Annotated in this window: 50 protein-coding genes and 1 pseudogene (1 of these 51 only partly in view); 26 read left to right on the top strand and 25 right to left on the bottom strand. The window is 56.9% G+C overall.

The features are described from left to right. A protein-coding gene (locus ACO6TI_RS02270; protein ID WP_055115513.1) for a hypothetical protein crosses the window boundary here: on the top strand, positions 1-73 show its 3' portion. Its footprint begins 662 nt before the window's first position; only the last 73 of its 735 coding nucleotides appear in the window; its start codon lies beyond the left edge, outside the window; the stop codon is at positions 71-73. Here ACO6TI_RS02270 and ACO6TI_RS02265 read toward each other — a convergent pair whose 3' ends face one another. The 8 genes and pseudogenes from ACO6TI_RS02265 to ACO6TI_RS02230 form a co-directional block, all read right to left on the bottom strand. Further along, positions 74-862 (bottom strand): crotonase/enoyl-CoA hydratase family protein, encoded by a 789-nt coding sequence (locus ACO6TI_RS02265; RefSeq protein ID WP_055114450.1) that lies wholly within the window; start codon positions 860-862, stop codon positions 74-76. It lies immediately after the preceding gene. Next, positions 859-1,719, bottom strand: coding sequence for a hydroxymethylglutaryl-CoA lyase (locus ACO6TI_RS02260; protein ID WP_055114448.1), 861 nt, complete (start codon positions 1,717-1,719; stop codon positions 859-861). Before ACO6TI_RS02260 ends, ACO6TI_RS02265 begins: the two co-directional genes overlap by 4 nt. A gap of 190 nt (positions 1,720-1,909) precedes the next feature. Continuing rightward, on the bottom strand, positions 1,910-3,541 hold the full coding sequence (locus tag ACO6TI_RS02255) for an acyl-CoA synthetase (RefSeq protein WP_422384260.1): 1,632 nt from the start codon (positions 3,539-3,541) through the stop codon (positions 1,910-1,912). Then, positions 3,528-5,522, bottom strand: a complete 1,995-nt coding sequence (locus ACO6TI_RS02250; protein WP_422384259.1) for a biotin carboxylase N-terminal domain-containing protein — start codon at positions 5,520-5,522, stop codon at positions 3,528-3,530. The genes ACO6TI_RS02255 and ACO6TI_RS02250 overlap by 14 nt, the downstream gene beginning before the upstream one ends. After that, positions 5,522-6,037 carry an O-acetyl-ADP-ribose deacetylase gene (locus ACO6TI_RS02245; RefSeq protein ID WP_422385285.1) on the bottom strand — a complete coding sequence of 172 codons (516 nt, stop codon included), beginning with the start codon at positions 6,035-6,037 and terminating at the stop codon, positions 5,522-5,524. The genes ACO6TI_RS02250 and ACO6TI_RS02245 overlap by 1 nt, the downstream gene beginning before the upstream one ends. Positions 6,038-6,082: 45 nt before the next feature. After that, positions 6,083-6,469, bottom strand: a pseudogene (locus ACO6TI_RS02240) (ASCH domain-containing protein); the annotation flags it as partial. Between the two features lie 5 nt (positions 6,470-6,474). Beyond that, entirely contained in the window at positions 6,475-8,082 is a 1,608-nt protein-coding gene (locus tag ACO6TI_RS02235) for a carboxyl transferase domain-containing protein (protein ID WP_422384258.1), read from the bottom strand. Position 8,083: 1 nt separating this feature from the next. Then, complete coding sequence (locus tag ACO6TI_RS02230; protein ID WP_422384257.1) at positions 8,084-8,713, bottom strand: TetR/AcrR family transcriptional regulator; 630 nt, start codon at positions 8,711-8,713, stop codon at positions 8,084-8,086. Positions 8,714-8,904: 191 nt separating this feature from the next. Here ACO6TI_RS02230 and ppk2 point away from each other — a divergent pair, with 191 nt between their 5' ends. Both ppk2 and ACO6TI_RS02220 read left to right on the top strand, forming a co-directional pair. Further along, on the top strand, positions 8,905-9,813 hold the full coding sequence (gene ppk2, locus ACO6TI_RS02225) for a polyphosphate kinase 2 (RefSeq protein WP_422384256.1): 909 nt from the start codon (positions 8,905-8,907) through the stop codon (positions 9,811-9,813). Between the two features lie 105 nt (positions 9,814-9,918). Next, positions 9,919-10,926, top strand: coding sequence for a Gfo/Idh/MocA family protein (locus ACO6TI_RS02220; protein ID WP_196900341.1), 1,008 nt, complete (start codon positions 9,919-9,921; stop codon positions 10,924-10,926). 67 nt (positions 10,927-10,993) lie between these two features. On the opposite strand, the gene ACO6TI_RS02215 is transcribed toward ACO6TI_RS02220, so the two are convergent. Further along, entirely contained in the window at positions 10,994-11,797 is an 804-nt protein-coding gene (locus tag ACO6TI_RS02215) for a helix-turn-helix transcriptional regulator (RefSeq protein WP_055114436.1), read from the bottom strand. A gap of 147 nt (positions 11,798-11,944) precedes the next feature. On the opposite strand from ACO6TI_RS02215, the gene ACO6TI_RS02210 reads away from it, so the two are divergent. The 4 genes from ACO6TI_RS02210 to ACO6TI_RS02195 all read left to right on the top strand — a co-directional run bounded on the left by ACO6TI_RS02210 (position 11,945) and on the right by ACO6TI_RS02195 (position 16,926). Continuing rightward, complete coding sequence (locus ACO6TI_RS02210; RefSeq protein WP_173937300.1) at positions 11,945-13,537, top strand: ABC transporter substrate-binding protein; 1,593 nt, start codon at positions 11,945-11,947, stop codon at positions 13,535-13,537. A gap of 79 nt (positions 13,538-13,616) precedes the next feature. Beyond that, positions 13,617-15,248 (top strand): amidohydrolase, encoded by a 1,632-nt coding sequence (locus ACO6TI_RS02205; RefSeq protein WP_422384255.1) that lies wholly within the window; start codon positions 13,617-13,619, stop codon positions 15,246-15,248. A 113-nt stretch (positions 15,249-15,361) separates the two neighbouring features. Next, on the top strand, positions 15,362-16,513 hold the full coding sequence (locus ACO6TI_RS02200; protein ID WP_422384254.1) for a helix-turn-helix transcriptional regulator: 1,152 nt from the start codon (positions 15,362-15,364) through the stop codon (positions 16,511-16,513). 47 nt (positions 16,514-16,560) lie between these two features. Further along, entirely contained in the window at positions 16,561-16,926 is a 366-nt protein-coding gene (locus tag ACO6TI_RS02195) for a DUF1304 family protein (protein WP_104702443.1), read from the top strand. A gap of 65 nt (positions 16,927-16,991) precedes the next feature. On the opposite strand, the gene ACO6TI_RS02190 is transcribed toward ACO6TI_RS02195, so the two are convergent. Further along, positions 16,992-17,534, bottom strand: coding sequence for an AAA family ATPase (locus tag ACO6TI_RS02190; protein ID WP_422384253.1), 543 nt, complete (start codon positions 17,532-17,534; stop codon positions 16,992-16,994). Between the two features lie 426 nt (positions 17,535-17,960). On the opposite strand from ACO6TI_RS02190, the gene ACO6TI_RS02185 reads away from it, so the two are divergent. After that, on the top strand, positions 17,961-18,539 hold the full coding sequence (locus tag ACO6TI_RS02185; RefSeq protein WP_422384252.1) for a VPLPA-CTERM sorting domain-containing protein: 579 nt from the start codon (positions 17,961-17,963) through the stop codon (positions 18,537-18,539). A 121-nt stretch (positions 18,540-18,660) separates the two neighbouring features. On the opposite strand, the gene infC is transcribed toward ACO6TI_RS02185, so the two are convergent. After that, positions 18,661-19,200 carry a translation initiation factor IF-3 gene (infC, locus tag ACO6TI_RS02180; RefSeq protein ID WP_082442468.1) on the bottom strand — a complete coding sequence of 180 codons (540 nt, stop codon included), beginning with the start codon at positions 19,198-19,200 and terminating at the stop codon, positions 18,661-18,663. A 293-nt stretch (positions 19,201-19,493) separates the two neighbouring features. On the opposite strand from infC, the gene ACO6TI_RS02175 reads away from it, so the two are divergent. Continuing rightward, entirely contained in the window at positions 19,494-19,952 is a 459-nt protein-coding gene (locus ACO6TI_RS02175) for a translation initiation factor IF-3 (protein WP_235808766.1), read from the top strand. Between the two features lie 3 nt (positions 19,953-19,955). Here the strand turns inward: ACO6TI_RS02175 and ACO6TI_RS02170 are convergent, their stop codons facing one another. Both ACO6TI_RS02170 and ACO6TI_RS02165 read right to left on the bottom strand, forming a co-directional pair. Next, positions 19,956-20,336 (bottom strand): YkvA family protein, encoded by a 381-nt coding sequence (locus tag ACO6TI_RS02170; RefSeq protein WP_422384251.1) that lies wholly within the window; start codon positions 20,334-20,336, stop codon positions 19,956-19,958. Positions 20,337-20,494: 158 nt separating this feature from the next. Continuing rightward, on the bottom strand, positions 20,495-22,183 hold the full coding sequence (locus ACO6TI_RS02165; RefSeq protein ID WP_422384250.1) for an acyl-CoA dehydrogenase family protein: 1,689 nt from the start codon (positions 22,181-22,183) through the stop codon (positions 20,495-20,497). A 163-nt stretch (positions 22,184-22,346) separates the two neighbouring features. On the opposite strand from ACO6TI_RS02165, the gene ACO6TI_RS02160 reads away from it, so the two are divergent. Further along, positions 22,347-23,249 carry a YihY/virulence factor BrkB family protein gene (locus ACO6TI_RS02160; protein ID WP_196916111.1) on the top strand — a complete coding sequence of 301 codons (903 nt, stop codon included), beginning with the start codon at positions 22,347-22,349 and terminating at the stop codon, positions 23,247-23,249. Between the two features lie 16 nt (positions 23,250-23,265). Here the strand turns inward: ACO6TI_RS02160 and ACO6TI_RS02155 are convergent, their stop codons facing one another. Further along, positions 23,266-24,141 carry a DMT family transporter gene (locus ACO6TI_RS02155; protein WP_186009624.1) on the bottom strand — a complete coding sequence of 292 codons (876 nt, stop codon included), beginning with the start codon at positions 24,139-24,141 and terminating at the stop codon, positions 23,266-23,268. Between the two features lie 178 nt (positions 24,142-24,319). Between ACO6TI_RS02155 and ACO6TI_RS02150 the strand changes: the two genes are divergently transcribed. Then, positions 24,320-26,284, top strand: a complete 1,965-nt coding sequence (locus ACO6TI_RS02150) for a methyl-accepting chemotaxis protein (RefSeq protein WP_209013177.1) — start codon at positions 24,320-24,322, stop codon at positions 26,282-26,284. A 114-nt stretch (positions 26,285-26,398) separates the two neighbouring features. After that, complete coding sequence (locus tag ACO6TI_RS02145) at positions 26,399-27,583, top strand: NAD(P)/FAD-dependent oxidoreductase (RefSeq protein WP_055114419.1); 1,185 nt, start codon at positions 26,399-26,401, stop codon at positions 27,581-27,583. Positions 27,584-27,685: 102 nt separating this feature from the next. On the opposite strand, the gene ACO6TI_RS02140 is transcribed toward ACO6TI_RS02145, so the two are convergent. From ACO6TI_RS02140 to secA, 6 genes are all read right to left on the bottom strand, one after another. Beyond that, entirely contained in the window at positions 27,686-28,483 is a 798-nt protein-coding gene (locus ACO6TI_RS02140) for an alpha/beta fold hydrolase (protein ID WP_422384249.1), read from the bottom strand. 75 nt (positions 28,484-28,558) lie between these two features. Next, complete coding sequence (locus tag ACO6TI_RS02135; RefSeq protein WP_208992633.1) at positions 28,559-29,740, bottom strand: adenylate/guanylate cyclase domain-containing protein; 1,182 nt, start codon at positions 29,738-29,740, stop codon at positions 28,559-28,561. A 66-nt stretch (positions 29,741-29,806) separates the two neighbouring features. Continuing rightward, a complete protein-coding gene (locus tag ACO6TI_RS02130) occupies positions 29,807-31,312 on the bottom strand; it encodes a glycosyltransferase family 39 protein (protein ID WP_422384248.1) in 1,506 nt (501 codons plus the stop codon). 40 nt (positions 31,313-31,352) lie between these two features. Beyond that, positions 31,353-31,784, bottom strand: coding sequence for a GtrA family protein (locus ACO6TI_RS02125; RefSeq protein WP_196893922.1), 432 nt, complete (start codon positions 31,782-31,784; stop codon positions 31,353-31,355). Beyond that, positions 31,762-32,805 (bottom strand): glycosyltransferase family 2 protein, encoded by a 1,044-nt coding sequence (locus ACO6TI_RS02120; RefSeq protein ID WP_055114412.1) that lies wholly within the window; start codon positions 32,803-32,805, stop codon positions 31,762-31,764. Before ACO6TI_RS02120 ends, ACO6TI_RS02125 begins: the two co-directional genes overlap by 23 nt. A gap of 406 nt (positions 32,806-33,211) precedes the next feature. Beyond that, positions 33,212-35,986, bottom strand: a complete 2,775-nt coding sequence (gene secA / locus ACO6TI_RS02115; RefSeq protein ID WP_196879782.1) for a preprotein translocase subunit SecA — start codon at positions 35,984-35,986, stop codon at positions 33,212-33,214. Positions 35,987-36,253: 267 nt separating this feature from the next. On the opposite strand from secA, the gene ACO6TI_RS02110 reads away from it, so the two are divergent. The 4 genes from ACO6TI_RS02110 (at position 36,254) to ACO6TI_RS02095 (ending at position 39,253) form a co-directional block, all read left to right on the top strand. Continuing rightward, the gene (locus tag ACO6TI_RS02110) at positions 36,254-37,117 is read left to right on the top strand and encodes a peptidylprolyl isomerase (RefSeq protein ID WP_055114406.1); all 864 of its coding nucleotides are present in this window, start codon (positions 36,254-36,256) and stop codon (positions 37,115-37,117) included. 150 nt (positions 37,118-37,267) lie between these two features. Continuing rightward, the gene (argJ, locus tag ACO6TI_RS02105) at positions 37,268-38,509 is read left to right on the top strand and encodes a bifunctional glutamate N-acetyltransferase/amino-acid acetyltransferase ArgJ (protein WP_196893924.1); all 1,242 of its coding nucleotides are present in this window, start codon (positions 37,268-37,270) and stop codon (positions 38,507-38,509) included. Positions 38,510-38,592: 83 nt separating this feature from the next. Beyond that, positions 38,593-38,994, top strand: coding sequence for an 8-oxo-dGTP diphosphatase MutT (mutT, locus tag ACO6TI_RS02100; protein ID WP_029062454.1), 402 nt, complete (start codon positions 38,593-38,595; stop codon positions 38,992-38,994). 55 nt (positions 38,995-39,049) lie between these two features. Next, complete coding sequence (locus ACO6TI_RS02095) at positions 39,050-39,253, top strand: Flp family type IVb pilin (RefSeq protein WP_104702700.1); 204 nt, start codon at positions 39,050-39,052, stop codon at positions 39,251-39,253. A gap of 51 nt (positions 39,254-39,304) precedes the next feature. On the opposite strand, the gene ACO6TI_RS02090 is transcribed toward ACO6TI_RS02095, so the two are convergent. After that, the gene (locus ACO6TI_RS02090; RefSeq protein ID WP_104702429.1) at positions 39,305-40,192 is read right to left on the bottom strand and encodes a methyltransferase domain-containing protein; all 888 of its coding nucleotides are present in this window, start codon (positions 40,190-40,192) and stop codon (positions 39,305-39,307) included. 173 nt (positions 40,193-40,365) lie between these two features. Between ACO6TI_RS02090 and ACO6TI_RS02085 the strand changes: the two genes are divergently transcribed. The 4 genes from ACO6TI_RS02085 (at position 40,366) to ACO6TI_RS02070 (ending at position 42,928) form a co-directional block, all read left to right on the top strand. Further along, complete coding sequence (locus tag ACO6TI_RS02085; RefSeq protein WP_422384247.1) at positions 40,366-41,130, top strand: ComF family protein; 765 nt, start codon at positions 40,366-40,368, stop codon at positions 41,128-41,130. Between the two features lie 109 nt (positions 41,131-41,239). Further along, positions 41,240-41,497 carry a glutaredoxin 3 gene (gene grxC, locus ACO6TI_RS02080; protein ID WP_029062451.1) on the top strand — a complete coding sequence of 86 codons (258 nt, stop codon included), beginning with the start codon at positions 41,240-41,242 and terminating at the stop codon, positions 41,495-41,497. A gap of 49 nt (positions 41,498-41,546) precedes the next feature. Beyond that, a complete protein-coding gene (locus ACO6TI_RS02075; protein WP_422384246.1) occupies positions 41,547-42,401 on the top strand; it encodes a carbon-nitrogen hydrolase family protein in 855 nt (284 codons plus the stop codon). Then, the gene (locus ACO6TI_RS02070; RefSeq protein ID WP_055114392.1) at positions 42,398-42,928 is read left to right on the top strand and encodes a DUF1178 family protein; all 531 of its coding nucleotides are present in this window, start codon (positions 42,398-42,400) and stop codon (positions 42,926-42,928) included. The genes ACO6TI_RS02075 and ACO6TI_RS02070 overlap by 4 nt, the downstream gene beginning before the upstream one ends. A 72-nt stretch (positions 42,929-43,000) precedes the next feature. Here ACO6TI_RS02070 and ACO6TI_RS02065 read toward each other — a convergent pair whose 3' ends face one another. The 3 genes from ACO6TI_RS02065 to ubiG form a co-directional block, all read right to left on the bottom strand. Further along, a complete protein-coding gene (locus ACO6TI_RS02065; protein ID WP_209004565.1) occupies positions 43,001-43,510 on the bottom strand; it encodes a hypothetical protein in 510 nt (169 codons plus the stop codon). Positions 43,511-43,724: 214 nt separating this feature from the next. Further along, positions 43,725-44,420: an alpha/beta fold hydrolase gene (locus ACO6TI_RS02060; protein ID WP_422384245.1), complete on the bottom strand. Its 696-nt coding sequence runs from the start codon at positions 44,418-44,420 to the stop codon at positions 43,725-43,727. Then, complete coding sequence (ubiG, locus tag ACO6TI_RS02055; RefSeq protein ID WP_422384244.1) at positions 44,420-45,181, bottom strand: bifunctional 2-polyprenyl-6-hydroxyphenol methylase/3-demethylubiquinol 3-O-methyltransferase UbiG; 762 nt, start codon at positions 45,179-45,181, stop codon at positions 44,420-44,422. The genes ACO6TI_RS02060 and ubiG overlap by 1 nt, the downstream gene beginning before the upstream one ends. Before the next feature lie 202 nt (positions 45,182-45,383). On the opposite strand from ubiG, the gene ACO6TI_RS02050 reads away from it, so the two are divergent. The 6 genes from ACO6TI_RS02050 to clpB all read left to right on the top strand — a co-directional run bounded on the left by ACO6TI_RS02050 (position 45,384) and on the right by clpB (position 55,057). Further along, positions 45,384-46,634, top strand: coding sequence for an aspartate kinase (locus ACO6TI_RS02050; RefSeq protein ID WP_029062445.1), 1,251 nt, complete (start codon positions 45,384-45,386; stop codon positions 46,632-46,634). A gap of 70 nt (positions 46,635-46,704) precedes the next feature. Continuing rightward, the gene (ptsP, locus tag ACO6TI_RS02045; protein WP_055114384.1) at positions 46,705-48,972 is read left to right on the top strand and encodes a phosphoenolpyruvate--protein phosphotransferase; all 2,268 of its coding nucleotides are present in this window, start codon (positions 46,705-46,707) and stop codon (positions 48,970-48,972) included. Between the two features lie 253 nt (positions 48,973-49,225). Then, a complete protein-coding gene (prfA, locus tag ACO6TI_RS02040) occupies positions 49,226-50,299 on the top strand; it encodes a peptide chain release factor 1 (RefSeq protein WP_055114382.1) in 1,074 nt (357 codons plus the stop codon). 2 nt (positions 50,300-50,301) lie between these two features. After that, positions 50,302-51,156, top strand: a complete 855-nt coding sequence (gene prmC / locus ACO6TI_RS02035) for a peptide chain release factor N(5)-glutamine methyltransferase (RefSeq protein WP_422384243.1) — start codon at positions 50,302-50,304, stop codon at positions 51,154-51,156. Between the two features lie 312 nt (positions 51,157-51,468). Beyond that, positions 51,469-52,245: a DUF4167 domain-containing protein gene (locus ACO6TI_RS02030; RefSeq protein WP_422384242.1), complete on the top strand. Its 777-nt coding sequence runs from the start codon at positions 51,469-51,471 to the stop codon at positions 52,243-52,245. A 214-nt stretch (positions 52,246-52,459) separates the two neighbouring features. Continuing rightward, positions 52,460-55,057: an ATP-dependent chaperone ClpB gene (gene clpB, locus ACO6TI_RS02025; protein ID WP_422384241.1), complete on the top strand. Its 2,598-nt coding sequence runs from the start codon at positions 52,460-52,462 to the stop codon at positions 55,055-55,057. Positions 55,058-55,151: 94 nt separating this feature from the next. On the opposite strand, the gene ACO6TI_RS02020 is transcribed toward clpB, so the two are convergent. Further along, positions 55,152-57,038 (bottom strand): M23 family metallopeptidase, encoded by a 1,887-nt coding sequence (locus ACO6TI_RS02020; protein ID WP_208993658.1) that lies wholly within the window; start codon positions 57,036-57,038, stop codon positions 55,152-55,154. Positions 57,039-57,671 lie beyond the last annotated feature (633 nt).

Genomic DNA, 57,671 nt, shown 5'->3' with positions numbered 1-57,671 from the left:
GCCAAAGTCGGAACAGGTCGAAGTTGCGCGGATCGCCGCCCTGATCGAGCACGCAAGACGTCAGACGACCTGATCAGCCAGACACCCATGCCGGTTTTCTCTTGTCAAAGAATGCGTTTATCCCCTCACGCGCCTCCGGAGTTTCCCAGGTATCCGCGAGCCGGCCAATCGTGTCTTCGATAATCTCGTCAGTGATCGATGGACCGAGCGACCTTGCCAGTGCCTTTGAAGCTGCAACGGCAGCAGGTGCGGCTGCGAGATAGGGCCTGATTTCGCTTTCCACCGCGGTATCCAGTTCCTCGGCCGACACGACGTTGGCGGCAAGGTTCAGGTCCTTTGCCTCGTGCGCGCTGAAGATGCGGGCCGACATGAAAACACGCCTCGCCTTGCCTTCGCCCATGCGCGCGAGAACGTAGGGGCTGATGGTTGCCGGAATGAGCCCAAGTCGGACCTCCGTCAATCCGAATTTGGCGCCTTCAACGGCGATGACGGTGTCGCAGACACTCATCATGCCGATGCCCCCGCCAAAGGCCTGGCCCTGCACTCGTCCAATCAGCGGCTTTGGAAGTTCATTGAGAGCTTTCAGCATCATGGCGAGCCTGCGCGCTTCGGCAATCCTCTGCATCCGGTCGGCTTCAAACTGCTCGCGCATCCAGCCGAGATCGCCTCCGGCGCAAAAACTTGCCCCTGCACCGGTCAGGATCACGGCCCGCACATCGGGATCATTTCCGAGATTTTCTGCGGCCTCCGCCAGCTCGGTAATCATCCGGGCCGAGAGTGAATTGTGTTTTTCGGGCCGGTTCAACAACAGGGTGGCGACGCCGCGGTCGTCCGCAGAGATGGAAATTGTCTCGAAACTCATGCGTCGGTCCTCCTCAGGCCGCGGGCAAACTCCACAACTTCCGCCAGACGGTCGGACTTGATGCCGGTTTCAAATCCCATGCGTTCAACAAGTGCAACAACCGACTCGGTTGCCACGTTTCCCTTTGCTCCCGGTGCATACGGGCAACCGCCGAGGCCACCGACCGCCGCGTCGAAGATACGCAGTCCCTTTGCAAGACTAACCTCGATGTTTTCCAGCGCCCGCGCCTTGGTGTCATGGAAGTGTCCCGCAAGCCTGCTCGCCGGAACATGCTCCAGGACCGCATCCAGCATCTTGCCGATGGTTTCGGGCGTTCCTGCCCCGATCGTGTCGCCAAGCGAAATTTCATAACAGCCGAGTTCAAACAGCTGCCTTGCAACGTCGGCGACTTTCTCAGGAGGTGTCGGTCCGTCATAGGGACAGTCCGTTACGCAGGAGACATAACCACGTACCGGCATGTCATCGTGCTGCGCCTTTTCAAGAAGCGGCTTGAACCGTTCGATGCTTTCAGCGACAGAGCAGTTGATGTTTTTCCTGGAAAACCCCTCAGATGCCGACCCGAAAATCGCAACTTCGTCCGCGGACGCCTTGCGCGCCGCCGTGTAGCCCTTGACGTTCGGTGTCAGTACCGAATAGACGACGGCCGGATGGCGATAAATTCCATCCATGACGTCTTGTGCATCGGCCATCTGCGGCACCCATTTGGGGCTGACAAAACTCGTCACCTCGATTTTCCGGAAGCCGCAGTCTGAAAGCCTGTCAACAAGCTGGATTTTCAGTTCGGTCGGAACAAACTGCTTTTCGTTCTGCAGTCCATCGCGAGGCCCCATTTCGAAGATGGTTACGAATTCGGACATTTTTTGACTCATTTCGGAAAACCGGTTAGCGGCGAAAGATCTTGTACATTGTTGTCACGGACAGGCAGCGCGCATGCCTGATCCCAGTATGCCAATGCGTTTGAGAATGTTGCCGGGCATGGAGAGACCTGGTCCCAAGAAATTACAGCGATGACGCGCGGGGGCATCGGGTCCATTGCGAACAATGGTCTCACGCCTCCTGCTGGGCGCGGGAGCGCAGTTCCCGCCGGATGACCTTGCCCGTGGTCGTCATTGGCAGCGCTTCAACGAAGGAGACTTCCCGCGGGTATTCGTGGGCAGCCAGCCGGGTCTTGACGAAGTCGGCAATTTCCGCTGCGAGCCGGTCGGTTTGTTCGATGCCGGGTTTCAGAACGATGTAGGCCTTGACGATTTCCGTTCGTTGCGGGTCCGGTTTGCCGACGACGCCCGCCATGGCAACAGCCGGATGACGGATGAGGCAGTCCTCGATTTCACCCGGTCCGATGCGATAGCCAGATGACGTGATGACGTCATCATCGCGTCCGACAAAGCGCAGCCAGCCCCTTGCGTCGCGGACACCTGTATCGCCGGTGAGCAGCCAGTCGCCTGCGAATTTCCTTTTCGTTGCGTCGGGGTTGTTCCAGTATTCGAGAAACATTACGGGATCCGGCCGTTTGACGGCAATGTTGCCGAGCGTTTCCGGAGGCAGTTCCCGGCCATTGTCGTCGACGATCGCGACATGATGACCAGGGACGGCACGACCCATGATGCCAGGGCGGGTTTCCATGATCCGACTGCAACTGGAGACGATCATGTTGCACTCGGTCTGCCCGTAGAATTCGTTGATCGTCAGACCGAAAGTCTTGCGGCCCCAGTCGATCAGTTCCGTCCCGAGTGTTTCGCCCCCCGATGCGACGGAGCGAAGCTCGAAAGTCCACCTTTCCCGTGGTTGCGGTATCTGCCGCATCAGCTTGAGCGCTGTTGGGGGCAGAAAGGCGTTCCGGACTTTCTGATCCTCCAGAAGCTGGAAAGCTGCTTCTGCGGTGAATTTCCGGAAGCGGCAGGCAACGACTGGAACCCCGAGGTAGAGTGCAGGCATCAGCACGTCGAGCAGACCGCCGATCCAGGCCCAGTCAGCGGGCGTCCAGATGCGATCCCCCGGCTGCCCAAGAAAATCGTGGCTCAATTCAACGCCGGGCAGATGGCCGAGCAGGACCCTGTGTCCGTGCAGTGCGCCCTTGGGCTGACCGGTGGTGCCGGAAGTGTAGATGATGATTGCAGGATCGTCGGCGGCGGTATCGAAAGGCGTGAAAACATCCTCGTGTCCTGCCATGTGACTGGCAAGGTCATCCGCGCTGCCATCTTCGCCATCGACACAAAAGACAGTGGTCAATTCCGGTAGCCGGTCTCGAAGCCATGCCAGCTTCGCAGCCCCGCCGGCATCTGTGATTACCGCCTTCGTACCTGAATCGCGCAACCTGTATTCCAGGGCTTCCTCGCCAAACAGCGTGAAGAGAGGTATGGTCACGGCACCCAGTTTCAGCGCGGCGATATGCGCAAATGCGGTTTCCGGACGTTGTGGCAGCAGGACACCAATTCGGTCTCCGGGCGCAACGTTGCGGCTGACGAGCAGATTGGCAAGCTGGTTCGACAGGCGCTTCAGGTCGGCGTAGGTGTAACGGGCGGTGTCGCCGCCCTCGTCAACATAGATCAGCGCTTCGCGGGTTGGTTCCCTGTCCGCCCAGACGTCACAGACCGCGGCTCCGATGTTGAACCGCTCCGGAATGTTCCACGCAAATTTCGCCGTCAGCGCGTTGTAGCTATCAGCGTCAGGCAGCAGCATCGGTTTCCTCCACGAGTGCAAGAAGCGTCGTGCCGTCGGTTACCTGCTCGCCTTCCGTGGCGAATATTTCCGCGATCACGCCATCCCGCGGTGCCTTGAGCGTGTGTTCCATTTTCATGGCTTCAAGGATGACGAGCGGTTGGTCTTTGGTCACGGTATCGCCGGGTGCTGCCGACAAGACCTTAACCAGACCTGGCATCGGCGCAATCAGCTGATCACCGGCAACGGTTGCTTCTTCGTCAGCGCTCAGCGTATCGGGCAAACCGATGGCAAATGCGTGCCCGTTCAAGAAGACGGTAAGACCATCGGTACTTTCGACCACAACAGTACTGGCACGATGGCCTTCGCAGTCGTAGGTGAAGGTGCCGCCGTCGACATCAATGATCGTATAGGTGCGTACCCCACCATCAAGATGTACCGCGAACCGCCGATTACCGAGAGCGCGAACTTCGGTGTCGCGGCGTTCACCACCGACCTCAAGGAGTGCGAACTGGCGCGATGCGCTCCAGATGCGCCACCCTGCCAGAGTTTCGAACGGATCGTTTCCGCAAGCAGGTCTTGTCAGGCCGAGGGCCGTGAGCGCGGCGAGCGCCACAGCGTCTTCCGGGACTTCAGGTTCTTCAATGAGATCTTCAAGGTCCCGGTCGATCAGACCGGTATCGACATCACCAGCCGCAAAATCCTCGTGCCGGCAAAGGGCGGACAGGAAACCGGCATTGGTCACACAGCCGGCAACTTCCGTAGCTTCCAGAGCCGAAAGCAGTTTGCCGAGCGCTGCGTCCCGGGTCGGGCCGTTGACGATCAACTTGGCAATCATCGGGTCGTAGTAAGGTGTAATTTCGTCGCCGGGGCGAACACCACTGTCCACTCGTGCAATCCTTTCAGGCAGGGACAAGTGCTCCAGCGTGCCGATTGCCGGAAGAAATCCTTTCGGAGCGTCTTCAGCGTAGAGCCTTGCCTCGAAAGCCCAGCCAGAGAAGGAAAGTTCTTGCTGCAGTTTCGGCAGGGGCTCGCCGGATGCGACACGTAGTTGCCATTCAACGAGATCTTCTCCGGTGATCAATTCCGTGACCGGATGCTCGACCTGAAGGCGTGTGTTCATTTCCATGAAATAGAACCGGTCAGGATTGAGGCCTTCGGAAACGTCAGCAATGAACTCTATGGTTCCAGCCCCCGAATAGTTGATGGCTCTTGCGGCCTTGACCGCCGCGTTGCCCATCGCGGCCCGCATTTCATCCGTCATGCCGGGGGCAGGGGCTTCCTCGATCACCTTCTGATGACGTCTCTGCAGGGAACAGTCCCGCTCAAACAGATGAACCGCGTTGCCATGTGTGTCGCCAAATACCTGGATCTCGATATGACGCGGCCTGGTGAGATATTTTTCAATCAGCACCTGACCATCTCCGAAACTGGCCTCGCCTTCGCGTTGTGCTCCGGACAGAGCCTCCAGGAAATCTGCAGGATCGTCGACACGCCTCATGCCCTTGCCGCCACCGCCGGCACGCGCCTTGATGAGAACCGGATAACCGATTTCGCTTGCCCGCGCCTTCAGATAAGCCGGATCCTGGTTGTCGCCGTGGTAGCCGGGTACCACCGGAACGCCAGCCTGTTCCATCAGGACCTTGGCCGCGTCCTTCAGGCCCATGGCTCGAATGGAATCGGCGCTCGGGCCGATAAAGGTGATCCCGGCCTTGTCCAGCGCTTCGACGAAATACGGGTTTTCGGACAGAAAACCGTAACCTGGATGGACTGCTTCGGCGCCACTTGTCCGGCAGGCCTCAATGATCCTGTCTACCTGCAGATAACTTTCAGATACGGGTGCCGGCCCGATGTGGAACGCTTCATCCGCCATGGCGACATGCTTGGCGTTTGCATCGGCATCGGAATAAACGGCGACGGTCCTGATTCCCAGGCTTCTTGCGGTTGCCATTACCCTGCAGGCGATCTCCCCGCGGTTGGCTATGAGGATTTTCTTGAACATCAGTCTTCTTTCCTCTTCAGCGCCTTCACGAGATGTGCATGGGCCTGTTCATCAAACGCCACCAGCATGACGCTTTTGATTCCAGGCAGATCGCCCAAGGCACTTCGAATGGCTTTGATTGCGGTTCCCGCTGCCAGGTCGGCTGGATAACCGTAGATGCCGGTAGAGATCGCCGGGAAGGCAACGGTCTTGCAACTGTACTCCGCGGCAAGCCGAAGGCTGGTTTCATAGCAACTGGCAAGCAGGTCGGGTTCGCCTTCATCACCGCCGTGCCAGACCGGCCCGACAGTGTGAATGACATGTCTTGCCGGCAATCTGTATCCGGATGTGATTTTCGCCTGACCGGTCTTGCAACCATGCAGAAGACGGCATTCCTGGACGAGTTCCTGTCCTGCGGCACGGTGGATCGCACCGTCCACACCGCCGCCGCCCAGCAGAGAGGAGTTTGCGGCGTTGACGATGGCGTCCGCCTCAATTTTCGTTATGTCTCCTACAAGACTCGTGATCCGGCTCATGGCTTGCCTTTCGCACTGCGCATCCTGAAGGTCTTCAATCAATCTGAAGCGTTCGCAGACCAGCCACATTGTGGGTTCAAAGCCGCCGTTGCGTTCGAAAAACGCCTGATGATCTGCGCGCCAGCCTTTCAGGTCTTCATTTTCACCCTCGGCCAAGGCGAAATCTTCTGTAACGTCGCAAAACCGCGTGGTCGATACATCAAGGGTTTCCAGAACAAGAGCCGGTGTTCCGTTCCAGTTGAGAGCGATTTCCCTGCGGCCGGCCACGGGCATGGCCTCCTCGCCGGATTCAAAGTCGCGAAGTGCACCGCAGGTTGCCGTCTTCTTTCCGGCCCGCACGAGTCCGATCAGATCGCCGCTCAGCTCCTCGCCATCGCCAAAACTGAATGTTTTGGCGCCGGGGTATTTTGGCTTAAGGTGCTCCAGATCCATCGACATTACATCCTGAAGAGACCAAACCGGGTGTCCTCGATCGGAGCGTTCAGCGAAGCCGAAAGAGAAAGGCCGAGAATATCGCGGGTCTTGCGCGGATCGATGATGCCGTCGTCCCACAGGCGGGCCGTGGCGTAGAGGGGGTGTCCCTGCTCTTCGAATTGTTCGATGATCGGCTGCCTGAAGGCCTGTTCGTCTTCCGTCGACCAGTTGCCTCCCTTGCGCTCGATGCCATCCCGTCGGACGGTTGCCAGAACACCGGCGGCCTGTTCTCCGCCCATGACCGAGATCCGCGAATTGGGCCAGGTCCACAAGAAACGGGGAGAATAGGCCCGGCCACACATGCCGTAATTGCCAGCGCCGAACGAACCGCCGACGAGCATGGTGATTTTCGGAACGGAGGTGGTGGCGACCGCCGTGACAAGTTTTGCGCCGTCCTTGGCGATACCGCCGCTTTCATATTTCTGCCCGACCATGAAGCCGGTGATGTTCTGCAGGAACACAAGCGGGACTTTCCGCTGCGAGCACAGCTCGACAAAATGTGCTCCCTTGACCGCGCTTTCGGAAAACAGAACGCCGTTGTTGGCGATGATGCCCACCGGCATGCCATGAATATGGGCAAAGCCGCAAACGATCGTGGTGCCGTAGCGCGCCTTGAATTCGTCAAACCGCGACCCGTCGACCACCCGGGCAATCACTTCCCGAATGTCGTAGGGCGTTTTCAGGTCCGCCGGGACGACGCCGAATATCTCCTCCGGGTCGTATAGCGGATCTTCCGGCGTCTGCAGCGTCAACGGCGTCGGCTTTGTCCGATTCAGGCTGGCGATGGCGCGCCGGGCAAGCGCAAGTGCGTGCGCATCGTCGCGGGCCAGGTGGTCGGCAACACCGGACAGGCGCGTGTGCACATCGCCGCCGCCGAGATCTTCCGCTGTGACTTCCTCGCCGGTCGCTGCCTTCACCAGGGGTGGGCCAGCCAGGAAAATGGTGCCCTGGTTCCTGACGATGATGGTCTCGTCGGACATCGCCGGAACATATGCACCGCCTGCCGTGCACGATCCCATGACAACGGCGATCTGGGCGATGCCTTTCGCCGACATGTTCGCCTGATTGTAGAAGATGCGGCCAAAGTGGTCCCGGTCCGGAAACACCTCGTCCTGATTGGGCAGATTGGCACCGCCCGAATCCACCAGATAGATGCAAGGCAGATTGTTTTCCGAGGCAATTTCCTGCGCGCGAAGGTGTTTTTTCACCGACATCGGATAGTAGGTGCCGCCTTTGACCGTGGCGTCGTTGGCGAGGATCATGACTTCCTGACCTTCCACGCGACCGATGCCGGCAATCATGCCGGCGGACGGGGCGGCCCCGTCATACATTTCGTGTGCTGCAAGCATGCCGACTTCGAGGAACGGAGAGCCCGGATCAAGCAGTCGGGACACGCGCTCTCGCGGCAGGATCTTTCCGCGGGAAACGTGACGCTGACGTGCGTTCTCGCCGCCGCCGTCGAGGGCTGTCCGGGCAGCCTCCTTTACAGACTCCATGGCTGCTTCGTGAGCAGTCCTGTTGGCTGTAAAGTCACTGCTTCTCGGCGACAGATTCGATTTCAGGATGCTCATGTCATCCGGTCTCCGTTTGGAAATTTCTGGTTTCGGATGCAACGGCCTTGCGCACCATGGTCAGGTAGAGGTCCTCGACGTCGTGTTCACCCAGGTGACCGCCCTCCCGGTACCAGGTCGGGATGCCCGTCAGCATGGCGATGATGGCTCTGGTCGCGACTTTCGGATCGTCCACGCTGTATCTCCCGGCAGCGGATCCTTCGTGCAGGATCGATGTCAGGATGGCTTCGTAACGGCGGCGTTCCGCTTCGATGATCTCGAAGTTGTCCGGTTCAAGATTGCGCAGTTCCATATAGGAAATGAACACCTCATCAGCCCGCTCCAGATGGTAGCGGATATGGAAGCGTACAAAGCGTTCAAGAGGGTCCATCGCCTCCGGGAACCGTGCGGTGTCCCAGGCAGTCAGCAGATCTGCCATATGGGTCAGCATCAGATCCTTCAAAATGTCCTGCTTCGTCGGGAAATGATTGTAGAGGGCGCCTGGCCGAACCCCGACATCGGCAGCAATTTCACGCATGGAAACCGCAGCGTAACCGGCACCTGCAAATCGCTTCAGTGCCGCCATGCGCACACGTTTTGCGGTTTCCTGGCCCTTTGATCCGGGTGCAGATCTGGTGGCGATCGTCTGCATCGCATCCTCCCTTGCCCATTCTATAAATGAACGTTCATTCATTTTCAAGTTGTTTGCGGCGATGAAAATGTGATGAAAGGCAGTTGAACTCGTCGAATTGGCATGACTGTCAAAAAACTTACATGGTTAAGTTGTTCACACTCTGCGTGGGTTAGAGACAACGGTTTGAGATTGTTCAAAGGGATCGATTGATGACAGACGAAAGTGCAAAGAGCTGGGTTGAAGCAGAATGGGCAGATACTCTCGACGAAGAACTGGAAATGGAAATCGATGACTTTCTGGTTGCCAGGGATCTCCAGTTCATTTCCGAGAAAAAGCACAAGTCGCCGATCGACCGGAACGCTTACTTTCACGAACTGCTCAGGCTTCAGGCGGAACTGGTCAAATTGCAGGATTGGGTTCAGCACACCGGCGAGAAGATCGTTGTTGTGTTTGAAGGCCGGGATGCCGCCGGCAAGGGCGGTGTGATCAAGCGGATCACCCAGCGCCTCAATCCGCGCGTTGCCCGCGTCGTCGCCTTGCCTGCGCCAACGGAGCGTGAGAAGAGCCAGTGGTATTTTCAGCGTTATGTGCCGCACCTGCCCGCTGCCGGCGAAATGGTTCTGTTCGACAGGTCCTGGTACAACCGTTCCGGTGTTGAACGGGTGATGGGCTTTGCGTCCGAAGACGAGGTCGAGCAGTTCTTCAACGATGTGCCGGAATTTGAACGCATGATTGTCCGCTCCGGAGTACGGTTGATCAAATACTGGTTCTCGATCACGGATGAAGAGCAGCAGCTACGCTTCCTGATGCGCATTCACGATCCGCTGAAACAGTGGAAATTGTCGCCGATGGACCTGGAATCCCGTGTTCGCTGGGAAGACTACACCAAAGCCAAGGAAGAGACCTTCGAGCGTACCAACATCCCCGAGGCACCCTGGTTTATCGTCGAGGGTAATGACAAGAAACAGGCGCGCCTGAATTGCATCAGTCATCTTCTGTCGCAGATGCCATACGAGGAAATACAACACGAGCAGATCAACCTGCCGGAGCGCCGTTTCAATCCGGACTACGAACGCAAGGTGCTGCCCGAGCATCTTTATGTTCCTCAGAAATTTTGACGAACTGTGATAGACTCAAACCATCGTATTGAAGATCCCGGTCTTGCAGGCCGGGATTTTTGATGCCAACTAACGATTGTGCCTCGGTAACGGGAGAAATAGACAATGGATGGCAGTAAAATCCGCTGGGGGATCGTTTCTACAGCAAAGATCGGCCGGGAAAAGGTCATACCGGGGATACAGTCTTCGAAGACCGGCGTTGTCGCGGCGATCGCCTCCCGCAATCGCGACAAGGCGGGTGAAATCGCCGGAGAACTCGGTATCGAAAAGGCCTACGGGTCCTATGAAGAGCTTTTTGCTGATCCTGACATCGACGCCATTTACAATCCGCTGCCCAATCACATGCATGTGCCGGTAACGGTCCAGGCAGTCGAGGCCGGCAAGCATGTGCTTTGCGAGAAGCCGATTGCCCTCAGCGCGGAAGATGCATCGACGCTGCTTTCGCTGCCGAAGGACAGGCTCATAGCGGAAGGCTTCATGGTTCGCGCACATCCGCAATGGATCCGGGCGCGTGAAATCATCCGCTCCGGTGAACTTGGCGACCTCCAGGCAATCCAGGGCTTCTTCAGCTTTTTCAACGACGACCCGGACAACATTCGAAATCGCGCGGACATGGGCGGTGGTGCCCTGATGGATATCGGCTGCTACACCATGCTTGCGGGTCGTTACTTCTTTGAAGCCGAACCGCAACGTGTGGTTTCGTTAATCGACCGCGATCCGGAATTCGGCACCGACAGGTTTACAAGCGCCATGATGGACTTCGGATCGGGACGTCAGCTCACATTCACGGTTTCGACGCAGCTGACACCATTCCAGCGGCTTCAGTTGGTCGGGACGAAGAAGCGCCTTGAAATCCCCATTCCATTCAATTCGCCTCAAGGTGACGCATCCGAATTGCGGCTTGATGACGGGTCGGAGCTTGGCGATGGTTCGGTTCAGCCGGAAGCGATTGCACCATGTGACCAGTATGCCGAACTGGCTGATGTTTTCGGCCGAGCCATCCGCGGGGAAACAACCCTCACCTACGGTGTCGAAGACGCGCTGCAGAACATGAAGATCCTTGATGCGATTTTTGCGTCTGCCGAGCGTGGTGGATGGGTTGACGTGACTTGAAACGCTTCTGCGTTGTTCGGCGTGTGGCGGGAATAGAAGGTCGAGGCGGCCTTCCGGTTACCTGGCTCTAGACCAGAAGGTTCATCCCGTTTGCAGTGTTCGCAAGCGCCTGATTTTCCGTCAAAAATGCTCTGATTGCAGGTTCGATCTGCCTGCTGTTCGGAGCGAAAGCACCACAGGCGCGAACCGCATCGCGGATGCTGACCTTGTCCTCAACCCGTTTCCAGATCGACCGCGACGCATAGGGCATGATGTGGGGCTGCCAGGCAATTCCCATCGTGGTGCCGCGAAGGTATTTCACTTCCTGACGGTATGAGGGTGTCAAAATCGTTTCGACGATACTGCCTTCGCGCATCATTTCATGTTCAACGATATAGATCCGGTTGCCGCGCCGGGTGACAAGACCCTCGTAGCGGGACTTTTGCGAATGACTGGCTTCGGTTGACTTGATCCGTTCAAGCGATCTGGTCGTGACAAAGCCGTCTATCTCGCGAAGCCAGACGAGGCTTTTCAAAATCATTCCGTCCCAGGTCGGTGTCCAGAAATGAGCGTGGTAGAAGCCCAGATAGGGGCGCAGGGTTGCTGCCTGATCCCTGAATGCCGCCGTCATGAGGTCGGCCGGACCTGAACTCTGTTTCGGCCTGCCGATCAGACAGCGGAGATTGAACTCCTCATGGCTTGAAAACAGATCGGCTTCGGTCAGATCGAAGTGCCTGGCGATGCGGCGCATGTTGTGGGCTGAAGGCAGACCGGTGCCATTCAGATATCTGTTGAACTGTTGTCTGTTGATGCCGATTTCACGACAGACACGGGCGATTGACCCGTGCTCGGCACATATGCTGCGCAAATTTCTGGAAAAATCAGCCGTCACTCGCTTCGAATCCTTCGCAGTTAGAAGCTACTTTGATGCAATTAGCTAATAAAAGCATATCTTCGCGAAGTTTTCATTTTTGTTTTTTCGGCCGAGTCTCCCGGTCGAATAGGGAATTGACCGGGTGATCCGCGGGAGGATTGAGACATGAATTCACGAGACCAACATGCAAAGTGGCTGCTGAGCGAAATGGAAAGTGGCCGGATGACACGGCGTGAGTTCCTGGGACGCAGTGCGGCTGTCGGAGCGGCGCTGAGCCTGGGTACGAGCCTGTCAGGTGGAGCGCTTGCCGCTACCGCCAAGAAAGGCGGCCACATGCGGCTGGCCATGGGGCATGGAGCGACGTCCGATTCACTTGACCCGGCGACACTTACCAACGGCCTTCAATGGGTGATCGCATACGGAGTTGCCAACACGCTGACCGAACTTGACGCACAGGGAAATCTCGTCGGTTCGCTGGCAACGGAATGGAGTCCTTCTCCTGATGCCACTGTTTGGACATTCAAGCTGAGGAACGGGGTCGAATTTCACAACGGCAAGACCATGACCGCCGAAGACGTCGTGGCTTCCCTGAATTATCACAGAGGTGAGGATTCAAAGTCTGTCGGCAAACCGGTTATGGCTTCGGTGACGGATATCAGTGCGGACGGCGATACGGTTGTCGTCACGCTGTCCTCCGGCAGCGCGGATTTCCCTTATAATTTCAACGAGGCAACCTTCGGGATTTACCCTGCCAAGGACGGAAGCATCGACTGGAAAGCAGGCGGAACGGGCGGCTATGTCCTGACGTCCGAACAACCCGGCCGGACGTACAAATTCGAACGCAATCCCAACTACTGGAAGGACGGCGCGGCACATGCGGATTCGGTTGAAATTCATTCCATCACAGATCCGGTTGCCCGCCAGAACGCACTGATCACAGGCGAAGTGGACTGTATCGATCGTGTGGAGTTCAAGACCCTCGCGCTGATGGCCCGCAAGCCGGGTATCATTGTCGAAGAAGGCACCGGGCCCTTGCACTACACCTTCCCGATGCTGACCAAACGTGCACCATTCGACAACCTGGAACTGCGCAAGGCTCTCAAATACGCCATCAATCGGCAGGAAACGGTCGACAAGATCCTGTTTGGCCACGGCGTGGTCGGCAATGATCACCCGATTGGACCGTCCTACCGGTATCACGCAACGGATATCGAGCAGCTGAGCTACGATCCCGATCGTGCAAAACATCATATGGAGAAATCTGGTCTCGGAAACATCACCATCGACCTGAGTGCATCGGACGCCGCCTATAGCGGTGCCCTGGACGCAGCTGTGTTGTTCCAGTCCTCCGCGAAACCCGCAGGCATCAACATCAATGTTGTTCGCGAGCCGAATGACGGATACTGGTCTGACGTTTGGATGAAGAAACCCTGGAGCGCCAGCTACTGGGGCGGGTATTCGATCGAAGACACGATGCTGACAACCGGTTTCGCACCCGGTGCGGCCTGGAATGATACGCAATGGGATCATCCGCGTTTCAACGAACTGATGGTGCAGGCAAGAGCCGAACTGAACGAAGATCTGCGCGCGGAGATGTATCGCGACTTGCAGGTCATTCTTCGGGACGAGGGTGGAAACATCGTACCGATGTTCGCCAATGAAGTGCATGCCCGCACCGAAAAGATCGCCCATGGCGAGCTATCCTGGGTGCGCGGCTTCGACGGCCGGCGGATCCTGGATCGCTGGTGGATGACGTAACCGGCTGCTGTGCAGCACCGCCGTTCAAGAATGTGAAAACGGCGGTGCTCGAAAGCAAATCTGATTTACGGAAACGTGCATGAGCAGTCCACAGGCGCTTTATTTCAACGGCACAGTCCTGACGATGGACGACGACCTGCCGATCGCTTCTGCTGTCGTCACCGACGGTGAGCGCATTCTGGCAGTTGGAGAGGAGGCGGCACTGCGAGCAGCGCTGAAACCGGATGCGGAAGAAGTGGATCTCAAGGGGCGGACGATGATCCCGGCCTTCATCGATCCACACGGGCATTTCCCTGATCCCGGTTTCATTCAGCTCTTCAGGGTCGATCTTGCTCCGCCACCTCGGGGCGACTGTCTCGACATCCAGACAGCATTGAAAAGACTTGCAAAGCGGGCAGCGGCAACGCCGAAGGGCGAGTGGGTCATGGGCGTGCTTTTCGACAACACAGCTGTTGCCGAGAGAAGAATGCCAACCCGGGCGGAACTTGACGACGTCTCAATCGAACACCCTGTCTGGGTGATCCATGCGTCGGGGCATAATGGTGCTGCCAATTCCGTTGTCCTGAATATGCTCTGCGTCTGCAAGGAAACGCCTGATCCGGCCGGGGGCCGGTTCGGACGTGATCTGCAAACCGGTGAACCCAACGGTCTGATCGAGGGCCTGTCGGCCATGGGAGTCATGAGCGATACCGATTTTCTGATCGATCGCGAACGCTTCTGGCCCGGCTTCAACGCCTGTCGGGACGAATATCTTTCCCAAGGCGTGACCTTTGCACAAAATGCCTGGTCAACGCGCAAGATGCTTGAGCATTTCAACAGTCTTGCCGAAGGTGAAGATCCGGGGATCGACATTCTTCTGCTTCCGATCGGGGAGCTAGAGCCGGATCTTTCCAGCGGCCCGGAGGCGCTGCAATGGCGCAACAACCGGTATTTTACGCTTGGCCCGCGCAAGCTGTTCACAGATGGAGCCTTTCAGCTGCAGACAGCTTATCTCAGCGAACCCTATTACAAGCCGTTCAATCCCGATTCTCCGTACGGCATGACCTATACGGAGCGCGAGGAGCTGTTCAACCAGGTGCGGAAACTGCACCGGATGGGGTTCCAGATCCATTGTCATTGCAACGGCGATGCGGGCACAGACAATCTTCTGGATGCGATTGAGGCCGCGCTGGAAGACTTTCCGCGTCAAGACCATCGCCATACCGTCATCCATGGGCAGGTTCTTCGGGAAGACCAAATGGCACGCATGGCGCGGCTCGGAGTATCCGTCAGTTTTTTCACGGCCCACATTCACTATTGGGGGGACCGGCATCACGACACGTTCCTTGGGCCGGATCGTGCGGCGCGCATTTCTCCGGCCGCCTCGGCCGAGCGTCACGGTGTGCGCTTTACGATCCACAATGATGCTTCGGTGACGCCGACCCGACCTCTTCACTTGATACAGTGCGCTGTCAACAGACGCACCGCTTCGGGACGGACCCTGGGTGAAGAAGAAAGGATTTCAGTCAGATCGGCGCTCAAGGCACATACGATCGATGCCGCCTGGCAGGTCTTTCAGGAAGACGAACGGGGATCCATATCGGCCGGCAAGCTGGCCGACTTTGCAGTCTTGAGCGGAAATCCGCTTGAGCATTCGGATAACCTGGATGCCTGTTCAGTTGTTCAGACCATACGGCGGGGCCGATCCGTCTTTGAAGAGGCGAGTAGTTGACTGCCCGCTTTGTCTCGCCCGAAATTCATCCTCCAGATGGGCTATGACACCGGTCATCAAACCGAATAAGCTGTTGCAAGACGCCGTTTTGCAATCAGTGGATTTGAACCGAATTGTCTGACGAGATCCAGGACCTGACGCTCAAGATATACGATGCCGTTGCAGACCCGGGTCGTTGGGGCGCCGCGCTCGATCAGCTTGTAGACCGCGTGGGAGCGCAGGGAAGCATCATATTTGAATGGGAGGACAGCGAAGGTGACCGCCGACTGACCGCACCGATTCATTCCGGGTATTATTTCTCCGATGCGATCTCGGTGTATCTCTCGAAGTGCCAGGACATGGAAGCCCGGGATCAGGCGATCATTCGCCAACACACCCATGATGACGACGAGATTGCACTGCTTGACGATACGCTGCTTGCGTCTTCCGTCGACGAGCTCAAACAGCAGGAACACGTCCAGAAGCTGATGCGCCTTGGAATGTTTCACCGCGCCGCCGGAGTGATGAACAAGGACAATCGCTGGCTTTCGCTCTTCTCGGTGCAGTTGAATGCCGCGAGAAATCCACTGGATGCAAAAGAGCGGCATTTTCTGTCGCAAGTCCTGCCGCATGTCGCCAAAGCGCTGGATCTCAGCATTCCCATTCGTCAACTTCAAAGCCGGTATCAGCGGGTTCTTTCGGCCATTGATGAACTTGCGATCGGTGTCTGCGTCCTAGACAGCCGTGCCATGATAGTTGCGCGCAACGAGGAGTTCAGGCGCCAGCAGGAAACCTATCGGCTGTTTCGCGTCGGCCAGGGCAGTCAATTGCGGATTGCGGACCGGTCGGGTCAGAGCCAGCTTGACCGTCTCATGTCGGACTGGCGCGAACATGGCAGGTTCGGGGGCCGTCCCCGCAAGGAAAGTATCCTCAGCCACACGGACACTCCTTTGTGCATCGAAATCACGCCGCTGCAGAAGTCGGATGAGATCGGCAACGGTCTCTTTGGCGGATTTGTCCTGTGCAGTACGGACACGAGCCTGCCGGTCATGTGCGACAAGACCCGAATTCGGCAGGCCTTCGGACTGACGTCAGCCGAAGCTTCGCTGGTTGATGCGATCGGGGAAGGCCTGACCAATCCCGAGATTGCAGACCGTCGCAACCGGTCTGTCTCAACGGTCAATGCTCAGACAAAGTCCATCCTTGCGAAATCGAACTGCGCCAACCGCACGCAGTTCGTAAGAATGATGATGCGGTTCGGTGCCAGTTTTCTGACGCCGAGGTGACCCAGGCAATTGAAAGGCGCGAACTTAAGATCAAAAGGATTTGAAACATGACTTACATTTACTGGCTTCTGATGCTGGCCGTTATCGGCGGGCACTTGTTCTTTGCGTATGGGCAATGGTTCAAATGGCCGGATCTTTGCGAAAAGCTGACCGATCTGACAGGTGAAGAGATTGAGAAAACGGCGTTCCTTGGCCGAAGCTTTTCGTCTTACAACGCGTCCGTAGGTGTCGGGCTTTGCCTGAGCTTCTGGCTACCGGTGCCTGCCCAGGCCTGGGTGCAGGGCGTGGTACTTGCGCTGATTGTCTTTACCGCGGCAATTGGTGCCCAGGGGACCAAAGGAAATTCAATTCTTGTGATGCGTCTCGTACCTGCCGCCCTGGCATTGGTTTTCCTGATACTGTCCGGGACGTAGTCCCCTGAAGCAATTCGAACCAAAATGAGATCCGTGCGTTTTGTGCGGATCCATGTTTCGCGCGCTCACCGGCTCAGTTCGAGCGCCCAGTTAGCGATTGCAGACGACGCTTCGGTCGCGGTCATACGGGTTGTATCAAGCTCCAGCAGATACCTGGCATCGGCCCCGTAAAGCGGCTTTGCCTCTCTATGGTTTCGCAAGGCGTATTCCGGATCGCGAGGCTTGCGTTTCAGATCGCGCTCTTCGTTCTGGATGCGGCGAATATTTTCGTCCAGATCGCATTTGACGTGAACGACGCAGAACGGCGCGCGTATCTTGCCCAATTGTTCGATCCGCTGCCATTCGGCATCACCCCAGTCGCCTTGACCGGCAAGCACGGTCGTCAGGACAACGGGTTGTCCGGACGGGAGTTTCCGGATCAGGTCATGGGCAATTTTTTCGATCTTCTCCACCGTGTCACGGAATTCCGGTGACTTGAACTCCGTCAGGGCGAAGGCGACGTTGTAGACTGAATGGATATCGAGCAGCTTGCCGTTCAGTCTGGTGGCCAGTTCCCTGCCGATGGCCAGTTTGCCGACACCAGGGTAACCGTTCAGTAGGATGATCACGCGATTTTCCCAATTGCTGCGTGTTTGGGCTGACGATCACTGACCTTGCTGAACAACCGAACCAGGGTCAACTGATATTCGGGTTCCGAATTCTCCTTCGGTATCAAATCAATACTCAATGCGAGCAATCCATGCTGAGGTCGTTCGTGTATCTGTTTTTGTTTGCCTGATACTGCCGGTTTTCTCGAATGCCGTAAAATTTTCTCAAGGCTGCAACTTGCCAAAGACTGTTGAAACAACAGTGTTTTCCGGGATTGGTGACTGAATATGGGCGATTTATCGCCCTGGAAAGGAAAGGAGAATCAACCTAAGAGATTGTTTTTGGTTGTGTTTTACCGTAACGCCCTGAAAATTAACCCGAATTAATTTGACACTGTTTGAATTTAGGACTTTATTCATCCTAAGTATTTTCTGGAGTAGTGAGTTATGCATATTTACAAATGCTCCATGGCAAGCATGCTTGCGCTTGCTTTTGCCATGTTCGGGGCGTCGATTTTCTCAGCACAATCGGCACCGATGAGCTGCACAACATCTGCTGGTGGTTCCGGGGCTACCCTGACGTTGTCTGACGCAACTGCCGCGGCTTGTTTCACTGGAAATGATACCAACCAGATTGATAACTCTTTCTTGTTGTTTGGAATGACCGGATGGGTGCTTTCAGACAAAAACGATGGCCCTGACGGAGACGGAACGATCGATTTCGTCACTGGGCCGACTAACGGCACGAAGAGCGGAGGCTGGTCGATCGACACGCTTGCGGGACTGACCAAGGTTGTCATCACGCTGAAGGCCGGGAACGGATTTGGTGCGTTCCTGCTCGATCTCACGACTCCCGATCCTCTGTCCGGGACCTGGGCCTCAACAAAAGGTCTGTCGCACGCGTCGATCTATTACAACGGAACACCAACGATTGTTCCGCTGCCTGCAGGTGCTCTGCTGTTGATCACGGGTCTTGCCGGTTTGGGACTGGCGGCTCGACGCCGCAACAAAAGGCAACCCGTTTGATTTGCAGATGACGATTTGACGTCGCAAACCCGATGGCGCTTCAGGATTTGTGCAGCCTGGGCTGTAAATTAAAAAACCCCGCGAAAGCGGGGTTTTTTGTTTGTCTCTACCGATGGAGCGGTTATTTGATGGGAGCCAGAACCATCACCATCTGGCGGCCTTCCAGTTTTGGAGAAGATTCCACCTTCGCAATCTCGGAGGTCTCTTCACGAACCTTGTTCAGAAGGTTCATGCCGAGGTCCTGGTGCGCCATTTCACGTCCGCGAAAACGGAGCGTGACCTTCACCTTGTCGCCGTCGTTGAAAAATCGCAGCATGTTCCTCATCTTCACTTCGTAGTCGTGCGTGTCGATGTTCGGACGCATCTTGATCTCCTTGATCTCGACGGTCTTCTGCTTCTTTCGGGTTTCTGCAGCTTTTTTCTGAGCCTGATACTTGTACCGGCCATAATCCAGAATCTTGCAGACCGGGGGATTGGCGTTCGGCTGGATTTCAACAAGGTCCAGACCTGCATCCATCGCGATTTCCATCGCTTCTTCGGTCGATATGACGCCGCGGTTGGCGCCTTCATGATCAATCAACTGGACTTCGCGAACGCGAATTTCTTGGTTAGTGCGCGGGCCTTCCTTCGTAGGGGGCGGGGCGCGGAACGGACGGCGAATGGTCGCTAACTCCTCTATCGTTTAAACTTGGTGCCAGAATCTGGCTCTGCAAGGTACAAAAAAACCCTCGGAACTCATGCTCCAAGGTTTCCGTTGCATATGTCCTAGCACCACTCGGTAAATTCCTGCGAAACCGGCAAAAAGTCAACCGAAATCGCCGATTCTGCCTCTCGCTGAATTTGTGTGTGCGTGTAGCCGGTATGTTGGCTGTCAGGTGCCAGGTTTTCTTGCCCAGCTGTTGCATTGTGAAGGATTACATCTCAAGTAAGGACTTAGCGGGCAATTTAAAGGAGGTGCTTGAATTGGACGGCGGAAAATTTCTGGTTCAACTCCTTAAAATTGTCCTTGGCTTTATCCTCGGCCTTGTTGCCTGCGGTCTCTTTCTGGCATGGGGTTTTTTCCAGGCCGCGCATCCCGATGAAAACCCGATTGCATTCGGGGCGATGGTCGGCACCGGCCTGGTCGGAGCAAGTGTCGTCGGGGCGGCAGCCTTCGTGCCGGCGGGCATTTTGATTGCGATTGCCGAACTCGCCCGTCTCAGGGGGATTGTTTTTCACCTGGTCGCAAGCGGCAGCATTGCGTTTCTGCTCTGGACCGTGGGGTTTGATGGGGAAACCGGTGATCTGAGGCCTGGAAGCGTGGTCGTCCTGGCAGCCGGGTTCCTGGCAGGTCTTGTCTATTGGACCATTGCCGGCCGCACATCCGGTTGCTGGCAGCCGGAAAGGCCCAAAGAGCCGATGTCCGGCAGTTGATAGCTACAAATCACCATCCTTCAGCGCTTCACGTGCGGCGTCGTAGTGATCGTCGTGCATATGTCCGCGGATCATCGCGATCGCGGCCATCAGAATGGTTGCGTCGTCGCCAAAGCCGACGCCGATCAGGAAATCGGGAACCGTATCGATAGGCAGGACGAAGTAGGCGAGCGCGGCGAGCACAGACACGCGTACCTTGGCAGGCGTTGCCGGATCAAGGGCGCAATAGTATCCAGCGACTACATCTTCCATGAACGGGATCTGCCGAGCAGCCTTCCTGGCCGTTGCGAGCAGTTTCTGCCGAACCGTCTTTTTCTGTTCTTCTTCCGGACCAAGGTATTCGGCTTCGAAACCCAAGTCTTCAAATGAAAAAGAGGAGGTCATCTTTGTGGTCTCCCGTTTCCTGCCACCATATCATGTGGGGGATTAATACAAGAATTCAACGACAGCACCCGTTTCAGGCGAACAGGCTGGTGCTATCACCACCGTTCTTGCGCAATGGAAGACAAGAGGCGGCACGACCGGCTGTTTCCTTGTCTGCCCTACTGGATCCCGCGGGTTTCAAGCAGGCGCCGGGCAATCACCTGTGCCTGGATTTCCGCAGCTCCCTCAAAAATATTGAGAATGCGCGCGTCGCACAGGACGCGGGAAACGGCATATTCCAGCGCAAAGCCATTCCCACCATGGATCTGCAGAGCGTTGTCGGCTGCGGCCCATGCAACGCGCGCGCCGAGCAACTTGGCCATACCTGCTTCCAGGTCGCAGCGTTTGCCGGAATCCTTTTGCCAGGACGAGAAGTAGGTCAGCTGCCGGGCTATCATAAGTTCGGCAGTCATCATCGCGAGCTTGTCGGACACACGCGGGAAGTGGACCAGTGCCTTGCCGAACTGGATGCGTTCTTCGGCATAGCGCAAACCGAGATCGAGCGCGGACTGGGCGACGCCGAGCGCTCGGGCCGCCGTTTGAATGCGCGCGCCTTCGAATGTCTGCATGAGCTGCTTGAAGCCTTCGCCTTCAACCTGTCCCAGAAGATTTTCGGCATCTACATCGAAATCGTCAAAGGCAATTTCGTATTCCTTCATGCCGCGATAACCGAGCACTTCGATTTCGCCACCGCTCATGCCGACTGCCGGAAACGGGACTTCGTCCGTTCCCCGCGGTTTTTCGGCGATAAACATGGACAGACCCTTGTAACCGGATTCGTCCGGGTTTGTGCGGGCGAGAAGCGTCATGATGTCCGCGCGCACGGGATGCGTGATCCAGGTCTTGTTGCCGGAGATCTTCCAGGTGTCGCCATCCTTGACCGCCCGTGTCCTGAGCGATGCGAGGTCGGATCCGGTGTTCGGTTCTGTAAAGACAGCCGTGGGCAGGACTTCCCCGGAAGCGATCTTCGGAAGCCAATGCCGTTTCTGTTCATCCGTTCCGCCGCAAAGGATCAACTCCGCCGCGATTTCGGACCGGGTTCCCAGGGAACCGACGCCGATATAGGCGCGTGACAATTCTTCGGATACCACGCACATGGCTTCCTTGCCGAGCCCAAGTCCGCCGAATTCTTCCGGAATAGTGAGGCCGAAGACGCCGAGTTCGGACATCTGGTTGACGACATCAAGGGGGATGTATTCGTTCTTGAGGTGCCATTCATGGGCATTGGGAACAACGGTGTCCTCCGCGAAACGGCGCATTTCGTTGCGGATCTGCTCCATCGTGTCATCGAGACCCGGATCGCCGAAGGTCGAGTGACCGGCCTGATCCCGGATGAGCGACGTGATTTCACCGCGGATCGCAGGCCTGTTCCCGGCTTCGATCAGGACGTCGATTTCGCGGATACGATGGGCGCGCGCCTCATCCGCTGAAATGGCGAGATCCGACAGGCGGACGATTTCGCCCTGGTTCATCGGAATACCACCGAAGATCTGTGCCAGGTATTCGGCAAAGCCGAGCTGAACGATCCGCTCCTCCAGCGTGCCATACCTGCCCTCTTCGCTCAGTCGCCGTGCATAGGCGTCGAGCTGGCGAAGCGATTCGACATAGGTTGCGAACCAGGCAAGGCCATGAGTTGCGCGTTGTTCCTGTTCCATCAGCTTTGAGGACACGCGGCCGTCTTCCGACACAAGCGCCCGGACACGTTGCGCTGCAAGATCAAGCAGGTTGTCAAGCGCTCCGACAGCAGCTGCGGTTTGTTCAGTCAGGCTCTCTGGCGATTCTGCCGCCGTCAGGACTGCAGTGGACATGGGCGATCTCCGTTTTCATTTGTTGCGCCGTGGCGCTTTTTGTTGAAGCTATGTTGCGTCGCACACACTCATTTGTCGAGCCGGAATTTGTTCATCTTTCGCAGGGGGCAGTTTTCTGGCGGCAGCACTTGACTGCCGGGGATGCCAAAGGCCAGATCAGGATATGGGTGTACGAAAGACATTTCTGGAAACTTATTCGGTCCTCAAGGACGCGATCGGGCATTTTGCGCGCGATGACGGCTTTGCAATGGCCAGTCACGTGGCTCTTTCCGGCCTTTTGGCAATCTTCCCGCTTTTGATCTTCATCGCGTCCCTGGCCGCGTTTTTCGGCATGACGGGTGCAGCCGACACGGTATCGGACCTGGTATTTGATGCTTGGCCGGAAACGGTGGCGGCCCCGGTCGTGCGGGAGATACACAATGTGCTGACGGTCCGGCGTGGCGATTTGCTGACATTCGGTGCCATTGCCGCGTTCTGGTTCGCCTCCAACGGCGTGGAAGCATTGCGTACCGCACTCAATCGAGCCTACAGGCAGCAGGAGCGCCGGTCGTTCGTGGTTTTGCGCCTGCAATCCCTGGGGCTCGTTCTGCTGGGCGCTGCGATCCTGCTCGCCTACACGTTCCTGGTCGTACTTGCACCACTGGCGCTGGCCGGGCTTCTGGCCTATGCGCCGAAAATCGAGGGTTTTCTTCTATCCATCAATGTGGCGCGTTACTCTCTGGCAGGATCTCTGCTGATCATCGGACTGTTCGTGACGCACTGGCTGCTACCGGCCGGCAAACGGAGTTTCAGTGATCTGTGGCCGGGTGTCCTGGCAACCCTTGTCATGTGGATCATTGCCGGTGCTGCCTTCGGAACCTACCTGGCAAGTTTCGCAAATTACGTCTCCACCTATGGCGGTCTTGCCGGCATCATGACCGCGCTGATCTTTCTCTATATCTGCGCACTGGTGTTCATTCTGGGGGGGGAGCTCAATGCAGCCATCTCCCGACAGCGCAAGCTCAAGGTGCGCCTGAAGGAACGGGCTGCGGTGAGCGAGACGGCTCCGGCCAAGGCAATCACCTGATTGATCGGCGATCGCTTCAGGATTTTTGCGGTGATTTCCGGATCACCAGCACTGCGCCGATGATGAGCGCCATTCCCGCAATCTGGATCAGGGTCAGCGTTTCGTCGAACAGGAAATAGCTTTCAACCGCCGTTGCCACCGGGACGAGATAGAAAAGGCTGGCAACTTGTGAGACCGCGCCTTCGCGAATGAGGAGCATCAGCAGCAGGATTGCTCCGACGGACAGGACCAGCACGAGCCAGCCCATCGCAAAGATGAGTTCGCCCGACCAGGTGATCTGCCAGGTTTCGAACAGCGTGAGGGGCGTGGTGAACATCAGGGCACCGACATATTGCCAGATGGTTGCTGCCAAGAGATCCGTTTTGGCAGCAAAACGCTTCTGGTAGACCGTGCCCAGGCTTATGGCGGCAACGGAAACGAGGACTGCGGAAATCGTTATCACCGTTATTCCGGTTCCACTGATGTCGAATTTCGGCCCAAGGACAAGAACCAGACCACAGGCGCCAATCGCCATGCTGATCCAGTGCTTTCTGGATACGGTTTCGCTGAGCAGCATCACGGCAATCAAGGCCGTCAGAACCGGCTGAAGCCCGACGATGATGGACGACGCTCCTGCTGGCATGCCCTGCTTGATGGCCCAGAAAACACCGCCCAGATAAACGCCATGCACCAGCATTCCGGTCACGAGGCAATGCAGTATCGCCGTCGGCGACTTCGGCCAGGTCCTGGTCAACAGCAGAGCCAGCACAAAGAGAATCGGCAGGACGAGGGCAAAACGGACGGTGAGAAACACCAAGGGGTCGATATACGGCGCTCCGAGTTTCGAGCCGATGAAACCGGTCGACCACAGCAATACGAAGATGATCGGAGCGGCTTTGGTCAGGAAATTCAAGAGCAGCCTCAATAGGAAGGGAGCCGACGCGGATCGTGCACCGTTGAAACTTGCCAAATTACGCAGTCGTTAACCGTAATTTGGCATTTTTGGCCAACTTTTAGGAAACAGTCGGAGCCATAGGGGACATACGCCGGTGCCTTTCGTATCGCAATCACCTTTTTGGATCTTGTCGAAATTGTCGGTCAAGGTCAGGATACTCGCGCTAAGTCTTTTTACGATCGCTGGATTGCTGGCGGTCGGCGGTGTCTATTTCTGGAGCCAGAATGAACTGAACACAGCGTTTTCCCGGATGGGAGAGAGTTCGCGCCTGACTGAGGAAGTGGCCAGCCTTTCGCAAATGGCATCAGGACTGCAGGTTGTAGAAAAGCAGTATCTGGGATCACCGTCCTCGGAGAGCTATCAGTCGTTCCTTGCGACGCTTCAATCTGCGACAGTCCTGCTCACGAAAATCCAGGAAAATCCGTCCGCCGGGACCTATCAGACCGAGATCTCGGATGTCAGGGGCACTCTGGAGGGTGCCAACGAGGCATTCGAAACGCTCGATGCTCTCCAGCAGCGCATCGGATACGACAATAGGCAAGGTTATCTGGCCGTGCTCAACGAAAAGACCGGTGCCGTAAAAAACCGTCTGCAGGAGGAAATGAAATTCGGGGGTGGACCGGATTTCGAGAAGCTGGCGAGAGCAATCCTGGCGGTACAACTCGCGGAAAAAGAATACACCTTGAACAACACCACGGACGCTGTCGACGTGTTCGATGCACAGTTCGCCGCATTCGAGAAACTGCTGAAAAAAGTCTATATCTCCGACTCGATCAAAAAAGAGTTGGCGGACAACATGACCGCCTACAAGGCAACGTTTGACGAATACAAGGTTACATCCGCGGACAAGCTCGAAAGTGTCGCGCTGCTGGAAAGCCTGTTCGAACTTGTCCCGCCACGCATCGCCTCGCTGAACGAAGCCGCCGCCGGGATCCAGACGGAAGCCTCCGGTCAGCTCGATACCGCAAGAACAATCGCGCTCTTTGCAATCGGTGGCACCATTCTTCTGCTTCTCGTGCTGCTTCCCGCGCTGGCATTCGGTATCGGTCAGTCGATTTCAGGGCCGCTCGGTCGTCTGCATGCGGCAATGGAAGCGCTTGCCGGTGGTCAGACCGAGCTTGATCTTCCCGAGTTGCCGGGCAATACCGAACTGGCATCAATGACCCGTACCGTCCGGGTGTTTCAGGAAAATGCGATCGAGCGTGTGGAACTTGCGGCTGCAAAGGACCAGGAAAACCACCTGCGAGAAGAGCGTGTTGCCCGTCTCGACAATCTCATTTCCGGTTTCGAAAGCACAGTCTCCGACGCGCTGGATAAACTTGATCGCGCGAACGGAGAGTTGGGTCAGACGTCGCAATCCATGGAGCAGGCCGCCGACGATGTGGCCAACCAGTCCGACGAGGCAGCCGTCGCGGTTCGAAATGCCGCCGAAAACGTGACGTCTGCCGCACATTCTGCCGAAGAGCTCGCCGCATCGATTTCCGAGATCGCCGACCAGGCAAACCAGTCGACCGAGGTCGCCCACAAGGCGGTCAAAAGCGCATCAACCACGGTGGAAACCATGCAGGAACTTTCAGGAGCTGCCGATCGTATCGGCGAAGTCATGGGCCTCATCCGGGACATTGCCAACCAGACGAACCTGCTTGCCCTCAATGCCACGATCGAGGCAGCCAGGGCCGGTGAAGCCGGGAAGGGGTTTGCGGTCGTGGCCGCCGAAGTCAAGCAGCTTGCTGATCAGACGTCCCGGGCGACGGAGGACATTGCTACGCAGATCGAAGCGATCCAGGGGTCGTCGAGCCAGGCGGTTGACGCGATCGAGGATGTCAGCAAGATCATTTCCGACATGGAAGGTCTTGCATCGGCAGTCGCAGCAGCCGTTCAGCAGCAAGACGAAGCCGTGCAGGCGATTTCGGAAAACGTTTCAAATGCATCAAACAGATCGGAAGAAGGCGTGTCCCGGATGGAAGCGGTCGGATCGGCCGCGGAACTGGCCCGATCCAACGGAACCGAAGTCGAGCAACTGGCTGAATCACTCAACAATCAGGGCACCTTGATTCGACAGGAAGTTGCAGATTTCCTGACGGGTGTCCGCGAAGCCTGAACCTGCTAAATCAGTGCTGCGCCGCGACGAAACCGTCGCGGCGTTTCGCCTTCTGGCGGACCGCCAATCTTCGTGCTAGTGACGGAAGACTTAGCGTGAAGAAGGCGAAACGGAATGCAGGAAGAAATCGTCATCATTGGTGCCGGGCAAGCTGGCGCCCAGCTTGCCCATTCGCTCCGGCAGGGCGGATTTGAAGGCCCCTTGCGCCTGATTGGTGACGAGCCGCATCCGCCGTATCAAAGACCGCCTCTTTCGAAAAAATACCTTTCCGGAGATGTGGGTGCGGAAGGCCTCTGGCTGCGCCCTCCGGCATTTTTCGAAACCAACCAGATCGACCATATTCCGAATACAAAGGCCGTCTCCATCGATCGCGCTGCAAAAAGAGTGCATCTGGAAAACGGCGACACGCTTGCCTATGGCAAGCTTGTGCTTGCAACGGGCACGAACGCGCGCACATTGCCGCTTAAGGGTGCCGACAAGACCGGTGTTGTAACCCTGAGGTCGATTGCCGACGTCGACGCAATTCGCGATGGTCTGAGCTCAAGCAGCGGAATAGCGATCATCGGTGCCGGCTATATCGGTCTAGAGGTTGCCGCGGTCGCGAAGGCAATGGGCAAGTCTGTCAGCGTGATCGAGGCGCAGGACCGGCCGATGAAGCGTGTCGTCAGCCAGGCGGTTTCGGACTACTTCACCCGATTGCATCGAGACAAGGGTATCGACCTGCGTCTAGAAACGGGTATCGAGTCGATCGAAGGTGATGAGACCGTCACAGGTGTGAAACTCAGCAATGGTGACGTCATAAGTGCCGAACTGGTTCTGATTGCCGTCGGCGCGGAGCCCAACGATCATCTGGCGGCCGAAACCGGTCTTGAAGTCGACAACGGTGTTCTCGTGGATGGTTCGGGGCAGACCAGCGACCCGAATATCTACGCTGTCGGTGATTGCACCCGCTTCTATTCGAACCGCTATCAGCGATCCGTGCGCATGGAAAGTGTCCAGAACGCGATCGACCAGGCGAAAGCCGCTGCACAGTCATTGCTCGGTGAGGATATCGACTATGATCCGGTGCCGTGGTTCTGGTCCGATCAATACGACATCAAGCTGCAGATTGCAGGTCTTTCAGAAGGGTATGACGAGACGATCGTCGTCGGGTCACCGGCGGATCACAAGTTCTATGTGGCCTATCTGAACAAACGGAAACTCATCGCCGTCGACAGCATCAACTTTCCCCGCTCGCACATGCTCGCCCGCCGGGTGATCGGTGAAACCTGGCGTGAGGGTTTGCTGCCGGACGCATAGATCAGGTTCAGGCCCTGCGATGACGCCCCGGGCTGGCGCGCTTGCGTTCGAACACGGCGACTGGTTGCAAGTTTGAGGACGAGACCTACCGTGTGACCTTCTTCAGTTCACTCCGGCGTTCTGCAGGATAAGCCTGGTAACTTCCTTCGGGATTTCGAGATGCGGCATGTGGCCGACACGTTCGAAAATATGCGTTGCGACGATGCCGGGGAGCTTGTGTGCCTGGCGGGTCGGCAGAACCCTGTCCTGGGTTCCCCAGATCACCTTGATGGGTAACTTGAGGGCAGCAAGTTCGTCCCGCGGCAAGGTCTTTTGCACCGTGCCGTCGATAATTTCTTCCACGATGGCTTCCAGTGTCGCCGTTGCACCGGGTCTGGCGCGGCTGTCTGCCGCGGTCTTTGCGAGAAACTTCGGGAGCCTGAATTCCCAACCGAAAAACTGCTCGAGCAGAACCTCCATGCCTTCGACGTCGCTCGTTGTCGCATAGCGGCGCAACAGGCGGTGATTGATTTCGGGACCGAAGCCACCTGGAGCCAAAAGCGTCAGGCTGGCCACCCGTTCCGGATCATTCAGGGCAACCAGAGCCGCGACCGCACCTCCCATGGAATGGCCGACCAGATGAACCTTGGCCAAAGCCAGGTGTTCGAGTGACTGCGCAACCGCTTTGGCAGCGATACCTGCATTGCCGATCCTGGGCCAGTCGAGGGCTTGGCCATGTCCAGGCAGATCGAATGCCAGGGACCGGACTTTTGACGACAGGGCAGTCTGCGTATTCTGCCAGGTTTGCCTGTCTCCACCAAAACCGTGGAGCAGGATGACCGGTGCGTTCTCGCCCGGGTCAACCGTGTTCTGATCATGAAATGGAAGATGGTTCGGGAAATCGGGACGAAGATCGGTCATGGTCTCGGTAAATTGGCAAGCCAGAAGTGAGGCGGCAGAAGCGTTGCGGGGTGACGTTGTTTGGATTGGCGGCAATTATTCAAGCGCGAACAAGGGTTGCGGGTCCGTAAAGCCGCTAAGGTCAAATGATCCGACAGGACGGACTCTCGACCTGCTGTGCCTGGCGATGTCCTCCGTTACAAGGACATCCGATCCCGCTGTTTTTGTAAGGCTTTCTATTCGGGCTGCCGCGTGTACGGTTTGACCGATTACCGAAAATGTCAGCCGGCTGGGAACACCAATGTTGCCGAACATGACCGAACCGACCGAAAGCGCGACACCCACCTTCATTGGCAGGACCCCTGAAGCATCATCATTGATGATCTTGAGCCGCCTGCGGGTCTCATCTGCCGCGCTGATTGCATTGGAGACGGCCGCCTCAAGGCTTTGCTCGTCGAGTGGAAAAACACCGAGCACTGCATCGCCAATAAAATCAAGGACTTCACCATTGTTGTCCAGCACCGAGCCGGCCGTTGCCTCGAAATAGGTATTCAGCCAGTTCAGGTAGGCATCCGGACCAAGGGCTTCTGCGATCGCCGTGGATTTTCTCATGTCGCAGAAATAGATCACCGCATCGACATTTTCACCGTCACCATGCCTGATCTGGCCATTCAGTACCTTGTTACCCGCGTTCTTGCCCAGATAGGTTATCGCGATCGTTTTGCTGATCTGGCTTTCGATAGTCGCACGGGCCGCCAGCGCCAGGCGTTTTTGAATGTATTCAATGGCTGACAGGGCGTCATCTGAAAAGCCGTTTTCGTCACAGGTCGCCCAGCTGACGATGATACCGCTGGTCGGATAATCATCGTTTGTTACAGGCAAGGCGAACTGGGTGGGTAGCACCAGATAGTCCGTATAACCGGCATTGCTCAGGCGGGTCAGCAGCGGAAATTCCTGAGGTGCGTTTGAACTGGTGAGGCGGCGCCTGAACCTGGGCTCCTGATTGACCAGAACCGCACGAACCGGACTGTTGAGCCAGTCATCGGTCTCCTCGTCAGAGTGGGAAATCAGTTCGTGCTGGAGTTCGCTGCCGCTTTCCCAGACGACGACTTCGGCTTCTATCAGGGGATGCAATGTCGACCATGCCATCATCGCGCGATCGATCGGGACTTCACATTTGCGAAGCCGTTCGCACATTTCCGCAAACATTTTTGCCATGTCGGGCGATCCAAGTGCCTGGCCAATGAGCCAGTCCTCGATGTCGTCGATTTTCGCCATGCTGATCATGCGGTCAAGTTAATGTCCTTTTGTCGAGGTTTCCAGACGGACAGTTCCATCAGGGCACTAGTTTGCAGGTTCTTCGGCGACTTTTCCCGGAGGAATGATCAGCCAGTTGACGGTGACGTCTGGGATATCGCCTCCTGCCCGGAAGGGGAAGGTTCTGCTGCCTTGCCGCGCGGCATCCGGGTAATAGGCAAGAAGTTCGTTAAGCGGTGCTTCCCGATCGCCGCGCCAGACAATCATGAGGCCTTTGTTCTGCACGTCCTTGATGTCGATCCAGGGACTTAGTCTGCGGTCGTGCAGATAAAACATCGATGGACGTCCAGGTGCATGCAGCGTGACATTTGCTGCCGACCACATGTCACCGGCAACATAGGCAATGTCCGTGCCCATTTCGGTCTTCCAGATGCTCGCAAGTTCGTTTGCGACGACCCCGGCCGGATAATGAATGCGAGTCTGCTTCTTCTTCCAGTAAGGCTCCAGCTGCCCCTGTCCGAAAATGACGATCAAAAAGATTGCCTGGATCGTCACCGCTCCGATCAGGGCACGCCCGGGGAAAGGCCACATGTCAGGAAGCGCGGCATATCGAACTGCAACGACGCCGGAAAGCACGAACATCGGCGTACCCCACATGTGTTCGAATTCATTTCCGGTGATTGCGGAGGCGATAACAACAACAGTCAGCGGGACGAAGGCGAACCAGAGCAGAAAACGGTCACCGGGTGCTGCCAGCAACACCTCCGACTTGCGGCGCTGCAAGCGATAGTTCTTGAGACCGCGCCAACCAAGCCCGGCAAGGATCACCAGAAACAGCCCGGCGTGATTGCCCACCTGTGCAAACAGGAAATTCAACGGATTGAGGACACGATCCAGAAAGGATTCCGCCGGCTTGCTGCGGCTGGCCGCGTATTGAAGCGTCAGGAAATCGGTTTCCAGCAGCCAAAGGATATGAGGAACGAGCAGAAGGGCGCAAACCAGCGCGCAAAGCCAGGGACCGGCAGTGAAAATGAGGCGCCGCGCATCTGAAAACACAAGCCCATAAAGCCCAATGGTGCCAATGAGCAGGACAACGAAATACTTCGTGTAGAGCCCGATGGCGGCAAGCGCACCCAGCAGTAGCCAGTCGGTGAGCCTGCTGTTCGCCTGGACACGCAGGAAAAGCAGAATCATGCCGCTCCAGACGGGGATCTGCAGGATGTTCGGATTGAACTCCGGCATGGGCAGGGTGAAATAGAATGTCACGCTGGTGAGCACGATCGCCCAGAATGCCTGCCAGGCAGACAGTCCGAGATGAAGGCTGATTTTCCAGATAAAAAGATATCCCAAGGCAAGGGACATGGCGCTGAGCCAATAGCCGCCGAAATAGTGCCCTGCGGTCAGGCGGTAAGTGGCCTCAAGCAACCAGGCCTGCAATGGCGGGTGCTTTGTGTATCCCAATTGCAGCTCGCGGCCCCAGGCAAAGCCTTCAACAACATCAAGTGGCGGACCGGGAAATGCCAGTGTCGGTACAAGCGCATAGAGCAGGCAGAGGCATGACGCATAAACAAGAGCGGCGCGCAATGCGGTCATTCGGCGTTACCTCGTGCAGTCGCTTGTAAAAATGTCCAAGTCAGAATTTCGCCGAAGGATGAGCGAAAGCCCAGAGCCTTGCACCAACGAACGAAAATGCCGGAACAATCAAGATCGCGAGCCAGAGGCCGTAGAGTTCCGGCCACGAGGTGAAGGTCAACCACAGGGTCAGGATGGTAGAGTTGAGTGCGAAGCCGGCAACGGAGACAACCAGAAACCTCGTCATGCTTTTCAATGCGGTTCCGGTCTGGCGCAGGTGACTGAAACTCCAGAAATAATGTCCGCTGAAGGAAACTGCGAATGCTGTCAGGAAGCCGCACACATTCGAAGGAACAACAGATAGAATTCCAGCCTCGAAAAGGGTCGACGCAACAATGGCATGCGTCAGGGTGGCTATGACGCCAATAACGGCAAATTTCCCGACGGCAGCGCTTTCCGCCTTGAGCTTTTCAAGATTTACTTTGGCCAGCATCGGCATCCTTGCTCGCTTTGTCGCACTCTTGAGGCTCACCTTCGATGACGTCCTGCAGGATGTAAACCGGACGTTGTTTGGCCTCGTTGAAGAGACGCGCGATATATTCGCCGATCATTCCGATCGATAACAGCTGGACGCCGGAAAAAAACAAAAGGGCGACCATCAAGGATGCGTAACCTGGCAGATCCACGCCGAATATCGACGTGCGAATCGTCAGGACAATGGCGTAGGTAAACGCAGCAAAGGATATTGCCGCACCACCGTAAAACCACACCCGCAAGGGCAGTGTCGTGAAGCCGGTCAACCCGTCCAGCGCAAAGTTCCAGAGTTTCCAATAGTCGAATTTTCCACTTCCGGCCCTGCGTGGCGGGCGCTCATAAGGTATTGCCATCGCCGGGAATCCGACCCAGGCAAACAACCCCTTCATGAAGCGATTTCGTTCCGGCAACTCAAGCAGCGCGTTGACAACCGTTCGGTCGATCAGGCGAAAGTCACCCGCATTGGCCGGCATGTCGATGTTCGCAAGCTTGTTGAACAGCTTGTAGAACATGTTGGCCGTCGAACGCTTCATCAGCGAATCCGACGACCTGTCCACTCTAAGGCCATAGATGACGTCATAACCGGCGCGCCATCCGTCAAGCATCTGCAGAATGAGTTCCGGTGGATCCTGCAGATCGGCATCCATGATGACGGCGATGTCTCCAGACACCGCTTCGAGACCGGCCGACAACGCTGCCTCCTTGCCGAAGTTGCGCGAGAGGCCAAGCAGTTTTCCAGGAAGGCCTGTTTTGAGTTTTTCGGAAAGAATGTCGGCGGTCTTGTCCCGGCTTCCGTCGTCGATGAAAACATATTCGAAAGCCAGGCCGGTTTTTTCAAGGACCGGCAATGTCGCGTCCAGAAAATGCTCGATGACGTCCTCTTCATTGAAGACAGGAACAATCACACTGAGCATTGGCTCTGCAGGGCGAGCAGTTTCCCGGCGGGAGACGTAGATTTTCGAAGCAGCCGTCTTGTTCATGAAAGTTTCAGGCCTGAATTGCGGCAACGGGAGTCGCCGCAACCTGCCGCAATTTCGGCAAAAAGGCCAGCCCAAGCTTTGTTTGTTGCACAAGCCCCTGATCTGCGTTTGCGAGTTGAAATCCGTGCCGGCGCCCTCCTTTCATTCTGCTGCGCCTTGCCAGGAATTTCCCTTTGCGGCTTTGCCTTCTCGACGGTGTCCCTGACTGCGCCGTTCAAGTTGAATTTTCCCGGATCCTCGCCTTCGGCTTCTGACACCGGCTGAAACGCAAAATCGCTGTACCCCGCACTTTTCGGGTCCATCTGGATCCGCATTTTCAAATATTGCCTGTCGATCGCGTGACGCAAAAAAGGGCTGCACCTATCAGGTACAGCCCCTATGGAGACTTCGGAACTATTAGCGGGCGTCAGACGAGCGCACCGTGGCAATGCTTGTATTTTTTGCCCGATCCGCAGGGGCAGGCTTCGTTCCGCCCAACCTTGCCCCAGGTAGAGGGGTCCTCAGGATCGCGTTCGGTTGCCGCTACCGGCCTCAACTGGGCGTCGGCAATTGCCATCTCGTCTTCGCCGGTGAGCGGGTCGATGTGATGGGCGTGCATTTCCGGTTCAGCCGGCATCTGTGGCGGCTGTTCCGTGACCAGTTCGACGCGCAGCAGCTGTGCGGTCGTCATCTGACGCAGCTGTGCCAGCATGGATTCGAACAAGGTGAAGGCTTCGGTCTTGTATTCCTGAAGCGGATCGCGCTGGGCGTATCCGCGGAATCCGACAACCGATCGCAGGTGGTCCAGATTGGCAAGGTGTTCGCGCCACAGGTTGTCGAGGGTCTGCAGCAGGATCGCCTTTTCAACCTGGCGCATGATGTCCGGCGTGTACTTGGCAACCTTCTGCGCCATGGCCTCGTCGGCGGTGCGGCGCAGGCGGTCCTTAACCTCTTCCTCGGCAATACCTTCTTCGGCTGCCCAGTCTTTTACCGGAAGGTCCTGGTTCAGGTATTTCTTGACTTCTTCCTGCAGACCTTCGGTGTCCCACTGTTCCGGGTATGCCTTTTCGGGAATGTGGGCTGCGACAAGGCCGTCGATGACGTCGTGACGCATGTCGGTGACGGCATCCTGGATCGCTTCGCTGTCCATAAGTTCAATACGCTGGTCGAACACCACCTTGCGCTGGTCATTCATCACGTCGTCGAACTTCAGGAGGTTCTTGCGGATGTCGAAGTTTCGGGCTTCGACCTTCTGCTGGGCCTTCTCAAGCGCCTTGTTGATCCACGGATGGATAATTGCCTCGCCTTCCTCCAGTCCGAGTTTCTGGAGCATGGAATCCATGCGCTCGGACCCGAAGATGCGCATCAGGTCGTCCTGAAGCGAGAGGAAGAACTTGGAATGACCCGGATCGCCCTGACGGCCCGACCGGCCGCGCAGCTGATTGTCGATACGGCGGCTTTCGTGCCGCTCCGTGCCGATTACGTAGAGGCCGCCCGCTGCCAGCGCCTTTTCCTTGAGGCGCTCGACTTCCGCACGGATTTCGGTTTCTTTGGAGGTGCGATCATCGCCCTCGGGCATGTCGCCGAGTTCCATGGCAATCTGCATGTCGGCATTGCCACCGAGCTGAATGTCGGTGCCGCGGCCGGCCATGTTGGTTGCAATCGTAACGGCGCCGGGCAAGCCGGCCTGCGCAACGATGAAGGCTTCCTGTTCGTGGTAACGGGCATTCAGGACTGCAAATACCTTCGACTTGCCGTCGTCTTTTTTCTGTGCCGCCGCGAAAGCGGCCGGATCGCTCAGGTCGATCTGCTTGTAACCGTGCTTCTTCAGCATTTCAGCCAGAAGTTCTGATTTTTCGATCGATGTCGTTCCGACAAGGATCGGCTGGCCCCGAACCTTGCAGTCATCGATCAGCTTGACGATCGCATTGAATTTTTCCTGGAAAGTCCTGTAGACCTCGTCGTCATCGTCCACGCGCGTGACTGGCAGGTTGGTCGGGATCTCCACAACTTCGAGCTTGTAGATATCGGCAAATTCGTCGGCTTCCGTCGACGCCGTGCCAGTCATTCCGGCAAGTTTGTCATACATGCGGAAATAGTTCTGGAACGTGATCGACGCGAGTGTCTGGTTCTCCGGTTGAATGCGAACCTTCTCGCGTGCCTCCAGTGCCTGGTGCAGGCCTTCGGAGAAACGGCGGCCCGGCATCATGCGGCCAGTAAACTCGTCGATGATGACCACTTCATCGTTGCGGACAATGTAATCCTTGTCGCGCTGGAACAGCTTGTGCGCCTTCAGAGCTTGCTGAAGGTGATGGACGATCGAGACGTTTTCAACATCATAGAGAGAGTCGCCCTTGAGGAGTTCCGCTTCTGCCAGCAAACTCTCGAGTTTCTCGTTGCCCGCTTCGGTGAAGGTTGCCGAGCGCTGCTTTTCATCCAGCTCGTAGTCTTCTTCCGTCAGGCTGGGAATGAAGGCATCCACCGTGTTGTAGAATTCTGACCTGTCTTCGAGCGGGCCGGAAATGATCAGTGGTGTCCGGGCTTCGTCGACCAGGATCGAGTCGACCTCATCGACGATGGCAAAGGAGTGATCCCGCTGCACCATTGACGCCCGGTCGTGCTTCATGTTGTCGCGCAGGTAGTCGAAACCGAATTCGTTGTTGGTTCCGTAGGTCACGTCGGCGTCATAGGCGGCGCGGCGTTCCTCGTCGGAGAGGCCGTGCGTGATGCAGCCGACGGTCAGGCCAAGGAACCTGTAGACTTGGCCCATCCATTCGCTGTCGCGCTGTGCGAGGTAGTCGTTCACCGTAACGACATGAACGCCGTTACCGGTGAGCGCGTTCAGATAAACCGGCGCCGTGGCAACGAGGGTTTTACCCTCACCCGTGCGCATTTCCGAGATCTGACCGGAATTCAGCACCATACCGCCGATCAATTGCACGTCATAATGACGCTGCCCGAGCGCTCGCTGCGCGGCTTCGCGGACAGTCGCAAAGGCCGGAACCAGAATGTCCTCCATGCTCGCGCCGTTTTTCAACTGGTCGCGAAACGCATCGGTCCGTGCCCTCAGGGCCTCGTCCGACAATGCCTGGACTTCCGGTTCGAGGGCATTGATCTGATCGACCGTTGCCCGAAATGTCTTGATCTTCCGGTCGTTTGCCGAACCGAAAAGCTTACGTGCTAAAGCGCCAAGGCCAGCCATGTGGCGGTCCTTCCCTACCAGGCGGCACCAACTGGCAATTTGGCGCCCACCCATGAAATCGTCTCAATTGCTGTCCACGTTGCCGCCAAGCGCAACGCGCTGGCCGGTGAACGCGGCCGAAAAGATGCTATCCCAGCCTGAAAGCAGGGACGCCCGACAGATAAGAGGGGGCTCTATGCTTGTCAACGCCGCTGGAATAGGCAAAGTACCCGCGCCCTCCGGATTGAGGGGACGAAAGTTACTATTCCTATACGTAAAGGACTTCTCATGTTCCGAATTTCGATGCGCAGGCCGGTTCAGGCTGTTGCCGTTTCCCTTCTGGCCATGACGCTCGGATCCGCCTCACTCAGTGCCGCCGAGCCTGGAGATGTGGTTGCAAGAGTGGGGGATGCGGAAATAACGGAAGCCGATATTGCATTTGCCGCACAAGACCTTGGCCAGCAATTGCAACGTTTCCCGCCGAACCAGTGGAGGGCAATCCTTCTCGACGTCGTCGTCGACATGGAGCTTCTCGCGCAGGCTGCGCGGCAGGATGGCCTTGATCAGGATCCCGACTTCAAGAATCAGCTGGAGTTCCTGGAACTGCAGGCCCTGCGCAATGCTTATATCTCCCAGAAGATCGACAGCCTCATCACCGACGAAGCTCTCAAGGCTGCCTATGAGGCAGAATTCAAGGATTTCGAGGGACCCGAGGAGGTCAATGCGCGTCACATTCTGGTGAGCGACAAGGCGGAAGCCGAAGCGCTGATCAAGGAACTTGACGGTGGCGCCGATTTTGTTGAACTCGCCAAGGAAAAATCAACCGGGCCATCAGGCCCCAACGGAGGCGACCTCGGCTATTTCGGCAAAGGGCAAATGGTCAAGCCGTTCGAGGACGTGGTCTTTACCCTGGAACCCGGCGAATACACAAAAGAGCCGGTCGAAACGCAATTCGGGTGGCATGTTATCAAGCTTGAAAACAAGCGCCGCCAGGAAAAACCGGCGTTCGAAACTGTTGCAGGTGACTTGCGTCAGCGTCTTATCCGCGAACAGTACGAAGCCAAGATGGCTGAACTCAAGGATGCCATTGCGGTTGAAGTTCTCGATGATTCATTGGAACTTCCAAGCAAGCAGGGTGAGAAAGCCGAATAGTGCTTCCGATGGAGTGCCTTGGACCCGGCGGATGTTTCCGCCGGGTTTTTTGATGGCAGAGCTTCTGTATTGCATGTCCGAAAAAACTTGCGCTTGCCAATGGTGCTCTCTAATCACAGCGGAAAAGTACAATTCATCAGGACAGCTGTCATGTCGACGACCGTTTCGCCACTTGCGCCAAAATCCTATCCCGACATGCCTGAGATTCAGGGCGTGCAATTCGCAACAGCCGCAGCCGGTCTCAAATATGCGGACCGAACCGATGTTTTGCTCGCAACCCTTGCTGCAGGAACGACCGTTGCGGGTGTGTTCACAAAGTCCAGATGCACTTCAGCGCCTGTAGACTGGTGCAGGGATCGGCTCGATGGCGGAAACGCATGCGCCCTTCTTGTGAACTCCGGGAATGCGAATGCCTTTACCGGAAAGAAAGGCAAGGCGGCTGTGGAGCTTTCGGCCGACATTGTCTCCCGGGCTTTGGACTGTCCGACAGACGGGATATTTCTTGCGTCGACCGGCGTGATAGGAGAGCCGCTTCCGGCAGAAAAATTCGCGCATGTGGTGGATGACCTCACCTTTGGGCAAGATGGCCAGGCCTGGCTTGAGGCAGCCAAGGCCATCATGACGACCGATACCTACCCCAAACTGGCCACCAGCAGTATCGACCTGGATGGCGAAACCGTCACCATCAACGGGATTGCCAAGGGGGCAGGAATGATTGCTCCCGACATGGCGACCATGCTGTCCTTCATCTTTACCGATGCGGCAATTTCGAACAACGTACTGCAGGACATTCTGAGTGTTGAAACCGGCAGCAGTTTCAATGCGATAACGGTCGACAGCGACACCTCCACATCGGATACGGTTCTGTTGTTCGCAACTGGCAGCGCGCGCGGGCGCGGCGTTGAGCCGGTCTCGTCGCTGGATGATCCCAGGACCGAAGTGCTGCGTGCAGCGCTTCGCGACGTCATGCAGGACCTTGCTCACCAGATCGTGCGTGATGGTGAAGGCGCGCGGAAGTTCGTTGAAATCAGCGTCGAACGCGCCGAAAGCGATGAATCAGCCAGAAAGATAGCCCTCTCAATCGCCAATTCGCCGCTCGTCAAAACCGCCGTCGCAGGTGAAGACGCCAACTGGGGACGAATTGTCATGGCTGTCGGCAAGGCCGGAGAACCGGCTGACCGGGACCGGCTTGCCATCTGGTTCGGCGACGTGCGGGTTGCCGTGGAGGGTGAGCGAGATCCGGATTACAGCGAAGATGCCGCGTCAGCCGTCATGAAAGAAGAAAACATCATCATTCGCGTGGACCTGGGACTTGGAGATGGCCATTCGACTGTCTGGACGTGTGACCTGACAAAGGAATACGTCGCGATCAATGGCGATTACCGCAGCTGATTGAAAATAGGTATTTGTTACAGCGCAATGGCGAAGATGATTAACAAGCCCTTTTCCGCCGGTTCGAAACTGGAACGAATTTAATGACAAAAATAGTGCTTGTTGCAGCCTGCGCGCTTGTCGACGTGGATGGGCGGATATTGCTGGCGCAGCGTCCTGAAGGCAAATCCATGGCCGGATTGTGGGAATTTCCCGGTGGTAAGGTCGAAGCGGGTGAGCGGCCTGAAGAAACGCTGATTCGGGAACTTGGTGAAGAACTCGGTATCGAGGTTAACGAAGCGTGTTTGGCACCTCTGACATTCGCAAGTCACACTTATGAAGATTTTCATTTGCTCATGCCACTTTACATTTGCCGCAGATGGGATGGAGTTCCTCAGGGTAAGGAAAACCAGTCTCTGAAGTGGGTACGCGCAGTCAGATTGAGAGACTATCCGATGCCGGCAGCAGACGAACCTCTCATTCCGCACCTGATCGACGCGGTTTAAGGCAGCAAGGCAAAGTCCCAGTCGGGCGGGAGTGATTGAATTGGAAAATTATTTGATGAGAAAGAAGTCAGTCAAAAAACTGGCGACCCGGTTCTTGGCTGACGAGAGCGGAGCTACCTCGATCGAATATGGAATGATTGTCGCGCTTCTGGGGACGATTATCATTCTCGGTCTGGGGCCGATCGGAACAACGATGCGCGATGATGTTTTCGGCACCATTGCAACGACGCTGAACAATTCGACAAAAACGACGCCGTAGTCGGTGCCCGGTATTATCAATCAGTATTTTCAACTCGTGTTTTTTCGAGCTTCAAATCTTTTGCTCCCGCACTCCTAATGCAGAGGCCAGTCTCGTTTTAGCCGATCCAGGACGCAGCGGTTTTTGCTGACTGTCGTGTGGGGCCCATGCGGACAGGGTTACCAGTGAAAATGTTGCACGAATCCTGCCGTCGTTGTCGGCATGGTTTTGCGCATATAATTCAGCTGCGCGGTAAACAGTCTTGCGGGACAAGGGGACCCTGGCGCTTTCTTTCAATACGGAAGTGGCTCCCATGCTGCGCAAGTCACGCAACAGCCCAAACATGTCGTCGTATCGCACAGTGACGTTGTCGTTGTCAGTCACCGGCAATGCAAAGCCTGCTCTCTGCAGCAGACTGCCCAGATCGCGAGTGTCCGCAAAAGGAAGGACACGGGCGGCTGCTCCACCCGTGACTTCGAGTTCAGCTCTTGTCAGGCTGTCGCGCAGTTCCGTCAAAGTTCCTGCTCCCGGCAGAACCGCCAGGAACAGTCCGTCCGGAACGAGCGCGCGGCGGATCTGAACCAGGCTCCCCGGAAGGTCGTTGACGGTATGCAGGTTCAGTGCCGAGACGATGAGGTCGATTGACTGATCCTTCAGGGGAAGCAGGGCGTCGTCCAAAATGAAGTCCGGCGCCGGCAACCGCGGGTCGGCGACAAAAAGATCGGCCCTGAGAGTTCTTTCCGCCTTGCCGGTATTGCCGATTGCCCGGGACACGAGGCCTGTGTGGCCGCCGAGGTCGAGCGCCGTGGAGAATGACCGGTTTACAATGTGGAGCCTGTCTTCCAGGTCATTCGCGACCTCGGCCAGCAGAAAGTCCGCTTCCGCGCCGCCCACCCGCAATGCCCGGTGGCGCCTGGTTGCGTAGAGGTTGCGGTCAAACAGGTCATGCTGCGTGGTCACGTGAATTCCTGACGGTAATCATGCGTTGGGCGCTCACATAAGATATCCGCCAAGGCAGGTCAAAGCCATTTCAATCGCGATTCGGGGTTTAAATCACTGCGCAACACTTATAGGTTGCTGTCTGCGCAGTTCTGCATTCAGAGATTAAGCACTTGATTCCGATACGCGAAAAATTGACAAGCTTTTCTCATGGTGTTCAAAGGGTTACATTGAATGCCCTGCTGCCGCTTCGCTGTTTGTGTTGTGATACCAGGGTCGGATCTGAAGACGGATTGTGCCCTGTTTGCTGGCACGGCATGCCGTTTATCGAAAAACCGGTCTGCTATCGGTTGGGCACTCCCTTTTCCTTCGATCTGGGCGAGCAAGCCTGGAGCCCGCGTGCCATTGCGTCGCCGCCTGACTTCGAACGCCTGAGATCAGTTGCCTTTTATGAAGGGTCCGCTCAAAATCTCATACTGGCATTCAAGTTCGCAGGCCGGCGGGAACTCGCCAGGCCGATGGGAAGATGGATGAACAGCGCGGGACGAGAATTTCTGAGAACCGACAGCGTTATTGTACCAGTTCCCCTGCATTGGAGCCGCCTGCTGTCCCGGCGGTTCAACCAGTCCGCCGCACTGGCGCAAGTCATTGCGAAAGAGTGCGGTGGGGACTACGAACCTGATCTGCTACGGCGTTCGAAGCGGACACGAAGGCAAGTCGGGTTGTCGGCCAAAGAGCGTCACAAGAACGTTCGGTCTGCCTTCACATTCGACAAGAACCGCGCCGGTCAGTTCAACGGCCGTCACGTTGTTTTGATTGACGATGTGATCACGACGGGATCGACGATTGCCGCATGTACAAAAACCTTGCTGGCAGCAGGCGCATCATCTGTCGACGTGCTCACATTTGCGTTGGCAGACCCTTCCCGAAACAATGGGGACGGGATGGTGGTGCCATGAGCGGGTCTTTTCCGCCTTGTGTTTCGTTCAGCTGAACGCATATAACGCCCGACTTTGAAAGTTGCCGCTGTAACAGACGGCGAAAAGGTCGGGTGAAAGGAACGAAAACATGGCCACGGTGGAAATCTACACAAGGCAGTTATGCGGCTTTTGCACTGCCGCGAAACGCCTTCTCGACAAGAAGGGCGTTGCCTACAAGGAATACGATGCGACCTTTGACGGCGGGCTGCGCAAGCAAATGGTTCAAAAGGCCAATGGGCATTCAACCTTCCCGCAGATTTTTGTCGGACAGACACATGTCGGCGGTTGCGACGATCTGCACGATCTGGAACGCGCGGGTAAACTGGACGCCTTGCTGGCATCCTGATTAAGTAGGCGCCAAACACCTTAATTGTGCCGGAGCACAAGGCGATCGAATGGCCACCTTCACTGCAGCATGCATTCAGCTTCGTAGCTCAAAGAGCCTGACGGACAACACCGATCAGGCGGAGCAACTGATCCGGGCGGCGGCCAGAGAAGGCGCTACCTACGTACAGACTCCCGAGATGTCGAACCTGCTGGTGAAGCGGCGTGAAGAGCTGCTGGAGCGGATCTCCGTTCCCGAGCAGGATTTTTTCCTGCAGACCGCTTGCCGGTTGGCGCTTGAACTCGGTCTGTTCGTGCATGTCGGATCTCTTGCGGTTCTGACCAAATCCGGCAAGGCTGCCAATCGCGGCTTTCTGATTGCCCCGGACGGCGGCATCCTTGCGACCTACGACAAGATCCATATGTTCGACGTGGATCTGGACAACGGCGAGAGTTGGCGTGAGTCGTCGACTTACGAAGCCGGAAATCAGGCAATTGTTGCAGACCTGCCCTTTGCCAGGCTTGGGCTGGCGATATGCTATGATATCCGCTTTCCGGCGATTTTCCGCTCGCAATCGCGCGCCGGCGCTGAAATCCTGACAGCTCCGGCTGCGTTTACCCGGCAGACTGGCAAGGCCCATTGGCATGTGCTACAGCGCGCCCGAGCGATCGAAAACGGTGCTTTTGTCGTGTCGGCGGCACAGGGCGGCCTTCATGAAGACGGGCGCGAGACATTCGGGCACAGTATCGTTGTCGATCCCTGGGGAAACGTGATCGCGGAACTGGATAGTGACGAACCGGGATTTGTTCTTGCCGAGATCGATACGACTGCCGTTGAAAAGGCACGAGCCCGCATTCCGGCTATCACAAACGAACGCGAATTTGTCTGTCATGTCACCGAGAGCCTGAAGGAGGAACCGGCTTGATCAAATACACGCTTGTTTGCGAAGCCAAACATGGTTTTGAGGGCTGGTTCCGGAATTCCGACGATTTTGAATCCCAGCGCGGCCGCAAGCTCGTTGCGTGTCCGGTCTGCGGGTCGGTGAATGTCGAAAAGGGGCTCATGGCTCCTGCGGTGTCAACTTCCCGCAAAAAGGAAGCGCGGCTTCCGGTTCGCGATGCAGAAAGCGTCTCAGCGGCTTCCGAGGCTACCAAACCGGTAAAATCTGTTGCGGCGGCACCAGCCGATACCGCATTGCAGCCTTCGGCATTGCTTCCGGGAGACGTGCGCCAGAAGGAAGTCCTGGAGGCTCTGCGTCAGGTACGTACCCAGATAATCGAGAATTCGGAGAATGTCGGCGCGAAATTCGCGTCCGAAGCCCGAAAGATGCACTACGGTGAGGCGGAAGAACGGAGCATTTACGGTCAAACCACTCCGAAGGACGCTGCAGAGCTTCTTGACGAAGGCATATCCGTATTGCCGTTGCCGGAGCTTCCCGAAGACAAGAACTGATCGGCAGCGCATCCCGGCCGCTTCAGGTTTGAGAGCCGGGATGCGAGAACGTTAGCGGCTGTCACCGTGTTCTCATTCAGCCTTTTTGGCGGCGGACCCGCCGGACCGTTTTTTGGGGGCTGGCGAGTTCGTAGCCTGAAGACTCTCTTCGGCAGCTCTTGTCATCTCGCTGACGTTTTCCATCGCCGTTTCATTGAGTTCTTCGACCGCGGCTGCGTTTTCCGAATAACTGTTCCGGAAAAGTGCTGCCTGCTTTTCGAAATGCTCCTGATACTCAGTCGCCATTTTCGAGTAAAACGCCTGCAGGGTTTCCACTGTCTGTTCAGGTGCAACACATTGGCTCAGGGACTTGGCGCATTCGAAGTCTTCATGGAGGCGATGGCTGACAAATTCCATGTGATCGTCGAATGCCTTCTCGGCATGTGACCACATGGTGGTACCCATTTTCTGGAGACTGGTAACCGTCTTGTCCTCGACCCGGTCCTCGGGTTGGGCGAATGCCCAGTTGGAGAAAGTCGGCATTGGCCAATCGACCTGAAATGCCGGAAATTCGAAGGCACTTGGATTGCGTTTGGTCGGCATGAGAGATCCTCCGCTTGTTCGTCTGTCATGCATTTTCGGCCGGCTGTGAGCGCCAGGCCGGGGTTGGTGCGGCATCGTCAAGGGTTTCTCCCGGTCCTTGCCGGGCTTTTCAACCTAGCCTGCCGTAACTCTAGCCCTGCTGCAATGCAGATCTTTGACAGGGATCAAGAAATTCCGAATGATTTTCCGGTTCGTGCACAGGGCCCGGCGCAAGTCACGGACGGTTCAGGAAATTCCTCAGTTTTGCAGTCACGGTGCCGGGTTCTTCAAGGGTGGACAAATGGCCGCAGTCATTGACGATAGCCAACTCGCTTCCCGGTATGAGGTGGTGTATTTCAACGGACAGCGCAGGCGGGATCAGCCGGTCGCCATCGCCGGAAAGAACCAGCGCAGGACAGGAGATTGCAGACAGAGACGGTCGTGAATCGATCCTGTTCGCGATCGCGGTCTGTTGGTGGACGAAAGCCTCCGGTCCCGTTTCAAGGGCCATCTCGGTCACGATCGACTTCAGGTGCTCATTGTCGTCGTTCTTCTCATGGACGAAACCGGCGTAAAAGAGATCCGGAACCTTCGCAAAGCTCCTTTGTCTTGCCAGCTTTATCGACACGCTACGGCGCTTTTTTTGATCTTCGCTGTCGGCATGTGCGGAGGTATTCAACAAGGCGACCCTGCTGACCCGCCCCGGTGCAGCCCGCAGGATTTCCATCGCAACATATCCGCCCATCGATAGGCCGATCAGGGAAAAACGGTTCGGAGCCTCCTCCAGAAGACGCGCGGCAATCGCTGCGATACTGTCATCTTCACGGGTGTTCGCAACCAGGATCGGACGATCGGCGAAAGCGGCGATCTGGGGTGCATAAAGCGCTTCCGTGCACAAGAGCCCCGGCACGAAAACGATCGGGTCGTTCATCAGGCTGCGTCCGGTTTTTCCGACAGCAGCATATAGTTGACGTCCATGTCCCTGGACCGGGCCCAGGTATCGGTCACCGGGTTGTAGCTCACGCCCGATCGGTCGATGATCCTGAGGCCAGCCGCATTAAGCGGGCCTTCGATTTCCGACGGTTTCACCAGCTTTTCATAGGAGTGCGTGCCTTTCGGCAGCCAGCGAAGGACATATTCCGCGCCCACGATGGCCAGAGCATAAGCCTTGAGTGTGCGGTTGATGGTCGCAACGAACATCAAGCCACCGGGGCGAACCATGCTGCCGGTTGATTCAAGAAACAGCGGAACGTCCGCGACATGTTCGACCACTTCCATGTTGAGGACGACGTCGAACGTTTCGCCAGCGGCAGCAAGGTCTTCGGCTGTTTCCGCGCGGTAATCGATCTTTAGACCGGACTCCCGCATATGCAGGGTTGCGATTTTGATGTTGGTTTCGGATGGATCGGCGCCGACAACTTCAGCACCCAGGCGCGCCATGGGCTCGCTCAAAAGACCGCCGCCGCAGCCTATGTCAAGAAATCGCAATCCCTTGAAGGCGTCAGACGCCTTCGGATCCCGTCCGAACTTCTTGCAGACTTCCTGCTTGATATAGGTGAGGCGAACCGGGTTAAACTTGTGGAGTGGCTTGAATTTTCCAGTCGGATCCCACCATTCGCTGGCCATTGCGGAAAACCGGGCGACCTCGTCTTCGTCGATCGTACCTGCCGTCTGATGCGCCTTGCCTGTCATCGGAGGATCCTCTTTTCGGGTGAAGCCTGCTGCTTCTCCTGCGGTGTGTCACTGTTTAGCTGTCGTTCAGTGTCTTTGACCATATGTCAAGTGAGCGCAGCACAAGCGGTGTTGCAGCAACGCATCAACGCCTGTATGCATGTGCGCCGATCCACCCGGAGCGCCCGGCGCTTCACGACACGATAGACAGAATACGAGTGGTATGGCCCGACTGGTTTTAAAATTTGGGGGAACTTCGGTTGCTGATCTGGATCGCATCCGGAATGTCGCCCGCCATGTCAAAAGGGAAGTGGAAGCCGGACACCAGGTCGCGGTGGTGGTTTCGGCCATGGCCGGACAGACCAACAAGCTGGTGGAATTCTGCCGCGAAGCCGCGCCGCTCCATGATGCGCGCGAATATGATGCAGTCGTTGCGTCGGGTGAGCAGGTCACGTCCGGTCTTCTGGCAATCGTGCTGCAGGAAATGGGCGTAAACGCCCGGTCCTGGCAAGGTTGGCAGGTCCCGATCAAGACGGATGAAAACCATGGTGCAGCGCGCATTCGCGAAATCGATGGAAGTTTCCTGACCGAAAGGCTCGAGCAGGGGCAGGTCGCGGTGCTGGCCGGTTTCCAGGGCATATCCCCGGACAACCGGATTGCCACGTTGGGCCGGGGCGGTTCCGATACGAGCGCGGTTGCGATTGCCGCTGCAGTCAAGGCGGACCGCTGTGATATCTATACAGACGTGGACGGGGTCTATACGACAGATCCGCGCATCGTGCCGCGAGCGCAGCGACTTGAGCGCGTTTCTTTCGAGGAAATGCTGGAAATGGCGTCGCTTGGAGCGAAAGTTCTTCAGGTTCGTTCCGTCGAAATGGCGATGGTGCACAATGTCAGGACATTCGTGAGATCCAGTTTCGACGATCCCGATGCTCCGCAGGCCGGCGAAGACGGCCTTCCGATTGGTACTTTAATTTGCGACGAGGAAGAACTCGTGGAACAGCAGGTAGTCACGGGCATCGCCTATGCCAAGGACGAAGCCCAGATTTCTCTCCGTGACGTTGCGGACAAACCGGGCGTTGCCGAATCCGTGTTCGGTCCGCTCGCCGATTCGCACATCAACGTGGACATGATTGTTCAGAACATCTCCCCGGACGGCAAAACCACGGACATCACGTTCACGGTACCTGAAGGTGATTTCGAGCGGGCGAAGAAGGTACTGCATGACAACCGCGAGGATATCGGTTTCCAGAATGTCGAAGGTGCCACCGACGTTGTAAAGGTTTCCGTAATCGGCATCGGAATGCGTTCCCATGCCGGTGTTGCTGCGCAGTGTTTCAGGGGGCTCGCTTCCAAGGGAATCAACATCCGCGCGATCACGACATCTGAAATCAAAATCTCTGTCCTGATTGATTCTGCTTACGCAGAACTTGCAGTGCGGACTCTCCATTCGCTATACGGGTTAGACGGATAGTTTAACCGGCGGGCGACTCCGACCTCAACGGAACCGAAGTTTGCCTGAAGCGGAACAAGACGGGGGCGCGATGCGCAGCAACCTAGCCGGACCGCGCCTATTGCTCCGCAGGCTCCGCGAAGTCATGGCGGAACCGATTACGGCGCAGGAGCGACTCGACAAGATCGTCGTGCTGATTGCATCGAATGTCGTCGCCGAGGTGTGTTCGGTCTATATTCTGCGCGCGGATGGCGTTCTCGAACTCTATGCGACCGAAGGCTTGAACCGGGAAGCGGTTCATAATGCATCGTTGCGTGTCGGCCAGGGCCTCGTGGGCCTGATTGCGGCTGAGGCGCGACCGCTGAATCTTCCCAATGCCAGCGCCCATCCCGGTTTCGCTTATCTGCCGGAAACAGGTGAAGAAGCCTATAATTCATTTCTCGGGGTACCCATTCTGCGCGCCGGCCGGACCCTGGGCGTGCTCGTTGTACAGAACCAGTCTCACCGGACTTATCTGGAAGACGAAGTCGAGGCGCTGCAGACAACGGCAATGGTGATTGCCGAAATGGTTGCCGCCGGAGAACTGGAAGCAATCGCACAGGAGGCGACCGGGCTTGACCTGTCGAGGCCGATCACCGCGACCGGCGCCGGTCTGTCGGAAGGTGTCGGCCTGGGCCATGTCGTGCTGCATGAACCGCGTGTCGTCGTCACAAACCTGATCGCAGAAGATACCGATCAGGAGACAGGCCGCCTTGAAGGCGCCATCAACAGGCTTCGGCTGTCGATCGACGACCTTCTGGCAAGTGGCGAGATCGCGGCATCCGGGGAACATCGAGAGGTTCTGGAAGCCTATCGCATGTTTGCCTATGACCGTGGCTGGATCCGCAAGATCGAAGACGCGATCAAAAACGGCCTTACCGCGGAAGCCGCTGTCGAAAAGGTTCAAAGCGACACACGGGCCCGCATGCTCCGCCAGACGGATCCATACCTGCGAGAGCGTCTGCATGATCTCGACGATCTTGCGCACCGGCTGATCAGAGAGTTGATGGGCCGTGAGCACGGACCGGGCCTGGGCGAGTTACCGCAAGACGCGATCATTGTCGGACGAAACATGGGCGCGGCGGAGCTTCTTGACTACGGCCGCGACAGGATTCGCGGCCTGGTCCTGGAAGAAGGAGGGCCGACAAGCCACGTGACCATCGTTGCCCGCGCCCTCGGCATTCCGACTGTGGGTCTGGTTGAAGACATCGTGAGCATGGCAGATGGCGGCGACGCGATCATTGTCGACGGGGACACGGGGGAAGTTCATCTTCGTCCCGCCGCTGACCTTGAAAATGCCTATGCCGAGAAAGTCAGGTTCAGGGCGAGACGTCAGGCCCAATACAGGCGGTTGCGCGGCAAACCATCGGTGACGAAGGACGGCGTGGAATTTTCCCTGCAGATGAATGCCGGTCTTTTGATCGATCTGCCTCACCTGGCCGAATCTGGTGCAGCCGGAGTAGGCCTGTTCCGCACTGAACTGCAATTCATGGTCGCTTCCTCCTTCCCACGGATGCGCGAACAGCAGGCTCAGTACACTCAGGTGCTGGATGTTGCCGATGGAAAGCCGGTGACCTTCCGGTCGCTTGACATCGGCGGTGACAAGGTCCTGCCTTATCTGCGTTCGATCCAGGAAGAAAATCCGGCCATGGGCTGGAGAGCACTGCGACTCGGGCTCGACAGGCCGGGCCTGCTAAGAACGCAAATCCGTGCACTCCTGCATGCCGCTGCCGGCCGCGAATTGAAGTTCATGTTTCCGATGGTCGTGGAGGTCGATGAATTTCTGAAAGCAAAGGCGCTGGTCGACAAGGAGGTCAAGCATCTTCGCAGGCACGGGCACGCGACCCCTGAACATATCAAGCTGGGCGTGATGATTGAAGTGCCGTCCTTGTTGTTTCAGCTCGACGAATTGATGACTTACGTAGATTTTGTATCTGTCGGCTCGAACGACCTGTTTCAGTTTCTTTGCGCTGTTGATCGCGGCAACACAAGGGTGGCCGAGCGCTTCGATACGTTGAATGTCGCCTTCCTCAGAGCCTTGAAATCAATTGTTGACGCGGCAAACAAGTCTCATGTTCCCGTAACGCTGTGTGGCGAACTGGCGGGGCGGCCACTGGAGGCAATGGCTCTTGTGGGGCTTGGATACAGGGACCTGTCGATGTCGCCTGCCTCGCTTGGCCCCGTAAAGGCCATGCTTCGAACGCTTGATGTCGGGCGTCTTTCGGCAAGGCTTCTTCCAAGACTTGAACCTGGACACGATGATAGCAATATTCGCGATGTCTTGAGGAGATTTGCTTCCGAAACCGACGTTGCCCTATAGCACCGGCGGATGCGTCACATCGATGAAACCGCGCCCTTAACAAGAACGCCACGATTTGGGGCAAGACGCCGTCTGGCCCGCACTTCAAGGAACTGGAAAGTCGGACCGAAACCGGCCGGTCCGGAGGCGGCTGAACTGGTGTGGTGAATACACAAAATGGGAATTGCTTTCTCGAGCGTCGCTCATTTTCGAAATCTGCACTTGGTTCGGGTAATATTCGTTGCCCGGACCGAACCAAGGAGTAAATGCGCTCATGCTGGCGCGTCACAAACTTGATAATCTGCTGGATCGGTTCGCCGAAATCGAACATCTGATGTCGACCGGACCCGATGCTGCCGCCTATGTGAAACTTTCCCGTGAATATGCTGGGCTGGAACCGCTGGTCACAAGAATCCGGGCTCTCATCAAGGCGGAGGAGGATCTGGCCGGCGCAGAAGCCCTGCTGTCCGATCCCGACATCGATGCAGAAATGCGCGAACTCGCGGAGATGGAACGCGACGAATTGAACGGCAGTGTGGAGCATCTTTCGCAGGAAGTACGTATCGGTCTCCTGCCGAAGGATGAAGCCGATGCCAACGATGCGATCCTAGAAGTCCGTGCGGGAACAGGCGGCGACGAAGCAGCTCTTTTCGCCGGTGACCTGTTTCGCATGTATCAGCGTTTTGCCGAACTGCAGGGCTGGAAAGTGGAAGTGCTTTCGGCAAGCGAGGGAGAAGTCGGCGGATACAAAGAGGTGATCGCATCGGTTTCAGGTGAAAACGTTTTTGCTCGATTGAAGTTCGAATCCGGGGTGCACAGGGTTCAAAGGGTGCCGGCGACCGAATCAGGTGGCCGGATTCATACGTCTGCTGCGACGGTTGCGGTTCTGCCGCAGGCTGAGGACGTCGATGTCGATGTTCAGGAAAGCGATCTGCGTATTGATACTTTCCGTGCGTCGGGAGCTGGTGGCCAGCACGTTAACACGACCGATTCCGCCGTCCGGATCACCCACCTGCCGACAGGGATTGTGGTTGCGGTGCAGGACGAGAGATCTCAGCACAAGAACAAGGCAAGGGCGCTGCAGCTCTTGCGCGCACGCATTTATGACGAAGAACGCGAACGGGCTGCGAGCGAGCGAACGGAAGCGCGCCGTCTGCAGGTCGGGTCAGGCGACCGGTCCGAACGAATTCGCACCTATAATTTTCCACAAGGCCGCGTAACAGATCACCGGATCGGGCTGACACTCTATAAACTCGAGCAGATCATTGCCGGCGAAGGGCTCGGAGAGGTCATTGAAGCCCTGATCGTGGATCATCAGGCCAATCTGCTCGCATCCGAAGATGCCTGATCATGCAGTTGGGCCAGCTCTACAGACAGGTCCGGGACCGGTTTCGTGCGGCGGGTTTGCCGGCCGCCGATCTGGATGCCAGGATACTTGTCAGTACATTGCTGGACTTGAGTATTTCTGACCTGATTCTCGATGAACGTAGGGAAATCGCGACCTCAACCGTTGCTGAAATCGGTCAAAAGGCGAAACTGCGCCTTGCGGGCATGCCGGTTGGCCGCATTCTCGGTGAACGGGAATTCTATGGCAGACGTTTTCTTTTAAATTCGGCTGCGCTTGAACCGAGACCGGACACAGAGGTTCTGATCGATGCGGTTCTACACCGGACGATGTCGGACAGGCCCATCGTGATCTGGGACATCGGCACCGGGTCCGGTGCGATTGCTGTCACTCTTCTGGCAGAACTGCCATTGTGCCAGGCAATTGCATTCGACTTGTCTGAAGACGCGCTGGCATGTGCCGCGGGGAATGCACGATTGCATGACGTCGACACACGGTTCCAGGCGGTCTGCGCCGATTTTCTGTCTTCCATTGACACAAGTTGTTCTGACGGGCCGGATTGGATCATCAGCAACCCGCCCTATATCCAAACGGACGTTCTTTCGACTCTTGACCCGGAAGTGATTCACTTCGATCCGCTTCTTGCTCTCGACGGCGGCAAAAGCGGACTTGAGGCCTATGTCTGTATTATTACGGATGCGGCGAAGCTCATGAAAAAAGGCACCGGAATCGCCTTTGAAATAGGGTTTGATCAAGCTGCTGATGTGGAAAAACAGCTGCGTCATCATGGCTTTGGAGCAATTGAAATCATTAAGGATCTTTCCGGAAACGATCGTGTTGTGCTGGCCCGCAGGGCATAATTTGTCCGTTTTGATCCATTCACGAAAAAGCACTTGGAAATCCCGACGGAAACGGTTAGGTTGCGACTCGCCGAGACCGGAGATGTTATCAGCGTTCAGCGGGGCATACGCATCCGGCAGAATGGTGACAGGCGCACTTTCAGCGCGATGGAGCCAGCTGCAAATCGGGCTTTCCGGTGTTTCGGACTGTCGAAGAGAAAGACGAAAGCGCGGGCCGTCGGCCTTTTATGCTTTGCGTGTGTTTTCAAAGACAGCCGCTAACCAGCATTGTTGGTTTCGGTAGGTATTTCGTATCGGTTTGAGAAAATTCCGATGTTGGGTCAGCAGTTGTCTGGCCGCCGTTCCGCAAGAGAAAACGGCAGGATGAGACCAGGAAATCAAAGCAATAAGCGTATGCGAGGTCGGGGCCGCAAAGGACCTAACCCGCTAACCCGGACTTACGAATCAAACGGTCCTGATGTGAAAATCCGCGGCACGGCGATGCATGTTGCGGAAAAGTATCAACAGCTAGCCAGAGACGCGCAAGCCTCAGGCGACCGGGTGATGTTCGAGAGCTACAACCAGCATGCGGAACACTATCTCCGCATAGTCGCTGCAGCACAGCCGCAACAACAACCTGCTACTCAGCAACATGCACGCAATGAGGCTGAAGAGGGAGGCGAATCGGCTGCCGCGAACGGTGCTGCGTCACCTCCCGTCAATGGCTCAGAGCGGCCAGCGCAGGAACAGCGCGCGACCCCCGATGGGGATGTGGTTGACGCAAACAGCCCGCAGCCTTTCATTGAGGACATGCCGGTGATCGACCAGGAAGGCCAGGTCAACGGCGCCGGACAGAACGCAGAGGCAGACGACGCCGGTGGCGAAGACAAGCCGCGCCGTCGGACACGGACGCCCAGAGCGCGGACACCGCGGCGTGCGGCGACCGAAGCAAGTGCGGAAGCGGCTCCCGAAGCAACTGCGGAAACTGCAGAAACGCCTGCAGCGACTGCAGAGGACGAGCAGACGAAACCACGCCGGCGCACGACGCGGACACGGCGGGCCAAAACCGCTGAAGAAGCTCCCGCAGAAGCGACAGCGACATCCGAATAACCGCTTCGAATATGGTTTTACGGTGAAAAACGGCGTCCCAACGGGCGCCGTTTTTTGTTGTGCGGATTTCGGCCCAAAGGGGGTTTTGTGATGAAAATGCAACACTATATAAAGGGGGCAGTGCTCGATGAGGCTGTACGGATGCCCTCCAAGGGGTCCGTATCCAACAACGTTCCCCACGCTTCGGGTGGTGCGAACGGGTAGGAGGTAGATAATGAACTTTGAAAAATACACTGAACGCGCCCGGGGATTCATTCAATCCGCCCAGACATTTGCTCTTGGGCGGGGCCATCAGCAATTTGCGCCTGAACATGTTCTGAAGGTTCTTCTGGACGATCAGGAAGGCATGGCTACCGGACTGATCGAACGAGCTGGCGGCCAGACCAAGGCCCTGAAGGGGGATCTGGAATGCGTTCTCGACAAAATGCCCAAGGTTTCGGGTGGTTCCGGCCAGCTCTATATGGCCCAGGGAACGGCACGCCTGTTTGAACAGGCCGAGAAGATCGCTGAAAAGGCCGGAGACAGTTTTGTGACCGTCGAGCGCCTGTTGCTGGCCCTTGCCATGGATAGTGGCAGTGAAGCCGGCAAGCTTCTGAAGCGACACGGCATTACGCCGAACGGGCTAAACGATGCGATCAGCCAGTTGCGCCAGGGCCGGACAGCCGACAGCGCGACTGCAGAAAACCAGTATGAAGCCTTGAAAAAATATGCCCGGGACCTGACAGAGGTCGCCCGTGACGGCAAACTCGACCCGGTTATTGGCCGTGACGAGGAAATCCGGCGAACCATCCAGGTGCTGTCCCGCAGAACCAAGAACAATCCGGTTCTGATCGGCGAGCCAGGGGTCGGCAAGACCGCGATTGCCGAAGGCCTGGCGCTGAGGATCGTCAATGGTGATGTTCCCGAATCCTTGCAGGACAAGCAGTTGCTTGCGCTGGACATGGGTTCGTTGATTGCCGGTGCCAAATATCGCGGCGAATTCGAGGAACGCCTGAAGGCAGTTCTTTCGGAAGTCGAAGCGGCTGCAGGCGGCATCATCCTGTTCATCGATGAAATGCATACGCTGGTCGGCGCAGGCAAGGCGGACGGTGCGATGGATGCGTCCAACCTTCTGAAACCCGCCCTTGCGCGCGGAGAACTTCATTGCGTCGGTGCAACGACGCTGGATGAATACCGCAAGCACGTGGAAAAGGATGCCGCGCTGGCGCGTCGTTTCCAGCCGGTTTTCGTTTCGGAGCCGACCGTTGAGGACACGGTGTCGATCCTGCGTGGTATCAAGGAAAAATACGAGCTCCACCACGGTGTGCGCATTACCGACTCTGCGATAGTCTCGGCGGCGAACCTTTCCAACCGCTACATCACCGACCGGTTTCTTCCTGACAAGGCGATCGATCTTGTCGACGAGGCGGCAAGCCGCTTGCGTATGCAGGTCGATTCCAAACCGGAAGAGCTGGACGAACTGGATCGCAGGATCATTCAGCTGAAGATAGAGCGTGAAGCGTTGAAGGTGGAAAGTGACGAGGCATCGCGCGACCGGCTTGAAAGGCTCGAGCAGGAACTCACCAATCTGGAAGAGCAGTCGCAGGCCCTGACGAACCGCTGGCTCGGCGAAAAGGAAAAGCTCAATCTTGAACAGAAGATCAAGGAGCAACTCGAGCAGGCTCGGACCGATCTGGAAATCGCTCAGCGCCAGGGGGATCTGGCAAAGGCGGGTGAACTGGCCTATGGCGTTGTACCGGACCTGGAGCGCAAGCTGTCAGACGCGGAAGCCTCCGAGGACAAGGATTCGATGGTGGACGAGGCCGTTTCACCCGCGCATATTGCCCATGTCGTATCGAAGTGGACCGGCATTCCGGTCGACAAGATGCTGGAAGGCGAGCGTGAAAAGCTGCTGCGCATGGAGGATGTGCTTGCGGATCGCGTGGTCGGTCAGTCGGAAGCCATTCACGCCGTTTCGACGGCGGTGCGCCGGGCGCGTGCGGGTCTTCAGGATCCAAACCGGCCGATCGGTTCCTTCATGTTCCTCGGCCCGACCGGTGTGGGCAAGACAGAGCTGACCAAGGCACTGGCGAGCTTCCTGTTTGATGACGACAGCGCCATGGTACGGATCGATATGTCGGAATACATGGAAAAGCATTCCGTTGCCCGGCTGATCGGTGCTCCTCCCGGATATGTCGGCTACGAGGAAGGGGGCGCCCTGACGGAAGCCGTCCGCCGGCGGCCCTATCAGGTGGTTCTTTTCGACGAGATCGAAAAGGCGCATGGAGATGTCTTCAACGTGCTGTTGCAGGTCCTCGACGATGGCCGACTGACCGATGGTCAGGGTCGCACCGTGGATTTTCGCAACACGCTGATCATCATGACGTCCAATCTTGGTTCCGAATTTCTGGTCAGCCAGCCCGAAGGTCAGGACAGTGATGCTGTCAGGGATGATGTCATGTCGGCAGTCCGTGGACATTTCCGACCTGAGTTCCTGAACCGTCTGGACGAAATTGTCCTGTTCCACCGTCTGCAGCGTTCGCAGATGGGGGCGATCGTCAAGATCCAGCTTGCGCGGTTGCGAAAGCTTCTGGTGGACCGGAAAATCACGCTGAACCTGGATGACGGCGCGCTCGGCTGGTTAGCCCAGAAAGGTTATGATCCTGCCTATGGCGCCCGGCCCCTGAAGCGGGTCATCCAGAAGGATGTCCAGGATCCGCTTGCGGAGAAACTGCTGGCCGGCGACATTCTGGACGGGCAGACAGTCGATGTCTCCGCCGGAGCCGACCGGCTCGTATTTCAGGTTGCCGGCTCGGAAAGCGCAGCAGCCTAAGAGACGCATTTCGTCGTGCTCGGAAATCAGAACCCGCGGGACTTCTTGTCCCGCGGGTTTTCTGTCGCCGTATAGGGAGTTTGTGGACTGCGTCTCAGTTGACCGCTGCTACACGGGACGGCTTGCGTGCCCGTTCCAGGAGAGTGTCTACGCGGTAGCGCTCTGTTTCGAAGCTGGTCCGCATTTCGCCGTCAAGCGTTCGTCCCTTTGGCAGCTTGATCCGCATGGGATCAACATATCTGCCATTGACCAGGACCTCGTAGTGAAGATGCGGTCCTGTTGACAGGCCCGTAGACCCGACATAGCCGATGATCTGGCCCTGGGTGACACGCGTTCCTTCCCGGATGCCCTTGCCGAAGCTCGTCATATGACTGTAGGTGGTTACATAGCCGTTGGTGTGACGCAGTTCGACACGGCGGCCGTAGCCGGAGGCCCAACCTGCTTTTATCACGCTGCCGTTTCCGGCGGCTATGATCGGTGTGCCGCGCGAAGCCGACCAGTCGACGCCGCGGTGCATCCTGGTGTATTTGAGAATGGGGTGGCGTCGCATGCCGAAACCGGACCGGAATTTGCCGCCGTTGACCGGTTTGCGGACGAGAAACTTCTTTGCACTCTGTCCGGACGCGTCGTAGAAATCAGTGACCCCGTCATCAGATGTCCTGTAGCGATAAAACTCGCGTTTGGTGTTCCCGGTATTGAGGGCGGCATAGAGGATCTTGGGTGCGGCGTCTTCGTCGCCGGGTGTGAAAAAAAGCTCCAGGGCATCACCCGGCTGGACCCGTGAATTGAAGTCGACATCAAACGAGAACATGCGCACGAGGTCATCAATGATTTCCTCCGGCATCTCCTGTTCAAGAGCCGTCTGGTAGAGGCTGTCGTAGATGGCAGGTGTCGGACCGCCATAGGAAACGCGGTCGGCTTCGGCAAAGGCATCGGCAAGAAACGTGCTCGGTTCTTCTGCCCGGACATATCTGCCGCTATCCGAACGAGCAACCGTCGCCTGATGTTCGGTGTCGGTGTAGAGCGACACCCGTTCCGGGCGCATCCGTTCCAGATCCTCGGGCGATCGTGCATAAGCGATGCGCAGCCGTTGACCGTCTTCAAGTTCGGATATCCCAAAGAGGCTTGCGAAAGAGGAGGCGATGTTTCCAGCTTCCACGTCGTTGGCGTCATAGTCGAGGAGCAGATCAACAAGGTTCTGACCCTCGGTGATCGGCACGATGTTTTCTTCCATTCCCGTGAACCGGATTTCCTCATCCCGTTTCGACACGAAGGAAACGTTCTCCGGTGTGATGCGGACGGCATATCGTTCCAGATCGGGCTGAAGCGCCAGATTGAAATCGAACCGGCCGGGGTCAACAAGAGTTTTGGCCGCGGTCTCCACGGAATTGATCGCAAGTGCTCGCGCAGATTCGCGTACGATCAGCTCAACCTCGCTTTCCGAGGGTGTCTCGTCCATGTCTATGCTGGGGCTCGACGCGGGAAACGGCGCAAGACTGATGCTGACTTCGCTTTCCAGTTTTGCACCGTATATGGAATCGGCAATCTGCGAGGTCGCTGTGTCGATCAGGGTGCCACCAGATGCGTCGTCCTGATTATCGGAGAACATGCTCAGCGGGTTGAACGCCGGTATCAGATCGGCAAGTTCCGGGTCCTTGCGCGTTGCCAGGGAGGCACTGACAAAGACGTGCGGTTGCACCCGGACATGATCCTTGTCGCCGACCCGGGCGACGACATTGACGTCGATCGTGTTCTTGCTGGAATATTCCGCTGCGGTCTTGAGAACACGGTCGCCCTTGCTGCTGCCACCTGGTGAAGCTGAAAGTCCCGCAAGATAGGCATCGGTGGAGGCCGCCGCCTCAACACTGTACTGGCCATCGAGGGCCGCCATCAAGGCGCCACCCATCAGGACCAGCGAGGTCACGCCGGTCAGGACCGATCCAGCAAGCCAGCGCAGGGATACCTGGCGTTTGTCAGACATACCGCTGCGGCCTTCATAGCCGCGCAATGGCGGCTCGTCACCCAATTCGATGCGGGGGGGCTGTGCACTATGGAAAGGGCCAAAATGCATAGATACCTGTCCGGTCCTTCGTAAAGCTCTGTTTTAAGATCAAACCCGTCTGATACAAGCTGTCAGTAGCCTGTCCGGACGTCGCAGCTTGCCAGATCCTGCTTCATGCAGTGTTTGATCTAAAACGTCAAATGTTTATGCATTGGGATTTACGACACCGAATGCCCGAAAGATATTGCCTAATTCGAGATTTTGACGGTTCTGTGATCGTTCGGCCTGTTTAGGGTTTTGTGTCATGATTGCGAGCCCGCCGGCACGGGAGAGTGGCGAACATCTTTCAGGCCAAACAGGCACCGCAATGCATGTACACGCTTTCATTGCCGCAGGGTGCCGGGTGCGACCTTGTCTCGATTTCCCAATAAGGAATGCTGCAACGCATTGTTTCAGGTGCAGGCTGAGCGTGTTGAACCCGTTGGGTCGGGCCGCTTCCGGTCGCCGAAATCTTGTTGGCCGACAGCGGTGCCCGAGTACCTTTTACGGGAGGGCGTGTTGTGAAATAAGTATCTGAAAATCATACGATAAATACGAGAGTTTTCGTTCTGT

The organism is Roseibium album, assembly GCF_965233825.1.
Lineage (GTDB): Bacteria > Pseudomonadota > Alphaproteobacteria > Rhizobiales > Stappiaceae > Roseibium > Roseibium album.
The sequence above is the reverse complement of the archived record's forward strand: the minus strand, read 5'-3'. Positions and strand labels throughout refer to the sequence as shown.

Bases quoted from the DNA above. Each gene is read 5' to 3' on its own strand.
- ACO6TI_RS02265 (WP_055114450.1), bottom strand. From the start codon at position 862: ATGAGTTTCGAGACAATTTCCATCTCTGCGGACGACCGCGGCGTCGCC.
- ACO6TI_RS02260 (WP_055114448.1), bottom strand. From the start codon at position 1,719: ATGTCCGAATTCGTAACCATCTTCGAAATGGGGCCTCGCGATGGACTG.
- ACO6TI_RS02255 (WP_422384260.1), bottom strand. From the start codon at position 3,541: ATGCTGCTGCCTGACGCTGATAGCTACAACGCGCTGACGGCGAAATTT.
- ACO6TI_RS02250 (WP_422384259.1), bottom strand. From the start codon at position 5,522: ATGTTCAAGAAAATCCTCATAGCCAACCGCGGGGAGATCGCCTGCAGG.
- ACO6TI_RS02245 (WP_422385285.1), bottom strand. From the start codon at position 6,037: ATGAGCCGGATCACGAGTCTTGTAGGAGACATAACGAAAATTGAGGCG.
- ACO6TI_RS02235 (WP_422384258.1), bottom strand. From the start codon at position 8,082: ATGAGCATCCTGAAATCGAATCTGTCGCCGAGAAGCAGTGACTTTACA.
- ACO6TI_RS02230 (WP_422384257.1), bottom strand. From the start codon at position 8,713: ATGCAGACGATCGCCACCAGATCTGCACCCGGATCAAAGGGCCAGGAA.
- ppk2 (WP_422384256.1), top strand. From the start codon at position 8,905: ATGACAGACGAAAGTGCAAAGAGCTGGGTTGAAGCAGAATGGGCAGAT.
- ACO6TI_RS02220 (WP_196900341.1), top strand. From the start codon at position 9,919: ATGGATGGCAGTAAAATCCGCTGGGGGATCGTTTCTACAGCAAAGATC.
- ACO6TI_RS02210 (WP_173937300.1), top strand. From the start codon at position 11,945: ATGAATTCACGAGACCAACATGCAAAGTGGCTGCTGAGCGAAATGGAA.
- ACO6TI_RS02205 (WP_422384255.1), top strand. From the start codon at position 13,617: ATGAGCAGTCCACAGGCGCTTTATTTCAACGGCACAGTCCTGACGATG.
- ACO6TI_RS02195 (WP_104702443.1), top strand. From the start codon at position 16,561: ATGACTTACATTTACTGGCTTCTGATGCTGGCCGTTATCGGCGGGCAC.
- ACO6TI_RS02185 (WP_422384252.1), top strand. From the start codon at position 17,961: ATGCATATTTACAAATGCTCCATGGCAAGCATGCTTGCGCTTGCTTTT.
- ACO6TI_RS02170 (WP_422384251.1), bottom strand. From the start codon at position 20,336: ATGACCTCCTCTTTTTCATTTGAAGACTTGGGTTTCGAAGCCGAATAC.
- ACO6TI_RS02165 (WP_422384250.1), bottom strand. From the start codon at position 22,183: ATGTCCACTGCAGTCCTGACGGCGGCAGAATCGCCAGAGAGCCTGACT.
- ACO6TI_RS02160 (WP_196916111.1), top strand. From the start codon at position 22,347: ATGGGTGTACGAAAGACATTTCTGGAAACTTATTCGGTCCTCAAGGAC.
- ACO6TI_RS02145 (WP_055114419.1), top strand. From the start codon at position 26,399: ATGCAGGAAGAAATCGTCATCATTGGTGCCGGGCAAGCTGGCGCCCAG.
- ACO6TI_RS02140 (WP_422384249.1), bottom strand. From the start codon at position 28,483: ATGACCGATCTTCGTCCCGATTTCCCGAACCATCTTCCATTTCATGAT.
- ACO6TI_RS02135 (WP_208992633.1), bottom strand. From the start codon at position 29,740: ATGGCGAAAATCGACGACATCGAGGACTGGCTCATTGGCCAGGCACTT.
- ACO6TI_RS02130 (WP_422384248.1), bottom strand. From the start codon at position 31,312: ATGACCGCATTGCGCGCCGCTCTTGTTTATGCGTCATGCCTCTGCCTG.
- ACO6TI_RS02125 (WP_196893922.1), bottom strand. From the start codon at position 31,784: ATGCTGGCCAAAGTAAATCTTGAAAAGCTCAAGGCGGAAAGCGCTGCC.
- ACO6TI_RS02120 (WP_055114412.1), bottom strand. From the start codon at position 32,805: ATGAACAAGACGGCTGCTTCGAAAATCTACGTCTCCCGCCGGGAAACT.
- secA (WP_196879782.1), bottom strand. From the start codon at position 35,986: ATGGCTGGCCTTGGCGCTTTAGCACGTAAGCTTTTCGGTTCGGCAAAC.
- ACO6TI_RS02110 (WP_055114406.1), top strand. From the start codon at position 36,254: ATGTTCCGAATTTCGATGCGCAGGCCGGTTCAGGCTGTTGCCGTTTCC.
- argJ (WP_196893924.1), top strand. From the start codon at position 37,268: ATGTCGACGACCGTTTCGCCACTTGCGCCAAAATCCTATCCCGACATG.
- mutT (WP_029062454.1), top strand. From the start codon at position 38,593: ATGACAAAAATAGTGCTTGTTGCAGCCTGCGCGCTTGTCGACGTGGAT.
- ACO6TI_RS02095 (WP_104702700.1), top strand. From the start codon at position 39,050: ATGAGAAAGAAGTCAGTCAAAAAACTGGCGACCCGGTTCTTGGCTGAC.
- grxC (WP_029062451.1), top strand. From the start codon at position 41,240: ATGGCCACGGTGGAAATCTACACAAGGCAGTTATGCGGCTTTTGCACT.
- ACO6TI_RS02075 (WP_422384246.1), top strand. From the start codon at position 41,547: ATGGCCACCTTCACTGCAGCATGCATTCAGCTTCGTAGCTCAAAGAGC.
- ACO6TI_RS02065 (WP_209004565.1), bottom strand. From the start codon at position 43,510: ATGCCGACCAAACGCAATCCAAGTGCCTTCGAATTTCCGGCATTTCAG.
- ACO6TI_RS02060 (WP_422384245.1), bottom strand. From the start codon at position 44,420: ATGAACGACCCGATCGTTTTCGTGCCGGGGCTCTTGTGCACGGAAGCG.
- ubiG (WP_422384244.1), bottom strand. From the start codon at position 45,181: ATGACAGGCAAGGCGCATCAGACGGCAGGTACGATCGACGAAGACGAG.
- ACO6TI_RS02050 (WP_029062445.1), top strand. From the start codon at position 45,384: ATGGCCCGACTGGTTTTAAAATTTGGGGGAACTTCGGTTGCTGATCTG.
- ptsP (WP_055114384.1), top strand. From the start codon at position 46,705: ATGCGCAGCAACCTAGCCGGACCGCGCCTATTGCTCCGCAGGCTCCGC.
- prfA (WP_055114382.1), top strand. From the start codon at position 49,226: ATGCTGGCGCGTCACAAACTTGATAATCTGCTGGATCGGTTCGCCGAA.
- prmC (WP_422384243.1), top strand. From the start codon at position 50,302: ATGCAGTTGGGCCAGCTCTACAGACAGGTCCGGGACCGGTTTCGTGCG.
- ACO6TI_RS02030 (WP_422384242.1), top strand. From the start codon at position 51,469: ATGTTGGGTCAGCAGTTGTCTGGCCGCCGTTCCGCAAGAGAAAACGGC.
- clpB (WP_422384241.1), top strand. From the start codon at position 52,460: ATGAACTTTGAAAAATACACTGAACGCGCCCGGGGATTCATTCAATCC.
- ACO6TI_RS02020 (WP_208993658.1), bottom strand. From the start codon at position 57,038: ATGTCTGACAAACGCCAGGTATCCCTGCGCTGGCTTGCTGGATCGGTC.